53 protein-coding genes (2 of these 53 running past the window's edge) are annotated in these 55,293 nt (G+C 73.5%); 24 read left to right on the forward strand and 29 right to left on the reverse strand.

Features of this window, described 5'->3' with window-relative positions; translation table 11 throughout:
* Both ACWDUZ_RS04965 and ACWDUZ_RS04970 read right to left on the reverse strand, forming a co-directional pair.
* A protein-coding gene (locus ACWDUZ_RS04965; protein ID WP_451630375.1) for a class II fructose-bisphosphate aldolase crosses the window boundary here: on the reverse strand, positions 1-747 show its 5' portion. It extends 126 nt beyond the left edge of the window; the window shows 747 of its 873 coding nt (coding positions 1-747); its start codon is at positions 745-747; the stop codon falls past the left edge of the window.
* Between the two features lie 32 nt (positions 748-779).
* Entirely contained in the window at positions 780-1,661 is an 882-nt protein-coding gene (locus ACWDUZ_RS04970) for an SIS domain-containing protein (RefSeq protein WP_451630376.1), read from the reverse strand.
* A gap of 127 nt (positions 1,662-1,788) precedes the next feature.
* Here ACWDUZ_RS04970 and ACWDUZ_RS04975 point away from each other — a divergent pair, with 127 nt between their 5' ends.
* The 4 genes from ACWDUZ_RS04975 (at position 1,789) to ACWDUZ_RS04990 (ending at position 5,669) form a co-directional block, all read left to right on the forward strand.
* The gene (locus ACWDUZ_RS04975; RefSeq protein ID WP_451630377.1) at positions 1,789-2,568 is read left to right on the forward strand and encodes a DeoR/GlpR family DNA-binding transcription regulator; all 780 of its coding nucleotides are present in this window, start codon (positions 1,789-1,791) and stop codon (positions 2,566-2,568) included.
* A 242-nt stretch (positions 2,569-2,810) separates the two neighbouring features.
* The gene (locus ACWDUZ_RS04980) at positions 2,811-3,383 is read left to right on the forward strand and encodes an Rv1733c family protein (RefSeq protein WP_451630378.1); all 573 of its coding nucleotides are present in this window, start codon (positions 2,811-2,813) and stop codon (positions 3,381-3,383) included.
* A 240-nt stretch (positions 3,384-3,623) separates the two neighbouring features.
* Positions 3,624-4,805, forward strand: coding sequence for an MFS transporter (locus ACWDUZ_RS04985; RefSeq protein WP_451630476.1), 1,182 nt, complete (start codon positions 3,624-3,626; stop codon positions 4,803-4,805).
* 108 nt (positions 4,806-4,913) lie between these two features.
* Positions 4,914-5,669: a maleylpyruvate isomerase family mycothiol-dependent enzyme gene (locus ACWDUZ_RS04990; RefSeq protein ID WP_451630379.1), complete on the forward strand. Its 756-nt coding sequence runs from the start codon at positions 4,914-4,916 to the stop codon at positions 5,667-5,669.
* Between the two features lie 94 nt (positions 5,670-5,763).
* On the opposite strand, the gene ACWDUZ_RS04995 is transcribed toward ACWDUZ_RS04990, so the two are convergent.
* From ACWDUZ_RS04995 to ACWDUZ_RS05005, 3 genes are all read right to left on the reverse strand, one after another.
* Positions 5,764-6,429, reverse strand: a complete 666-nt coding sequence (locus tag ACWDUZ_RS04995; protein ID WP_451630380.1) for a response regulator — start codon at positions 6,427-6,429, stop codon at positions 5,764-5,766.
* Entirely contained in the window at positions 6,426-7,658 is a 1,233-nt protein-coding gene (locus tag ACWDUZ_RS05000; protein WP_451630381.1) for a sensor histidine kinase, read from the reverse strand. Before ACWDUZ_RS05000 ends, ACWDUZ_RS04995 begins: the two co-directional genes overlap by 4 nt.
* A gap of 111 nt (positions 7,659-7,769) precedes the next feature.
* Positions 7,770-8,459: a TetR/AcrR family transcriptional regulator gene (locus ACWDUZ_RS05005; RefSeq protein WP_451630382.1), complete on the reverse strand. Its 690-nt coding sequence runs from the start codon at positions 8,457-8,459 to the stop codon at positions 7,770-7,772.
* Between the two features lie 130 nt (positions 8,460-8,589).
* Here ACWDUZ_RS05005 and ACWDUZ_RS05010 point away from each other — a divergent pair, with 130 nt between their 5' ends.
* Positions 8,590-9,039 (forward strand): nitroreductase family deazaflavin-dependent oxidoreductase, encoded by a 450-nt coding sequence (locus ACWDUZ_RS05010; protein WP_451630383.1) that lies wholly within the window; start codon positions 8,590-8,592, stop codon positions 9,037-9,039.
* Here ACWDUZ_RS05010 and ACWDUZ_RS05015 read toward each other — a convergent pair.
* Positions 9,029-10,300, reverse strand: a complete 1,272-nt coding sequence (locus tag ACWDUZ_RS05015; protein WP_451630384.1) for a geranylgeranyl reductase family protein — start codon at positions 10,298-10,300, stop codon at positions 9,029-9,031. The genes ACWDUZ_RS05010 and ACWDUZ_RS05015 overlap by 11 nt on opposite strands.
* Positions 10,301-10,515: 215 nt before the next feature.
* On the opposite strand from ACWDUZ_RS05015, the gene ACWDUZ_RS05020 reads away from it, so the two are divergent.
* The gene (locus ACWDUZ_RS05020) at positions 10,516-11,871 is read left to right on the forward strand and encodes a M20/M25/M40 family metallo-hydrolase (RefSeq protein ID WP_451630385.1); all 1,356 of its coding nucleotides are present in this window, start codon (positions 10,516-10,518) and stop codon (positions 11,869-11,871) included.
* Positions 11,872-11,939: 68 nt separating this feature from the next.
* A complete protein-coding gene (locus ACWDUZ_RS05025; protein ID WP_451630386.1) occupies positions 11,940-12,656 on the forward strand; it encodes an MBL fold metallo-hydrolase in 717 nt (238 codons plus the stop codon).
* 52 nt (positions 12,657-12,708) lie between these two features.
* Here ACWDUZ_RS05025 and ACWDUZ_RS05030 read toward each other — a convergent pair whose 3' ends face one another.
* Together ACWDUZ_RS05030 and ACWDUZ_RS05035 are read right to left on the reverse strand one after the other, a co-directional pair.
* A complete protein-coding gene (locus ACWDUZ_RS05030; RefSeq protein WP_451630387.1) occupies positions 12,709-13,758 on the reverse strand; it encodes an NUDIX hydrolase in 1,050 nt (349 codons plus the stop codon).
* 141 nt (positions 13,759-13,899) lie between these two features.
* Entirely contained in the window at positions 13,900-14,094 is a 195-nt protein-coding gene (locus ACWDUZ_RS05035) for a hypothetical protein (protein WP_451630388.1), read from the reverse strand.
* 205 nt (positions 14,095-14,299) lie between these two features.
* On the opposite strand from ACWDUZ_RS05035, the gene ACWDUZ_RS05040 reads away from it, so the two are divergent.
* Entirely contained in the window at positions 14,300-16,342 is a 2,043-nt protein-coding gene (locus ACWDUZ_RS05040; RefSeq protein WP_451630389.1) for an NPCBM/NEW2 domain-containing protein, read from the forward strand.
* 203 nt (positions 16,343-16,545) lie between these two features.
* Here the strand turns inward: ACWDUZ_RS05040 and ACWDUZ_RS05045 are convergent, their stop codons facing one another.
* Entirely contained in the window at positions 16,546-17,499 is a 954-nt protein-coding gene (locus ACWDUZ_RS05045) for an ROK family protein (RefSeq protein WP_451630390.1), read from the reverse strand.
* A 180-nt stretch (positions 17,500-17,679) separates the two neighbouring features.
* Here ACWDUZ_RS05045 and ACWDUZ_RS05050 point away from each other — a divergent pair, with 180 nt between their 5' ends.
* Positions 17,680-18,780, forward strand: a complete 1,101-nt coding sequence (locus tag ACWDUZ_RS05050) for a LacI family DNA-binding transcriptional regulator (RefSeq protein WP_451630391.1) — start codon at positions 17,680-17,682, stop codon at positions 18,778-18,780.
* Between the two features lie 209 nt (positions 18,781-18,989).
* Here the strand turns inward: ACWDUZ_RS05050 and ACWDUZ_RS05055 are convergent, their stop codons facing one another.
* The 5 genes from ACWDUZ_RS05055 to ACWDUZ_RS05075 all read right to left on the reverse strand — a co-directional run bounded on the left by ACWDUZ_RS05055 (position 18,990) and on the right by ACWDUZ_RS05075 (position 23,610).
* Entirely contained in the window at positions 18,990-20,294 is a 1,305-nt protein-coding gene (locus ACWDUZ_RS05055; protein WP_451630392.1) for a DUF6986 family protein, read from the reverse strand.
* Positions 20,295-20,494: 200 nt separating this feature from the next.
* Complete coding sequence (locus ACWDUZ_RS05060) at positions 20,495-21,457, reverse strand: electron transfer flavoprotein subunit alpha/FixB family protein (RefSeq protein WP_451630393.1); 963 nt, start codon at positions 21,455-21,457, stop codon at positions 20,495-20,497.
* 54 nt (positions 21,458-21,511) lie between these two features.
* Complete coding sequence (locus ACWDUZ_RS05065) at positions 21,512-22,297, reverse strand: electron transfer flavoprotein subunit beta/FixA family protein (RefSeq protein WP_451630394.1); 786 nt, start codon at positions 22,295-22,297, stop codon at positions 21,512-21,514.
* Positions 22,298-22,517: 220 nt separating this feature from the next.
* Complete coding sequence (locus tag ACWDUZ_RS05070; RefSeq protein ID WP_451630477.1) at positions 22,518-23,036, reverse strand: flavin reductase family protein; 519 nt, start codon at positions 23,034-23,036, stop codon at positions 22,518-22,520.
* A 196-nt stretch (positions 23,037-23,232) separates the two neighbouring features.
* Complete coding sequence (locus ACWDUZ_RS05075) at positions 23,233-23,610, reverse strand: TlpA family protein disulfide reductase (protein ID WP_451630395.1); 378 nt, start codon at positions 23,608-23,610, stop codon at positions 23,233-23,235.
* Between the two features lie 218 nt (positions 23,611-23,828).
* Between ACWDUZ_RS05075 and ACWDUZ_RS05080 the strand changes: the two genes are divergently transcribed.
* Positions 23,829-24,557, forward strand: coding sequence for a lysophospholipid acyltransferase family protein (locus ACWDUZ_RS05080; RefSeq protein ID WP_451630396.1), 729 nt, complete (start codon positions 23,829-23,831; stop codon positions 24,555-24,557).
* A 370-nt stretch (positions 24,558-24,927) separates the two neighbouring features.
* Here the strand turns inward: ACWDUZ_RS05080 and ACWDUZ_RS05085 are convergent, their stop codons facing one another.
* The 5 genes from ACWDUZ_RS05085 to ACWDUZ_RS05105 all read right to left on the reverse strand — a co-directional run bounded on the left by ACWDUZ_RS05085 (position 24,928) and on the right by ACWDUZ_RS05105 (position 29,440).
* On the reverse strand, positions 24,928-25,521 hold the full coding sequence (locus ACWDUZ_RS05085; protein ID WP_451630397.1) for a transglutaminase domain-containing protein: 594 nt from the start codon (positions 25,519-25,521) through the stop codon (positions 24,928-24,930).
* Positions 25,522-25,603: 82 nt separating this feature from the next.
* Positions 25,604-26,059: a VOC family protein gene (locus ACWDUZ_RS05090; RefSeq protein ID WP_451630398.1), complete on the reverse strand. Its 456-nt coding sequence runs from the start codon at positions 26,057-26,059 to the stop codon at positions 25,604-25,606.
* 128 nt (positions 26,060-26,187) lie between these two features.
* Positions 26,188-27,258 (reverse strand): threonine aldolase family protein, encoded by a 1,071-nt coding sequence (locus ACWDUZ_RS05095; RefSeq protein WP_451630399.1) that lies wholly within the window; start codon positions 27,256-27,258, stop codon positions 26,188-26,190.
* Positions 27,255-28,007: an SDR family NAD(P)-dependent oxidoreductase gene (locus ACWDUZ_RS05100; RefSeq protein ID WP_451630400.1), complete on the reverse strand. Its 753-nt coding sequence runs from the start codon at positions 28,005-28,007 to the stop codon at positions 27,255-27,257. Before ACWDUZ_RS05100 ends, ACWDUZ_RS05095 begins: the two co-directional genes overlap by 4 nt.
* A gap of 35 nt (positions 28,008-28,042) precedes the next feature.
* Positions 28,043-29,440, reverse strand: coding sequence for a DUF6421 family protein (locus ACWDUZ_RS05105; RefSeq protein WP_451630401.1), 1,398 nt, complete (start codon positions 29,438-29,440; stop codon positions 28,043-28,045).
* Between the two features lie 463 nt (positions 29,441-29,903).
* Between ACWDUZ_RS05105 and ACWDUZ_RS05110 the strand changes: the two genes are divergently transcribed.
* Positions 29,904-30,587 carry a glycerophosphodiester phosphodiesterase gene (locus ACWDUZ_RS05110; RefSeq protein ID WP_451630402.1) on the forward strand — a complete coding sequence of 228 codons (684 nt, stop codon included), beginning with the start codon at positions 29,904-29,906 and terminating at the stop codon, positions 30,585-30,587.
* Positions 30,588-30,632: 45 nt separating this feature from the next.
* Here the strand turns inward: ACWDUZ_RS05110 and ACWDUZ_RS05115 are convergent, their stop codons facing one another.
* A complete protein-coding gene (locus ACWDUZ_RS05115) occupies positions 30,633-31,172 on the reverse strand; it encodes a GNAT family N-acetyltransferase (protein WP_451630403.1) in 540 nt (179 codons plus the stop codon).
* Between the two features lie 94 nt (positions 31,173-31,266).
* Here ACWDUZ_RS05115 and ACWDUZ_RS05120 point away from each other — a divergent pair, with 94 nt between their 5' ends.
* Positions 31,267-31,659: a VOC family protein gene (locus tag ACWDUZ_RS05120; RefSeq protein ID WP_451630404.1), complete on the forward strand. Its 393-nt coding sequence runs from the start codon at positions 31,267-31,269 to the stop codon at positions 31,657-31,659.
* Positions 31,660-31,749: 90 nt separating this feature from the next.
* Positions 31,750-32,532 (forward strand): VOC family protein, encoded by a 783-nt coding sequence (locus tag ACWDUZ_RS05125; protein ID WP_451630405.1) that lies wholly within the window; start codon positions 31,750-31,752, stop codon positions 32,530-32,532.
* Positions 32,533-32,550: 18 nt separating this feature from the next.
* Here the strand turns inward: ACWDUZ_RS05125 and ACWDUZ_RS05130 are convergent, their stop codons facing one another.
* A complete protein-coding gene (locus ACWDUZ_RS05130) occupies positions 32,551-33,204 on the reverse strand; it encodes a MarR family winged helix-turn-helix transcriptional regulator (protein ID WP_451630406.1) in 654 nt (217 codons plus the stop codon).
* Positions 33,201-34,895 carry an FUSC family protein gene (locus ACWDUZ_RS05135; RefSeq protein WP_451630407.1) on the reverse strand — a complete coding sequence of 565 codons (1,695 nt, stop codon included), beginning with the start codon at positions 34,893-34,895 and terminating at the stop codon, positions 33,201-33,203. The genes ACWDUZ_RS05130 and ACWDUZ_RS05135 overlap by 4 nt, the downstream gene beginning before the upstream one ends.
* A 200-nt stretch (positions 34,896-35,095) precedes the next feature.
* Between ACWDUZ_RS05135 and ACWDUZ_RS05140 the strand changes: the two genes are divergently transcribed.
* The 4 genes from ACWDUZ_RS05140 (at position 35,096) to ACWDUZ_RS05155 (ending at position 38,323) form a co-directional block, all read left to right on the forward strand.
* Positions 35,096-35,680 (forward strand): DUF5134 domain-containing protein, encoded by a 585-nt coding sequence (locus ACWDUZ_RS05140; protein ID WP_451630408.1) that lies wholly within the window; start codon positions 35,096-35,098, stop codon positions 35,678-35,680.
* A gap of 165 nt (positions 35,681-35,845) precedes the next feature.
* The gene (locus ACWDUZ_RS05145) at positions 35,846-36,781 is read left to right on the forward strand and encodes a M56 family metallopeptidase (protein WP_451630409.1); all 936 of its coding nucleotides are present in this window, start codon (positions 35,846-35,848) and stop codon (positions 36,779-36,781) included.
* 117 nt (positions 36,782-36,898) lie between these two features.
* The gene (locus ACWDUZ_RS05150) at positions 36,899-37,585 is read left to right on the forward strand and encodes a phosphatase PAP2 family protein (RefSeq protein WP_451630410.1); all 687 of its coding nucleotides are present in this window, start codon (positions 36,899-36,901) and stop codon (positions 37,583-37,585) included.
* A gap of 15 nt (positions 37,586-37,600) precedes the next feature.
* Positions 37,601-38,323: an HAD family hydrolase gene (locus ACWDUZ_RS05155; RefSeq protein WP_451630411.1), complete on the forward strand. Its 723-nt coding sequence runs from the start codon at positions 37,601-37,603 to the stop codon at positions 38,321-38,323.
* 119 nt (positions 38,324-38,442) lie between these two features.
* On the opposite strand, the gene ACWDUZ_RS05160 is transcribed toward ACWDUZ_RS05155, so the two are convergent.
* Positions 38,443-39,081, reverse strand: a complete 639-nt coding sequence (locus ACWDUZ_RS05160) for a TetR/AcrR family transcriptional regulator (protein WP_451630412.1) — start codon at positions 39,079-39,081, stop codon at positions 38,443-38,445.
* Between the two features lie 97 nt (positions 39,082-39,178).
* Between ACWDUZ_RS05160 and ACWDUZ_RS05165 the strand changes: the two genes are divergently transcribed.
* The 3 genes from ACWDUZ_RS05165 (at position 39,179) to ACWDUZ_RS05175 (ending at position 42,350) form a co-directional block, all read left to right on the forward strand.
* Positions 39,179-39,892: an NAD(P)-dependent oxidoreductase gene (locus ACWDUZ_RS05165; protein ID WP_451630413.1), complete on the forward strand. Its 714-nt coding sequence runs from the start codon at positions 39,179-39,181 to the stop codon at positions 39,890-39,892.
* Positions 39,893-40,047: 155 nt separating this feature from the next.
* Entirely contained in the window at positions 40,048-40,722 is a 675-nt protein-coding gene (locus ACWDUZ_RS05170) for a TetR/AcrR family transcriptional regulator (protein WP_451630414.1), read from the forward strand.
* 281 nt (positions 40,723-41,003) lie between these two features.
* Positions 41,004-42,350 carry an FAD-dependent oxidoreductase gene (locus ACWDUZ_RS05175; RefSeq protein ID WP_451630415.1) on the forward strand — a complete coding sequence of 449 codons (1,347 nt, stop codon included), beginning with the start codon at positions 41,004-41,006 and terminating at the stop codon, positions 42,348-42,350.
* A gap of 24 nt (positions 42,351-42,374) precedes the next feature.
* On the opposite strand, the gene ACWDUZ_RS05180 is transcribed toward ACWDUZ_RS05175, so the two are convergent.
* Entirely contained in the window at positions 42,375-42,752 is a 378-nt protein-coding gene (locus ACWDUZ_RS05180) for an ArsR/SmtB family transcription factor (RefSeq protein ID WP_451630478.1), read from the reverse strand.
* Between the two features lie 144 nt (positions 42,753-42,896).
* Here ACWDUZ_RS05180 and ACWDUZ_RS05185 point away from each other — a divergent pair, with 144 nt between their 5' ends.
* Complete coding sequence (locus tag ACWDUZ_RS05185) at positions 42,897-43,976, forward strand: NADH:flavin oxidoreductase/NADH oxidase (protein WP_451630416.1); 1,080 nt, start codon at positions 42,897-42,899, stop codon at positions 43,974-43,976.
* Between the two features lie 112 nt (positions 43,977-44,088).
* On the opposite strand, the gene ACWDUZ_RS05190 is transcribed toward ACWDUZ_RS05185, so the two are convergent.
* From ACWDUZ_RS05190 to ACWDUZ_RS05200, 3 genes are all read right to left on the reverse strand, one after another.
* Entirely contained in the window at positions 44,089-48,453 is a 4,365-nt protein-coding gene (locus ACWDUZ_RS05190) for an HAD-IC family P-type ATPase (RefSeq protein WP_451630417.1), read from the reverse strand.
* Between the two features lie 8 nt (positions 48,454-48,461).
* Positions 48,462-49,319, reverse strand: a complete 858-nt coding sequence (locus tag ACWDUZ_RS05195; protein ID WP_451630418.1) for a hypothetical protein — start codon at positions 49,317-49,319, stop codon at positions 48,462-48,464.
* A gap of 238 nt (positions 49,320-49,557) precedes the next feature.
* Positions 49,558-50,178, reverse strand: a complete 621-nt coding sequence (locus ACWDUZ_RS05200) for an Rv1733c family protein (RefSeq protein WP_451630479.1) — start codon at positions 50,176-50,178, stop codon at positions 49,558-49,560.
* A 291-nt stretch (positions 50,179-50,469) separates the two neighbouring features.
* Here ACWDUZ_RS05200 and ACWDUZ_RS05205 point away from each other — a divergent pair, with 291 nt between their 5' ends.
* The 3 genes from ACWDUZ_RS05205 to ACWDUZ_RS05215 all read left to right on the forward strand — a co-directional run bounded on the left by ACWDUZ_RS05205 (position 50,470) and on the right by ACWDUZ_RS05215 (position 53,768).
* Positions 50,470-51,555, forward strand: a complete 1,086-nt coding sequence (locus tag ACWDUZ_RS05205; RefSeq protein ID WP_451630419.1) for a WD40/YVTN/BNR-like repeat-containing protein — start codon at positions 50,470-50,472, stop codon at positions 51,553-51,555.
* A gap of 116 nt (positions 51,556-51,671) precedes the next feature.
* Positions 51,672-52,349 carry a uracil-DNA glycosylase gene (locus tag ACWDUZ_RS05210; RefSeq protein WP_451630420.1) on the forward strand — a complete coding sequence of 226 codons (678 nt, stop codon included), beginning with the start codon at positions 51,672-51,674 and terminating at the stop codon, positions 52,347-52,349.
* 495 nt (positions 52,350-52,844) lie between these two features.
* Positions 52,845-53,768 carry a sirohydrochlorin chelatase gene (locus tag ACWDUZ_RS05215; RefSeq protein ID WP_451630421.1) on the forward strand — a complete coding sequence of 308 codons (924 nt, stop codon included), beginning with the start codon at positions 52,845-52,847 and terminating at the stop codon, positions 53,766-53,768.
* A gap of 174 nt (positions 53,769-53,942) precedes the next feature.
* Here ACWDUZ_RS05215 and ACWDUZ_RS05220 read toward each other — a convergent pair whose 3' ends face one another.
* Positions 53,943-54,983: a lactonase family protein gene (locus ACWDUZ_RS05220; protein WP_451630422.1), complete on the reverse strand. Its 1,041-nt coding sequence runs from the start codon at positions 54,981-54,983 to the stop codon at positions 53,943-53,945.
* A 208-nt stretch (positions 54,984-55,191) separates the two neighbouring features.
* Positions 55,192-55,293, reverse strand: partial view of an FUSC family protein gene (locus ACWDUZ_RS05225; RefSeq protein ID WP_451630423.1) — the end only. Its footprint extends 1,404 nt past the window's final position; 102 of the gene's 1,506 nt are visible here — the last part of the coding sequence; its start codon lies off the right edge, out of view; its stop codon occupies positions 55,192-55,194.

The raw sequence follows: 55,293 nt of genomic DNA on the forward strand, positions 1-55,293 counted from the left end.
GAAGCCGCGGACGGCGCGGGTCATGGCGAGGTTCAGGGCCGTGCCGACGTTGATCTTGGCGAGGCCGCCGGCGACGGCCGCGGTCAGTTCCCCGTCGGGCACGCCGGAGGAGCCGTGCAGGACGAGCGGGACGTCCAGCGTGCCGGCCAGCCGCTTGACGAGGTCGTGGTCGAGGGCCGCGGTGCGCTCGGTCATGGCGTGGGAGTTGCCGACGGCGACGGCCAGTGCGTCCACGCCCGAGTCGCTGACGAACGCGTGCGCCTCGCCGGGGTCGGTGCGGGCGCCCGGCGCGTGGGCGTCCAGCGGCGGCCGGCCGTCCTTGCCGCCGACCTCGCCCAGCTCCGCCTCGATCCACAGGCCCTGGGCGTGCGCCCAGGCGACGGCGGCCCGGGTCGCGGCGAGGTTCTCCGTGTACGGCAGCCGGGAGGCGTCGTACATCACGGAGCTGAATCCGGCGCCGGGCGCCTGGCGCAGCAGGTCGTCGCTCTGCACATGGTCGAGGTGCAGGGCGACGGGCACGGCGGCGCGTTCGGCGGCGGCGACGGCCGCGCGGGCGAGCGGCAGCAGTTGCCCGCCGCGGAACGTGACCGCGTTCTCGCTGACCTGGAGGACGACGGGCGCACCGGCCGCCTCCGCGCCGGCGACGACGGCCTCGATGTGTTCCAGCGTGATGATGTTGAAGGCGACGACGGCGGAACGCGCGGCGGCGGCACCGCCGACCAGCTCGCCGGTGGCTGCAAGCGGCACGGCCGGTCCTTTCCGGATAGAGGAACGGGGCGTCAGGGCGTGAGGATCACCGAGCGGGTGAGGTGGCGCGGCTGGTCGGGGTCGAGGCCGCGGGCCGCGGCGACGGCGACGGCGAGCCGCTGGGCGCGGACGAGTTCGGCGAGGGGGTCGAGCCCGCCGTCCACCCACATTCCGCCGGTGGCGCGCACCTGGTCGGCGAGGCCCTCCGGCGCCCGGCCGAGCATCCAGGTCGCCGTGCCCCGGGTGGTGATGCTGATGGGGCCGTGCCGGTACTCCATCGCCGGGTAGGCCTCGGTCCAGGACAGTGAGGCCTCGCGCATCTTCAGGCCGGCCTCGTTGGCCAGGCCCACGGTCCAGCCCCGCCCCAGGAAGGTGAACTGCGTGCAGTCGACGAGCCCTTCGGGCAACGGCCGGGTCAGCGCGGTGCGGGCGTCGGCGACGACGGCGTCCGTGTGCAGTCCCAGGTGCGCACGGATCAGGGTGAGCGCGGTGGTCGCGAACCGGGTCTGCACCACGGAGCGTTCGTCCGCGTAGTCGAGGACGACGACGTCGTCGGCGGCGGACATGACCGGGGTTCCGGGGTCCGCGGTGACGGCCGTCGTGCGGGTACGGCCCTTCAGCCGGCCCAGCAGATCGAGCACTTCGGTGGTGGTGCCGGAGCGGGTGAGGGCGAGGACCCGGTCGTAGGAGCGGCCGTGCGGGAACTCCGAGGCGGCGAAGGCGTCGGTCTCGCCCTGCCCGGCGCCCTCGCGCAGCGCGGCGGCGGCCTGCGCCATGAAGTACGACGTGCCGCAGCCGACGATCGCCACCCGCTCCCCCGGCGCGGGCAGCGCCCCGCCGTGCCCGGCGGCGTCGGCCGCGACACGGGTCCAGCACTCCGGCTGGCTGGTCAGCTCGTCCTCGACATGGCTCATGGCCACACCCTCCCGGCGAATGACTGATTGTTCTTGCAACATAGCTGTGATTTTCGAGCAGAATCAAGCATTTGCCTCAGAGGAGGGTGCGCTAGGGTCACGGAGGGTCGAGGAACGGAGGCCGCCGATGTCGCGCGATGCCCGGTGGAAGGCGCTGCTGGAGCTGCTCGTCGAGCGCGGCCGACTGGATGTCGAGGAGGCGGCTGCCGAGCTGCGGGTGTCGGCCGCGACGATCCGGCGGGACTTCGACCAGCTGGCCGAGCAGCAGATGCTGGTCCGCACCCGGGGCGGCGCGGTCGTGCACGGCGTCTCCTACGAACTGCCCCTGCGCTACAAGACGGCCCGCCGCGCCTCCGAGAAGCAGCGGATCGCCAAGGCCGTGGCGGACCTGGTCGCACCCGGCGAGGCGGTGGGCCTGACCGGCGGCACGACGACCACGGAGGTGGCCCGCGCCCTCGCGGTCCGCGGCGACCTGGCCTCCGGCTCCCCGGCCCTGACGGTGGTGACGAACGCGCTCAACATCGCCAACGAGCTCGCCGTACGGCCCCAGTTCAAGATCGTGGTGACCGGTGGGGTGGCGCGCCCGCAGTCGTACGAGCTCATCGGCCCGCTGGCGGACGGGGTACTCGGCCAGATCACGATCGACGTCGCGGTCCTCGGCGTGGTCGCCTTCGACGTCACCCACGGCGCGGCGGCCAACGACGAGGCGGAGGCCGCCATCAACCGGCTGCTGTGCGAGCGCGCCGCACGCGTGGTCGTCGCGGCGGACTCCAGCAAGCTGGGCGGGCGCGCCTTTGCGCGCATCTGCCCTGCCGAGTCGGTGGACACCCTGGTCACGGACTCGGCGGCGGCGCCGGAGACGGTGCGCCGGTTCGAGGAGGCGGGCATCCGCGTCCTCACCGTCTGAGCACGCCCCTGCCGCTGAGGGCACGGCGGTCGGGTCTGCGGGTGACGCACGCGGCGGCCGTCACCGCGGCCCGAGGGCGCCGCGGCGGCCCGCTCCGCTCCGGGGCCCGCCGGCTCCGTCCGGCCCTCTCCGCTTCAACCGTTTACGGTGACCGGTGTTTCCGGCCGGACCGGAAGCCTCTGATCGCGTCTGGGGGCACACTTGAAGTAAGGGCCGACGGTGGGCACGAGGGGGTGTCGAAGGTGACACGTCGTGCGGGAGAGTGGCTGTGGCGGTGGCGGCGCAATCCACTCAGGCGAACCAGTGATGTCGTGGAGGCGTGGATCCTCCTCTTCGCCTGGGCCCTCGCCCTGGTGGGCGGACTGGTGGCAGGGCTGCTGACGGCGAGTGCCATGCAGCACAGCGCGGAACGGGCGCGCGCGCAGAGCCGCCCCGTGTCGGCCGTGCTCACCCAGGAGGCGGCACGGGGCTCCGCCCGGTCGACGAGCGGCTCCCTGTCGTGGGGGACGGTGCGCTGGACCGAGCCGAACGGCTCGACGCACACGGACCGGGCCAGGGTCCCGGCCTCCGCGACGCCCGGCTCCCATGTCACGGTGTGGACGAACGGGCACGGCAGGCTGACGCCGCCGCCCGCGTCCCCGACCGACGCCGCCTTCCAGTCCGGGCTGGGCGGTCTGTGGGCGGGCGCGGCCACGGCGGGCCTCGTCATCGGCGGCGCCAAGCTGATCCAGAGCCGGCTCGACCGCCGCCGCTTCGACCAGTGGGCCGAGGAGTGGGCCCGGATGGACACCCACTGGGGCCGCAAGACGGGCTGACGTGCCACGACAGCCGCGCCTCGACAGCGTGTGCGCCCACGTCGACCGCTCGTGCCGCACGCGCAGAGCCCTGTCGGCACTGTCCGTGCGCGTCGGCCGCCCGCACCGGCGTCCTCGACGGGTCCGGTGCCCTCGACGACCTCTTCGCCACCCGCACACACCCCACCCCTTGTCCCCGCTCCGCCGCACATCTAGCCTGACTTTGTGCCGCTCCTGAACAAAGTCCGTTCGCACACCGCCGTGCCGGACAACGCCCTCCTACGGCTCCGTGCCGCTCTGACCGCCTTCTTCGCCCTGGACGGCTTCGTCTTCGCCGGCTGGGTGGTCCGTATCCCGGACGTCAAGCAGCAGACCCACGCCTCCACCGGTGAGCTCGGCCTCGCCCTGCTCGGTGTGTCCGCCGGCGCCGTCGTCACCATGACGCTCACCGGGCGCCTGTGCCGCCGGTACGGGAACCATCCGGTCACCGTCGTCTGCGCCGTCCTTCTCTCCCTCGGCGTCGCCCTGCCCCCGCTCACCCACTCCGCCTGGGCGCTGGGCGCGGCTCTGCTGGTCTTCGGTGCCGCGTACGGCGGCATCAACGTCGCCTTCAACAGCGCGGCCGTCGACCTGGTGGCCGCGCTGCGGCGGCCGATCATGCCGAGCTTCCACGCGGCCTTCAGCCTCGGCGGCATGGTGGGAGCCGGCGTCGGCGGGTTCGTGGCCGGACACCTCTCCGCCACCCGCCATCTGCTGTGCCTGACGGTGATCGGTCTGCTCGTCACCGCCGTCGCGGGGCGCACGCTCCTGCGGCAGCCGTCCCCGGGTCCGGCCGAGCGGACGCGGGACCAAGCCGAGCGGAGGCCGGACCGGCCGCATCCGCGGCGCCTGGACGGCCGTACCCGCGGTGTCGTGCTGGTCCTGGGCCTCATCGCGCTGTGCACGGCCTACGGTGAAGGCGCCATGGCCGACTGGGGCGCGCTCCACTTCCAGCAGGACCTGGACGCCTCGCCCGGCGTCGCCGCGGCCGGCTACTCGTGTTTCGCCCTGGCGATGACCATCGGACGGCTGACCGGGACCGCTCTCCTCCAGCGGCTGGGACGCACCCGCACGATCGTGGCCGGGGGCTTCGTCGCCTCGGCCGGCATGCTGCTCGGCTGTCTCGCGCCGTCGGTGTGGGCGGCCCTGCTCGGCTTCGCCGTCACCGGGATCGGGCTCGCCAACCTCTTCCCGGTCGCCGTGGAGCGCGCCGGTGCCCTGGCCGGTCCGAGCGGTGTCGCGGTCGCCTCCACGCTCGGCTACGGCGGGATGCTCCTCGGCCCCCCGGCCATCGGGTTCATGGCCGACTGGCTCTCCCTGCCGGCCGCGCTCACCAGCGTCGCCGCCCTGGCCGCGGTCGCCGCGGCGGTGGGGTTCACCACCAGGCGGTCGACGGGCGAGTGAGCGACGGCGGATCCCGCCCGCCCGCGTGAGGCGCTCCGTGCCGTACGGCGTGTCTCGCCAGGCAGGCTTTCCGCTCACCGAGGCGGTCCCGTCCGGCAGACTTCCCCCATGAAGACCGACGAGTTCCTTCAGGCGCTGGATCGGGAGGGCCGTCTGCTGGCCGCCGCGGCCGAGGAGGCGGGGACCGACGCCGTCGTGCCGACGTGTCCGGACTGGCGGGTACGGGACCTGCTGCGGCACACGGGCGCGGTGCACGAATGGGCCGCCGCCTTCGTCGCCGCCGGGCACACCTCACCGCGCCCGTTCGGGGACCCGCCCGCCCTCGACGGGGCCGAGTTGGTGGCCTGGTACCGGGACGGCCACCGGCGGCTCGTGGACACCCTGGCCGGGGCGCCGGCCGCCGTGGAGTGCTGGACGTTCCACCCCGCGCCCCAGGATCCGCCGTCGCCTCTGGCCTTCTGGACCCGGCGGCAGGCCCACGAGACGACCGTTCACCGCTTCGACGCGGAGCGGGCGCGCGGCGGCGTGCCGAGCGCGATCGACGGCGAGTTCGCCGTCGACGGCATCGACGAGCTGCTGCGCGGCTTCCACGCCCGCTCCAGGAGCCGGGTGCGCAGTGCCCGGCCGCGCGTGCTGCGGGTGCGTGCGACGGGCACGGCCGACGGCGCGGACGCGGTGTGGACCGTACGGCTCTCCGACGGGCCGCCGGTCACGGTCCGGGACGCCTCCGCTCCGGCCGACGCCGAACTCTCCGGGCCGGCCGACCTGCTGTACCTGGCGCTGTGGAACCGGGTCCCGGTCCCCCACGCGACGGGGGACGAGTCACTTGTCACGCTGTGGCGGGAGACCTCGGCGATCGGCTGAGCCCACGAGCCGGGGGGTCGTCCGGGTCCGGGCCGAACGACCGTCCGCGTCAGGGTCCGAACCGGCCGCGCCGAGCGGGGTGGGGCGGGCCGCCTCAGCCCAGCCAGCCGGGCCTGACCAGCCCCGACTCGTAGGCCAGGACGACCAGTTGCGCCCGGTCACGGGCGCCGAGCTTCACCATGGTGCGGCTGACGTGGGTCTTCGCGGTGAGCGGGCTGACCACCAGGCGGCGGGCGATCTCCTCGTTGGACAGGCCGATGCCGACCAGGGCCATGACCTCGCGTTCGCGCTCGGTGAGCCGGGCGAGGGCGTCGGCGGTGGCGGGCTCCTTGGAGCGGGCGGCGAACTCGGCGATCAGCCTGCGGGTGACTCCGGGGGACAGCAGGGCGTCGCCGCCGACCACCGCCCGTACCGCGCGCAGGAGTTCGTCGGGTTCGGTGTCCTTGACCAGGAAGCCGGAGGCGCCCGAGCGGATCGCCTCGAAGACGTACTCGTCGAGTTCGAAGGTGGTGAGCATGACCACCTTGACGTCCTTCAGGCCGGGGTCCTCGGTGATGCGGCGGGTCGCGGCCAGCCCGTCCAGCGCCGGCATACGGATGTCCATCAGCACCACGTCGGGGCGCAGTTCACGCACCATGCGCAGAGCCTCCTCGCCGTCGGCGGCCTCCCCGGCGACCTCGATGTCCGGCTGCGCGTCCAGCAGGGCCCTGAACCCGGCCCGTACCAGTGACTGGTCGTCGGCGAGAGTGACGCGGATCACCGGTTCTCCTCCTTGATCGTCAGCGGCAGCACGGCGACCACCCGCCAGCCGCCGTCGGGGCGCGGGCCCGCGTCGATGGTGCCACCGAGCGCGGCGGCCCGCTCGCGCATCCCGGCCAGGCCGTTGCCGCTGCCGCCCGCGTCCGCGCCGGTCGCCGGGCCGTCGTCGTCGATGCGCAGCCGCAGCGCGTCGCCGTCGTGGTCGAGGCGCACGCGCGCGTTCCGGGAGCCCGAGTGCCGTACGACGTTGGTGAGGGCCTCCTGCACGATGCGGAAGGCGGCGAGGTCGGTGCCGGGCGGCAGCCGGGGCGCGGACCCCTCGACGTCGACGGTGAGGCCGGCGCTCGCCGCCTGGTCCACGAGTTCGGGCAGCCGGTCCAGGCCGGGCGCCGGGGCGCGCGGGGCCGCTCCCGGGGCGCGCAGGGTGTCGAGCACCTGCCGCACCTCCCCCAGCGCCTCCTTGCTCGCGGCCTTGATGGTGGTCAGCGCGGTCCGCGCCTGTTCCGGATCGGTGTCCAGCAGCGCGAGGCCGACGCCCGCCTGCACGTTGATGACGGAGATGCTGTGCGCGAGGACATCGTGGAGTTCGCGGGCGATCCGCAGCCGTTCGGCGTCGGCGCGCCGCCGGGCCGCCTGGGCGCGCTCGGCGCGTTCCTTGGCCCACTGCTCGCGGCGTACGCGGCCCAGTTCGGACACCGCGACGACGGCCACCACCCAGGTGGCGATGACGAGTTGCTGCCCCCAGGAGGAGGCGGTGTCACCGGCCGGCGGCAGCCACCGGTAGAGCCAGAGCGCGATCAGCGCGTGCCCGGCCCAGAGCAGCCCCACGGACGCCCAGGCGGCCCGGCGGCGCCCGGCGACGACGGCACTGAAACAGCTCACGGCGACCGCCAGGAACACCGGTCCGTACGCGTATCCGGCGGCGAAGTAGGCCAGCGTGGCCACCGTCGTGCCGTAGGCCACGAACGCCGGGTGCCGCTTGCGCCACAGCAGCAGCCCGCAGGCCACACAGAGCAGCGCGTACGCGTAAGGGTCCGGCGCCTCCCGGATCCCGTGCTGGTTCCGGGACGAGAAGTGGGAGCCGATGAACACGAAGGCGGTGAACAGCGCGGTGGAGACGACGGGCAGGCGGGCGCCCGGCGTCTCGTCCTCGTCGGCGCGGGACCACCACGGCGGCCCGTGCCGCCACCAGCGCGGCGGCCCGCCCGGGCGCAGGCGCTGCTCTTCCATGACGGCCACGCTAGACGTCCCGCGCCGCCCGCGCGTCACCCCGGCGAGGTGATCACCCGTACTCCCCGGGAAGTACGGCCGCCGACATGGCGCGGCGGCCGGGCCGGGAGGTCAGGGCCGCAGGCCCACGCCTTGGGCGAGCCGGACGGCCGCGTGCCGGAAGAACGGCGCGCGGTCCTCCACCAACCGGTGGAACTGCCCGAACACCTCGAAACCGACCAGCCCGAACAGCTGTGCCCAGGCGGCGATGAGGGCGGCCACCGCCTCGGGGGGCAGGTCGGGCGCGAGGTCGGCTCGCATCCGCTCGGCCTCCTCGCGCAGGTCGGCGGTGAGCGAGGGCGCGGTCAGCGCCGAGCGTTCTTGGGCGTCGCGGGTGATGCCGATGAGGAGGAGGCCGACGCGGGCCGCCGACGGGACGGTCGTCTCGGGCGCGGTGTAGCCGGGCACGGGCGAGCCGTAGATGAGGGCGTACTCGTGCGGGTGGGCGAGGGCCCAGTCGCGCACGGCCTCGCACACGGCGGTCCAGCGCACCAGGGGCTCCGCGTCGGCGACCGTGCCGTGCGCGGCCTCCGCGGCCTCGCCCAGCGAGTCGTAGGCGTCGATGATCAGCGCGGTGAGCAGGTCGTCGCGGCTGGGGAAGTACCGGTACAGCGCGGAGGAGACCATGCCCAGTTCGCGGGCGACGGCACGCAGCGAGAGCTTCGCCGCGCCCTCCGCGGCGAGCTGTCTGCGTGCCGCGTCCTTGATCGCGGCGGTGATCTCCGTCCTGGCCCGGGCTCGGGCGCCTCGTGCGGTGCTCATGGGGGACAGTGTTCCACGTTCGAGAGCACTGCACACAAAAGAGAGCACCGCTCTTGCAACGGAGCACCGATCTACGCCACACTGAGGAGAGCGAGAGCACCGCTCACAGTTTCGCCAACGGGAGGAAGCCATGTCCGCACACGTCCGCAAGCCCGGCTGGTTCACCGTCAACGTCCTCAACCGCGTGGTGGCCTGGACGGCCCGCCGCGGCATCAGCGTCTGGGGCTCCCGGATCCTGGCGGTGCGCGGCCGCAAGAGCGGCGAGTGGCGGACCACCCCGGTGAACCTGCTGATCGTCGACGGACAGCAGTACCTGATCGCGCCGCGCGGCCACGTCCAGTGGACGCACAACATGCGTGCGGCGGGCGGTGGCGAACTGCGCCTGGGCAAGCGGGTGGAGGCGTTCGCGGCGACCGAGGTCGCCGACGACGACAAGGCGCCGCTGCTGCGTGCCTACCTCAAGCGCTGGAAGGCCGAGGTCGGGGTCTTCTTCGAGGGCGTCGGCCCCGACTCCCCCGAGACCGAACTGCGGCGCATCGCCCCGAACCACCCGGTCTTCCGCCTGACGGTCACGAACTGACCGCGTCCCGCGCGCTCCGGTCCTCCTCGTCGGCGGGCGTGACCGGTGCCGGGGGCCGCCGGTCCATGGCGGCCAGGGCGCGCTGGGCGAGGGGGTGGGTGCGGACGAGTTCGCCCAGCGAGGTCGAGCCCTGGGTGATCTCCTTGAAAGCCCTCCAGGCGGGACGGAAACCGGTCAGAGCCGCGTGGAACAGACCCGGGCGGCGTTCGAAGACCGCCAGCATCCGCCGGCCGACGGCCATCTCGACGCCGAGCCCGGCCTTGACGGCGAACGCGTAGTTCAGCGCCTGGCGCCGGGCGTCCACCGCGTCGTGCGCCTCGGCGATCCGGACCGCCCACTCGCCCGCGAGCCGTCCGGACCGCAGCGCGAACGAGATGCCCTCGCGCGTCCACGGCTCCAGCATCCCGGCCGCGTCCCCGCACACCAGCACCCGCCCCCGCGAGAGCGGCGAGTCCTCGGCGCGGCAGCGGGTCAGATGCCCGGAGGAGATGCTCGGCTCGAAGCCGGCCAGGCCGAGACGGGCGACGAAGTCCTCCAGGTACCGCTTCGTGGCGGCGCCTTCACCGCGGGCCGAGATCACCCCGACCGTCAGTGTGTCCCCCTTGGGGAACACCCAGCCGTAACTGCCCGGGATCGGGCCCCAGTCGATCAGGACCCGCCCGCGCCAGTCCTCGGCCACGGTCTCGGGCACCGGGATCTCCGCCTCCAGGCCCAGGTCGACCTGGTCCAGCTTCACGCCGACGTGGGCGCCTATGCGGCTGGCGCTGCCGTCGGCGCCGACCACGGCGCGCGCCAGCACCGTCTCGCCGCCCTGGAGGACCACGGCGACCGTGCGCCGGTCCGGCACCGCCGAGCCGTGCTGCTCGACCCGCACCACGGTCGCGCCGGTGCGCAGTTCGGCGCCCGCCTTCTGCGCGTGCTCGACCAGCTGCTGGTCGAACTCGGGCCGGTTGATCAGCCCGAACAGCATCTGCTTGGAGCGGCGGGTGCGGGTGAAGCGGCCGTTGTTCGAGAACGTCACCGCGTGCACCCGGTCCTTCAGCGGGAGCTCGAAGCCCGGCGGCAGGGAGTCGCGTGAGGGGCCGATGATCCCGCCGCCGCACGTCTTGTAGCGCGGCAGCTCCGCCTTCTCCAGCAGCAGCACGCGCCGTCCCGCGACCGCCGCCGCGTAGGCGGCCGAGGCCCCCGCGGGTCCTGCGCCCACCACGACGACGTCCCACACCTGCCGCACGTCGTCCGCCGAAGAGTTCTCGCTGCTCACGATGGTCCACCGCTCCAGATCAAGCCGGCTGCCGCTGCTGTCCCCCGCATCCTACGGCGGCCGTCGCCGGGGTCCGCTGTGGGAGGATCAGCTGTGTGAGCGCACCGCCCGCCGGGCCGCGCCCACGCCGACACGATCATCTTCGAACACAGAGTGCTCGGACGTACCGCCCAGGTGCGCCCCGGCACCGCGTCGCACCCACAAGGAGCGTGCCCATGTCGTCGAACCCGGTCGCCGAGACCGTCGCCTCCCTGATGCCCAGGGCCAAGGCCGAGCTCGCCGAACTGGTGGCCTTCAAGTCGGTGGCGGACTTCGACCAGTACCCGAGGAGCGAGAGCGAGGGCGCCGCGAACTGGGTCGCGGGCGCGCTGCGCGCCGAGGGCTTCACCGACGTGGCACTGCTCGACACCCCCGACGGCACCCAGTCCGTGTACGGCTACCTGCCCGGCCCCGAGGGCGCGAAGACGGTCCTGCTGTACGCCCACTACGACGTGCAGCCGCCGCTGGACGAGGCCGCCTGGGCCACCCCGCCCTTCGAGCTGACCGAGCGCGACGGCCGCTGGTACGGACGCGGCGCCGCCGACTGCAAGGGCGGGGTCATCATGCACCTGCTCGCGCTGCGCGCCCTCGAGGCCGACGGCGGCATACCGGTCAGCGTCAAGGTGATCGCCGAGGGCTCGGAGGAGCAGGGCACCGGCGGCCTGGAGCGCTACGCCGAGGAGCACCCCGACCTCCTGAAGGCCGACACCGTCGTGATCGGCGACACCGGCAACTTCCGTGTGGGCCTGCCCACCGTCACCACCACCTTGCGCGGCATGACCCTGGTCCGCGTCCAGGTCGACGCCCTCGAAGGCAACCTGCACTCCGGCCAGTTCGGCGGCGCCGCCCCCGACGCGCTCGCGGCGCTGATCCGCGCCCTGGACTCGCTGCGCGCCGAGGACGGCTCGACGACGGTCGACGGGCTCGACGCCGACTCCGCGTGGGACGGCCTCCAGTACGACGAGGAACAGTTCCGCGAGGACGCCAAGGTGCTGGACGGGGTGGAGCTGATCGGCTCCGGCACGGTCGCCGACCGGATCTGGGCCCGTCCCGCGGTCACGGTCCTCGGCATCGACTGCCCGCCGGTCGTCGGCGCCACGCCGTCCGTGCAGGCCGGCGCCCGCGCGCTGGTCAGCCTGCGGGTGCCGCCGGGCGTCGACGCGGCCGAGGCGACCAAGCTGCTCCAGGCCCACCTGGAGGCGCACACGCCGTGGGGCGCCCGGGTGCGCACCGAGCAGATCGGCCAGGGCCAGGCCTTCCGCGCCGACACCACGAGCCCCGCCTACCAGGCGATGGCCGACGCCATGGCGGTCGCCTACCCGGGTCAGGAGATGCAGTACGCCGGGCAGGGCGGCTCCATCCCGTTGTGCAACACGCTCGCCGCCCTCTACCCGGACGCCGAGATCCTCCTCATCGGCCTGAGCGAGCCCGAGGCCCAGATCCACGCCGTGAACGAGAGCGTCTCCCCCGAGGAGCTCGAGCGGCTGTCGGTCGCCGAGGCGCTGTTCCTGCGCAACTACGCGGCGGGCTGAGCGACACCCCGCTCTGCCCACGGCCAAGGGCCCTCGACCCCGGTGGGGGCCTTCTTCAAGGTCGTGCCATGGACGTCGTAGAACTCCTTCCGCGGCTTCAGCTGCTGCGTTGCCCCGTGGGGCAGGCCTACCTCTGGTGCGACGGCGACGAGTCGATCCTCGTGGACGCCGGGGCGAGGGGCGCGGGCGAACCGATCGCCGAGGCGATCAGATCCCTCGGTCGGGACCCGGCCGACGTACGGCGGATCGTGCTCACCCACTTCCACGAGGACCACGCGGGCGGAGCGGCCGAGGTGGCCGGGCTGTGCGGCGCCGAGGTCCTGGCCCACCGCCTGGACGCGCCGGTCGTCCGCGGCGAGGTGCCGGGGCCGCCGCCGGTCCTCGAGGACCGGGAGCGCCCGATCCACGCGGCGGCCGCCGAGCACCTGCCCCAGGGCGAACCGCCGCGGCCGAAGGCGGTCACGGAACTGTCCGACGGCGATGTGCTCGTCTTCGGCGGCGGCGCCCGCGTGGTCCACGCCCCCGGTCACTCCCGCGGGAGCATCGCCGTCCATCTCCCGGCCCACGGTGTGCTGTTCACCGGCGACGCGGTCGCCGCCTCGCCGGTGGACGGAGCGGTCGTGCTCGGCGTGTTCAACCTCGACCGGGCGGGGGCCGTCGCCTCTTTCCGGCGGCTCGCCGCGCTCGACGCGGAGGTGGCCTGCTTCGGCCACGGCGATCCGGTGACCTCGGGGGCCGGACGGGCGCCGCGGGATTCCGCGGACCGGTACCGAACGCCCGGCTGACAGGACCGGCACCGAACGCCCGGCTGGGACCAGGCCAGGTACCCGCGGGGTGTCAGCCGCCGACCGGTACGCCGGCCTCCAGATACACCGCCGCGCCGCGCTTGCGGGCCCGCAGCGCCCAGCGCAGCCGTTCGTGGCGGACGGCCGGCAGCAGCCCGGCGGCCTCCTGCTCGGTGACGAACCGGCAGTCGCGCAACTCGGGCCCGGGCAGCAGCAGATCGCGGGCCGCCCCGGAGTCCAGTCGGCCGCCGTCGAAGAGCAGTCGCAGACCGCCGAAGGCGGGCGGTGCGGGCCGTTCCCAGTCGACGACGAGCAGCCGGGGCACCTCGTCCAGCCGCAGTCCGGTCTCCTCGGCGACCTCGCGCATCCCCGCGCGGGCCGGGGCCTCGCCGGGCTCGACGACGCCGCCGGGGAACTCCCAGCCGGGCTTGTAGGTGGGGTCGACGAGCAGCACCCGGTCCTGCTCGTCGAAGAGGAGCACTCCTGAGGCGACGGTCTCCGCGGTGGGTTCGGGCGTCTGCACGATGTCGCAGACGGGGACGGCGCCGCTGCCGACGGCCTCGGCGACGCGGACGGCCGTCTCGTACGGGGTGAGGGCCCCGGTGTCGACGAGGTGGGCGTCGGCGGTCAGCCAGGAGGCCAGGGCGGCGCGGTAGGACTCGATGTGGTCGTAGGCCCACTGGCGTGTCCGCGTCTCGCCGTCGGGCAGGTCGGGTGGGACCTCGCGGCCGGCTATCCGCTCCCGCAGGATCGTTTCCGCCGGGGCGAGGAGGATGTGCCGGACGCCGATCCGGCGCGCGGCGAGACCGCCGAAGATCTCGTCGCGGTACTCCTGGCGCAGCAGGGTCATGGGAACCACGAGGGTGCCGCCCAGCTCGGCGAGCATCGCCGCCGCCGTGTCGATCACCAGGCGGCGCCAGATGGGCAGGTCCTGGAAGTCGCCGACCTGGGCGAGGTGCTTGGGCGGCAGGAGGTGGTGCGTGAGCATGCCGCCGATGATCTCGGGGTCGAAGAGCGTGCTGTTCGGGATCAGGTCGATCAGTTCCCGTGCGGTGGTCGTCTTCCCCGCACCGAACGAGCCGTTGATCCAGACGACGGTCACAGGTCCCCCTCTTCTGTTGGCCCCCTGTGGCTTGCCCGCTTCACCCTGCCACGGAAACCAGGCCCAGTTGAGGGCGCGGACACGCCACGGCGCCGGGATCCCGGAAGGATGCACCGGCGCCGCGTCCTCGTCCGTGCGGCCTCAGCCGTGCTCCCCCAGGGGTCCGTCACCGAGGTCGAAGCCGTCCTGGCTGACGAGGTGGTCCACCGAGCCCACGGTGTCCTTGACGTTCAGGTCCTCCAGGGCGCCGCGGTCCGCGGCATGCGAGGGGGTGACGGCGGCCACCACGAAGCCGGTGGCGAGGGAGGCGAGGGCGAGCATGCTGCGCTTCTTCATGGCCGGTTCAACTGCGCCGGCCCGCCGGAGGTCACGCACCCGTCGGCGGCGCGTGTTCCGGGCACGATGTCTCGCTTGAACGGTTTCGAACAGATTGACCGAACCTCTTCCAACACAGTCCGACAGGTTCTACCGTAAGCGCGCATCTATGACGCGAGCATGGCGTCATTACCACCTCGTCCCCGCGAGTTCGGAGGAACGCTCCATGCGCCACCCGCACACGCGTACGATCCGCCGGAAAGTTCTCGGCACTCTCACCGCGGCACTGCTGTGCACGGCCGGACTGGCCGTACCCGCCGCCGCGTCCCCCGCCCGGTCCGGCACCACGCCCGTCGACGACGCGGCGGCACCCGCCCTGGCCGACGGGCTCGCCCTCACCCCGCCGATGGGCTTCAACAACTGGAACTCCACGCACTGCCGTGCCGACTTCGACGAGACCATGGTCAAGGGCATCGCCGACCTCTTCGTCGACAAGGGCCTGAAGGACGCCGGATACCGGTACGTCAACCTCGACGACTGCTGGGCGCTGCCCGCCCGGGACGCCGACGGCAAGCTGGTCCCCGACCCGGTCCGCTTCCCGAACGGGATCAAGGCGGTGGCCGACTACGTGCACTCCAAGGGACTCAAGCTCGGCATCTACACGAGCGCGGGCACCAAGACGTGCAACAGCGCCGGCTTCCCTGGCGCGCTCGGCCACGAGTACAGCGACGCCCGGCAGTTCGCCGACTGGGGCGTCGACTACCTCAAGTACGACAACTGCAACAACCAGGGCGTGGACGCCAAGCAGCGCTACACCACCATGCGGGACGCGCTGAAGGCCACCGGCCGGCCCATCGTCTACAGCATCTGTGAGTGGGGGCAGAACAAGCCCTGGGAGTGGGCGTCCGGCGTCGGGCACCTGTGGCGCACCACCGGTGACATCAGCGACAGCTGGGGCTCGATGCTGTCGATCCTGAAGCAGAACCTGCCGCTCGCCCCGTACGCAGGCCCCGGCCACTGGAACGACCCGGACATGCTGGAGGTCGGCAACGGCGGCATGACCGACACCGAGTACCGTACGCACTTCTCCATGTGGTCGGTCATGGCCGCGCCGCTCCTGATCGGCACGGACCTGCGCAAGGCCTCCCCGGCGACCTTCGACATCCTGGGCGACAAGGAGGTCATCGCCGTCGACCAGGACCCCCTGGGCAAGCAGGGCACCGTCGTCTCCTCCGAAGGCGGACGCTGGGTGGTCGCCAAGGAGATGAAGGACGGCAGCCGCGCGGTGGCCCTGTTCAACGAGACCGGCACCCCGCAGCGCATCGCCACCACGGCGCGGGCCGTGGGGCTGCCCGAGGCGGACGCCTACACCCTGCGCGACCTGTGGCAGCACCGGAGCTACAACACCGCCGGCGCGATCTCGGCCACGGTCCCGGCCCACGGCACGGTCCTCGTCCGGGTGTCGGTGGACCCGCGCTGGGCCGCGAACCCGCCCGCCGTGGAACTCGGTCTGCACGGCAGCCCGCTGATCCAGGCGGGCAAGCCCGCCGGCCTGACCACCACGGTCACCGACCTGGGCCGGACACCGGCCACCGGCGTCACGGTGTCGCTGAGCGGGCCGGAGGGCTGGACGGTACGGGCCCAGTCCCCGACCTCCGCCCCCGTCGTCCCGACCGGCAAGGCGCTGCGCACCGCGTGGACGGTCACGGCACCTCCCGGCACGCCCACGGGCTCGTACGACCTGACACTGAAGGCGACGCACCGCTCCCCGACCGGCGCACGAGTCGACAGCGTCCTGCCGCTCAGCGCGTCCGTGGTGGTACCGCCGCCCGCCGGCACGTCGTACCTCGGTGACCTGCCCTGGCTCTCGGCCACGAACGGCTACGGACCCGTGGAGCGCGACACCAGCAACGGCGAGAGCGCCGCCGGCGACGGCCATCCGATCACCCTCGGCGGTGTGGTGTACGCCAAGGGGCTCGGCGTCCATGCCGAGAGCGCCCTGGAGTACTACACCGGCGGGGCATGCACCAAGGTCACCGCGGACGTCGGCGTCGACGACGAGAAGGGCGCCAACGGCACCGTCGCCTTCGAGATCTGGGCGGACGGCACCAAGGCCGCCTCGACCGGCGTCCTCACCAACGCCATGCCCGCCCAGCCGATCACTGCGGACGTCACCGGCGCGCAGGTCGTCCGCCTCGTCGTCACCGACGGCGGCGACGGCATCGACTCCGACCACGCGGACTGGGCGAACGCACAGCTCAGCTGCTGAGAAGTCGGGCAGCCCGCGTCCGTTCTCCCGGCGCCGGACTCCCGACGGTCGCCGACCCGGGCCGGCGTACGACAGCCGGCGGTCGCTCACACGGCCGGGGATCGCCGACCCGGCGCGCGGCGGCCGGTCCGCGCTGTCTCGGCGTGCGGGGCCCGGCCGAGAAGGGCGGGTCCCGCACGGGACCGCCGCGGCGGTCGTCGCCGTCAGACGCCGGCCGCCGCGGTGTGCGCCCGCGAGTCCAGGGCCGCCGCGGCGGCCCCCACCAGGCCGGCGTCGGTGCCCATGCGGGCCGGGACGACGGTCAGGTGCCGGACGAAGGAGAGGGTCGCGTAGTCGGCGAGGGCCTTGCGCAGAGGGGCGAGGAGCACCTCGCCCGCCTTGCCCACTCCCCCGCCGATGACCGCGATGTCGATCTCCACGAGGGTCGCGGTCGCCGCGATGCCCGCGGCCAGGGCCCGGGCGGCACGCTCGAAGGAGGCCACGGCCACCGGGTCACCGTCACGCGCCGCGGCGGCCACCGCGGCGGCCGAGGTGTCTCCGTCCGGACCCGGGTGCCAGCCGTTCTCGAGTGCCCGGCGGGCGATGTTCGGACCGCTGGCGATGCGCTCGACACAGCCGCGAGAGCCGCACGGGCAGGGGTCGCCGTCCAGGTCGACGCTGATGTGGCCGATGTGGCCGGCGTTGCCGGTCGGCCCGGGATGCAGCCGGCCGCCCAGAACCAGGCCGCCGCCCACGCCGGTGGAGACCACCATGCACAGCGCGTTGTCGTGTCCTTGGGCCGCGCCCTTCCAGTGTTCGGCCGCCGTGAGGGCCACGCCGTCACCGATCAGCGCCACGGGCAGCCCGCCCGTGGCGGCCCGGACCCGCTCGACGAGCGGGTAGTCGCGCCACCCCGGCACGTTGACGGGGCTGACCGTGCCGGCCGAGGCGTCCACCGGGCCCGCACTGCCGATGCCGAGCGACCCGGCCCTCCCCCACAGCGGCGTCGCGGCCAGTTCCGCCAGCACGTCCTCCACGGCCCGCATCACGGTGTCGCCGTCCTCCCGCGCGGGCGTGGCGCGCTGCGCGCGCACCAGGATGGTGCCGTGGCCGTCCACCAGCGCTCCGGCAATCTTGGTACCGCCGATGTCGAGCGCCGCCACGAGGTCGGTGTGCATCTCAGTCAGATCTCCCCGTCAACCATGAAGGAACCAAGAGGTGGGCGCAGCCCGGTCTCGCCGGGTGGCGCGGGCCGGAGTATGCGGTGAACAGTCTCTCGTGCCGATGACAACGTTGTCCAGGCTCTATGCTCGACGCCACATCCTCATACGCACCGCACCCGGGGTCGAACCCCCTTCGTGGACGACAGGACAGGACGCCGCATCGTGCCAGAGACCGCCCCCCGAGCAGACCGCCCGGCCGACCGCCGACGGGACCGCCCGTCCGGGACCCGCTACGGCAACCGTCCGACGATGAAGGACGTGGCGGCCCGGGCCGGAGTCGGTCTGAAGACCGTCTCACGGGTGGTCAACGGCGAGCCCGGCGTCACCCCGGACACCGAGCGGCGCGTCCAGGAGGCCATCGAGGCCCTCGGCTTCCGCCGCAACGACAGCGCACGTGTGCTGCGCAAGGGCCGTACGGCGAGCATCGGGCTGATCCTGGAGGACCTCGCGGACCCGTTCTACGGTCCGCTGAGCCGCGCGGTCGAGGAGGTCGCCCGGGCGCACGGGGCCCTGCTGATCAACGGCTCCAGCGCGGAGGACCCGGAGCGCGAGCAGGAGCTGGCGCTCGCGCTGTGCGCGCGCCGGGTGGACGGGCTGGTGGTCATTCCGGCCGGTGACGACCACCGGTACCTGGAGCCGGAGATCAGGGCGGGCGTGGCGACGGTGTTCGTGGACCGCCCGGCGGGCCGGATCGACGCCGACGTCGTGCTGTCGGACAACTTCGGCGGTGCCCGCGACGGTGTGGCGCATCTGATCGCGCACGGCCATCGCAGGATCGGCTTCATCGGTGACATGCCCCGCATCCACACCGCCGCCGAGCGTCTGCGCGGCTACCGGGCGGCGATGGAGGACGCGAGGATACCCGTGGCGGACTCCTGGATGTCGCTGGGCGTCACCGATCCGGAGCGGGTGCGCCGGGCCGCCGAGACCATGCTGACCGGGCCGGAGCCGGTCACCGCCGTCTTCACGGGCAACAACCGGGTGACGGTCACGGTGATCCGCGTCCTGGCCGGGCTGTCCCGCCCGGTCGCCCTCGTCGGTTTCGACGACATCGAACTGGCCGACCTGCTCCAGCCGGGCGTCACCGTCGTCGCGCAGGACGCGGCGGCCCTCGGGCGCACCGCCGCCGAGCGTCTCTTCCGCCAGCTGGACGGCACCCTTCTCGCCCCCGAACGGATCGAGTTGCCGACCCGGCTGGTCATGCGGGGTTCGGGCGAGCTGCCGCCGTCGGCCTAGTGCCGCGACAGGCAACGTCTGCCCGTTGAGGAGCGGCGTCCGGTGGGTGCTCTCGGTGTGCCGGCCGGAAGCCCTCGTACCGGACGTACTCGGGCTCTTTCGGCCGGTGCGGCGAGGAGGTGTGCCGGGCGCCGCGACGGGGCGAACGTTGTCTGTCGCAGCACCAGAAGCGCGGGGCATCCCGCGAGACGGACGCCGCCCGCCCCGGACTACTGGGCCGAGGCCGTGAGGTCGCCGCGCCGCGGTGCGGCGTAGCCCTCCAGGTCGGACCGGGTCAGCCCGGTGAGGCGGGCCACCTCGGCGATGTCGAGCGCGCCGCAGTCCAGGCCGCGCAGCAGGTAGCCGCTGAGCGCCTTGGCCGTGGCGGGCTCGTCCATCACGTCGCCGCCGGTGCGGTCGGCGTAGCGGGACAGGCGGGCCGCCGCCTGCTCGAAGCCCTCGCGGTAGAAGGCGAAGACGGCCGCGTACCGGGTGGGGAGGTGTCCGGGGTGCATGTCCCAGCCCTGGTAGTACGCACGGGCCAGGGCACGGCGGGTGAGGCCGTAGTGCAGCCGCCAGGCGTCGTGCACCTTCTCGGTCGGGCCGACGGGCAGGACATTGGTGGAGCCGTCCGAGACGCGGACGCCCGTGCCGGCCGCGGCGACCTGCATGACGGCCTTGGCGTGGTCGGCGGCCGGATGGTCGCCGGCCTGGTAGGCGGCCGAGACCCCGAGGCAGGCGCTGTAGTCGAAGGTGCCGTAGTGCAGGCCCGTGGCCCGGCCCTCGGCGGCCTGGATCATACGGGCGACGGTGGCGGTGCCGTCGGCGGCGAGGATGGACTGACTGGTCTCGATCTGGATCTCGAAGCCGAGGCGGCCCGGCCGGAGACCGTGGGCCTTCTCGAAGGCCGCCAGGAGCCGCGCCATCGCGGTGACCTGCTCGGGGTAGGTCACCTTCGGCAGCGTCAGCACCAGCGCGGCGGGCAGGCCGCCGGCCTGCATCAGACCGGTGAGGAAGATGTCGAGGGTGCGGATGCCCCGGTCGCGCACCGGTGCCTCCATGCACTTCATGCGGATGCCCATGTACGGCGCCGCCGTGTCCTTCGCGTACGCCTCGGCGACCAGCCGGGCCGCGCGGGCGGCCGCCTGGTCCTCCTCGGCGTCGGGTCGGGGCCCGTAGCCGTCCTCGAAGTCGATGCGCAGGTCCTCGATCGGCTCGCGTTCCAGCTTGGCGCGGACGCGGGCGTGGACCGGCTCGGCGAGTTCGTCGCTCATCCCCAGCACCCGGGCGAAGGACGCGGCGTCGGGGGCGTGTTCGTCGAGGGCGGCCAGCGCCTGGTCGCCCCAGGAGCGGATGGTGTCGGCGGCGAAGACGTCACCGGGCACGTAGACGGTGTGGACGGGCTGACGGGTCCCCGGGTCGCCCGGGTAGCGGCGCTCCAACTCGGCGTCGACCGGGGCGAGGGAGGCGCTGATCTCCTCACTGACGGCGCCCGCCAGGCTCGTCGCCACCTGCTCCTGCTGGCCCTGCCCCATTCCCGCACCCTTCCGTTATTCCGCTCTACGGAATCAACAATCCGTAGAGCGAAGTTATCCCTGGATCTTCCGCGGGGTCAACACCTGTCCGCAGCCTGGGCCATCGGCTGCCCGAGGACAACCGGAGCACACCGAGGCCCCCGTGACCGGGCGGATCACGGGGGCCTGGGGGAGACCGGAGAGCGAGCCGTCAGCGGGACTCAGCCCTTGCGGGCCTTGATCTCCTCGGTCAGCTGCGGGACGACCTCGAACAGGTCGCCGACCACGCCGTAGTCGACCAGGTCGAAGATCGGGGCCTCGGGGTCCTTGTTGACCGCCACGATCGTCTTGGAGGTCTGCATACCGGCGCGGTGCTGGATCGCGCCGGAGATGCCGTTGGCGATGTACAGCTGCGGGGAGACACTCTTGCCGGTCTGGCCGACCTGGTTGGTGTGCGGGTACCAGCCCGCGTCGACGGCGGCACGCGAGGCACCGACGGCCGCACCGAGGGAGTCGGCCAGCGCCTCGATGATCGCGAAGTTCTCCGCGCCGTTGACGCCACGGCCGCCGGAGACCACGATCGCGGCCTCGGTCAGCTCCGGGCGGCCCGTCGACTCACGCGCGGTGCGACCCGTGACCTTGGTGCCGGTGGCCTTCTCGGAGAAGGACACCGACAGGGCCTCCACCGCACCGGCGGCCGGAGCGGCCTCCACGGCCGCACTGTTGGGCTTGACCGTGATGACCGGCGTGCCCTTGGAGACACGGGACTTGGTGGTGAAGGACGCGGCGAACACCGACTGGGTGGCCACCGGGCCCTCGGCGCCGGCCTCCAGGTCGACGGCGTCGGTGATGATTCCGGAGCCGATCCGCAGCGCCAGACGCGCGGCGATCTCCTTGCCCTCGGCGGAGGACGGGACGAGGACGGCGGCCGGGGACACCTGCTCGTGGGCCGCCTGGAGGGCGTCCACCTTCGGCACCACGAGGTACTCGCCGTACTCCGGGGCGTCGTGGGTCAGGACCTTCACCGCGCCGTGCTCGGCCAGCGTGGCGGCGGTGTCGGCGGCGCCGTTGCCCAGCGCGACGGCGACCGGCTCGCCGATGCGGCGGGCCAGGGTCAGCAGCTCCAGGGTGGGCTTGCGGACGGCACCGTCCACGTGGTCGACGTAGACGAGGACTTCAGCCATGGGACTTCTTCTCTCCTGCTTGCGAAGTATGAAGGGGCGGGAGGCGAGCGGGCCTCAGACGAACTTCTGGCTCGCGAGGAACTCGGCGAGCTGCTTGCCGCCCTCGCCCTCGTCCTTGACGATGGTGCCCGCGGTGCGCGCGGGGCGCTCGGCCGCCGACTCGACCACCGTGTAGGCGTTCTCCAGGCCGACCTCGTCCGCGTCGATGTCCAGATCGGACAGGTCCCAGGTCTCGACCGGCTTCTTCTTGGCCGCCATGATGCCCTTGAACGACGGGTAACGCGCCTCGCCGGACTGGTCGGTCACGGAGACGACCGCCGGGAGCTGCGCCTCGAGCTGCTCGGAGGCGGCGTCGCCGTCGCGGCGGCCCTTGACCGTGCCGTCCTCGACCGACACCTGGGACAGCAGGGTCACCTGCGGCACACCCAGCCGCTCGGCCAGCAGCGCGGGGACGACGCCCATGGTGCCGTCCGTCGACGCCATACCGGAGATCACCAGGTCGTAGCCGGCCTTCTCGATCGCCTTGGCCAGCACGAGAGAGGTGCCGATCGCGTCGGTGCCGTGCAGGTCCTCGTCCTCGACGTGGATCGCCTTGTCCGCACCCATCGACAGCGCCTTGCGCAGCGCGTCCTTGGCGTCCTCCGGACCCACCGTCAGCACGGTGACCTCGGCGTCGTCGGCGTCCTCGGCGATCTGCAGCGCCTGCTCGACCGCGTACTCGTCCAGCTCGGAAAGCAGACCGTCCACGTCGTCCCGGTCGACGGTCAGGTCATCGGCGAAGTGCCGGTCGCCAGTGGCGTCGGGCACGTACTTCACAGTGACAACGATCCTCAAGCTCACGCCGGCTCTCCTACTGCATCGTCATTTCAAGGCTGCCTTCTTGCAGGCAGCATAGGCGCCTGAAGCGGCCGATCCCGGTCGGGGCGACCCCGCGTCCCGGCCGGAACATTACTCGTCAGTACACCCAGTTCGTGCCCGCTAAGCAAGCGCTTTGAACTGTGACCTTCGCAACGCAGCGTAACCGGAACTCGACCGCTCCGCAGGCGGGGGGACCACGGGTTCAGTCACGCAGTCCGTTGAAACGTCCCTGGTGGTACACCAGCGGGCGCCCGGCGCCGGCCGGATCGCCGTGGACGACCTCGGCGATCACCAGGCGGTGGTCGCCCGCCGGAACACGCCCCACGACCCGGCAGACCAGCCAGGCCAGCACGTCGTCGAGGACGGGCACCCGCTCGGGACCCTCGCGCCAGGACGTGGCCGGACCGAACCGGTCGGCGCCGCTGCGGGCGAAGGTGGCGGCCAGGTCCTCCTGGTGCTCGCCGAGTATGTGGACGCCGATGTGGTCGGTACGGGAGATCGCGGGCCAGCTGGAGCCGGCGGTGCCGACGCCGAAGGAGACCAGCGGGGGCTCGGCGGAGACGGACGTCAGTGACGTGGCGGTGAAGCCGACCGGCCCCTCCTCGTCGAGCGCGGTGATCACCGCGACGCCCGCCGCGTGCCGCCGGAAGACGGAGCGGAGCAGATCGGGCGAGGCGAGCCGGGAGGCGGCGGGCGGGACGAGGTCGGACGGGGCCGTCATGGAGTTGTCCTTCTGCTGGAGGGGGGCGCGGGATCCGTGGCTGCTCACGAGTCCGGACAGCGCCCGCTCGCGGTGCGGGCGGGCGCGGCCGTCCGACGGCGTTCCCGTCCGGGGCGAAGGAGTTCACGAGGCATACGGTCAGGCTGACGATAGGTGGTGCACACAGTCAAGTACGCCCCGGATTGTGGGAGATGCCTCACCGGCCGGGGCCGGGGCCCGCGACCGCCGCTCCGAGGGCCGCGATGACGTCCGCCCGGCGGGGCTGTCCCGCGGCGCGCCGCACGATGCGGCCGCCTGCGTCGAGGACCAGCACGGTCGGGGTCCTGACGATGTCCAGGTCGCGCACGAGGTCCAGGTGGTCCTCGGCGTCGATGTCGACATGGGCGACGCCGGGGACCATGCCGGCCACCTCGCTCAGTACCCTGCGGGTCGCCCGGCAGGGGGCGCAGAAGGCGGTGGAGAACTGCACCAGCGTGGCGCGTGCTCCCAGCCGCTCGCCCAACTCGGCCGCGTCCAGCCGCCGGTCCGCGCTCCGTCCGCCCACCTGTTCTCTCCCGTTCCGCAGTCGTCGCACCGCCGTCGTCGCGCCGCCGTGAGCGGGCGGCCTCCGTTCGTTCAGCGTGCGCCGAGCCGAAAGGATTCCCCCGACGTGACGAGGATCTCGCCGCGGACGGGCACGCTGACTGGCTCCCCGGCCGTTCTTCGGGCACGATCTGCGACAGGCCGTAGACCTACGGCAGCGTAACTTGCCGGGAGCCACCGTCCCGGCAGACAGAAGGGTCCGCCCCGCCCATGGCAGAGCTCGTCTACCGTCCCGTCATCGGCCTGGCCCGCACGATGTTCAAGGTGTGGGACCTCAAGATCGACTGCCGTGGGTCGGAGAACATCCCGCGCACGGGCGGCGCGGTGCTGGTGAGCAATCACATCAGCTACCTGGACTTCATCTTCAACGGGCTGGCGGCACTCCCCCAGAAGCGCCTGGTGCGGTTCATGGCCAAGGAGTCGGTCTTCCGGCACCGGATCTCCGGCCCGCTGATGCGCGGCATGAAGCACATCCCGGTGGACCGCTCCCAGGGCGAGGCGGCCTACGCCCACGCGCTGGACTCACTGAGGTCCGGCGAGGTCATCGGCGTGTTCCCGGAGGCCACCATCTCCGAGTCCTTCACCCTCAAGAGCTTCAAGTCCGGTGCGGCCCGCCTGGCCCAGGAGGCGGGCGTCCCGCTGATCCCCATGGCCGTCTGGGGCACCCAGCGGCTGTGGACGAAGGGCCACCCGCGCAACTTCCGGCGCAGCCACACCCCCGTCACGGTCCGGGTGGGCGAGGCGGTCGAGGCCCCTCGCGACCAGTACGCGGGGGTCATCACCCGCCGGCTGCGCGAGCGCGTCCAGGAGCTGCTGGAGGCCGCCCAACGCGCGTACCCCGTACGCCCCAAGGGCCCGGAGGACACCTGGTGGATGCCCGCCCACCTCGGCGGCACGGCCCCGACCCCCGAACAGCTCCGCGCGGCAGCGGCGGCGTGATCCACGGTCGGCCGCCACGGCGCCGCAAGGACCACGGAGTCCACCGACGGCTCCTGATCGAGCGGACCGGACGCATCCGGGCGCGCACGGACCGGATCTCGTGCACCAGCATCGCGACGCACGACTGCACGCCGACGACGAGTGACCGGTACCGCCCGCGTTCCTGGTGCTGCCAGTGCTGGGACAGGCAACGCTTGCCCGTTGAGGAGCGGCGTCCGGTGCGTGCTCTCGGTGTGCCGGCCGGAAGCCCTCGTACCGGACGTACTCGGGCTTTCGGCCGGTGCGGCGAGTGGGGGTACCGCCCGCGCCCTGGAGGCAGTGGGGGAGCGTGCAGGGCGCCGCGACGGGGCGGATGTTGCCTGTCGCAGCACTAGAGCGCGGTGGGGAGCGTCTTCGACAGCGACGGCCGGTCGGGCGCGGTCCTGAGGGCGTTCAGCACGCCCGGGTGCGGCTCCGCGTACAGCTCCGGATAGTCCACCTCGCCCGCCCTCGGGTCCGGAACGTAGGCCAGCCGTTCACCGGCAAGGGAGAACCCGGCGTCGACGCCCGGTTTGTTGCCGCGCGGGTCCTGCCGGTGCCAGGCGCCGTTGAACCGTACGGCGACCAGGCCGTGCAGCACGTACCCCCCGCCGTCGTCGCTCGTCAGCCGCTGGTAGCACAGCGCCGTCGGGATGTCCTCGGCCCGCAGCAGGGCGGCCAGCGCATGGGCCTTGGCGTGGCAGATGCCGGTGCGGCGCTCCAGGACGTCGGAGGCCCGCCAGGTGACGCGCGGGTCACCGAAGTCCTGCGAGTGCGGGACGGTGTCGCGCACGAACTCGTACGCGGCCCGCGCATAGGCATACGAGTCTTCCACCCTCTCGGCGAGTCGCGCGGCCGCCTCGCGGACTACCGGGTGGTCGTGGTCGATCGCCTCGTCCGCGGCCAGATAGGCGGACAGGTCGGGGATGTTCTGGATCAGCTCCATGGCCGCAGAGCATAGGAATGCGATCACTCTGCGGTCAATGACTTTTCAAGTTGTCGCATATTTATGCAGCCCTGCCGACGGCTCACGGCGGCCCCGACCGGCCGCCCCGGCCTGACTGCGCCTGCCTCAAGCGGTCGGCGACGTACTCCGCGAGCGACTGACGGGACGGGTGTCCCCAGCCGATGCAGAACGGGTGCCCGGCCGGGTCCGCATACACCTGGTGACCCTCGGCGGCATCGAGATCGGGAGCCTGCCGAAGCAGCCGGGCGCCCAGGGCGACGGCCTCCTCGTGCGCGGCTCGCGGGTCGTCGACGTGCAGGTCGAGATGGATTTGCTGGGGGGTCGTCCCGTGCGGCCAGTCGGGCGGGACGTGGTTCGGCGCCCGTTGCACGCCGATCCGCCACTCTCCCGCGGCGTCGATGACACTGTGCCAGTCGTCGTCCTCGAAGACGTGCCCGCCGAGCATGCCGGCCCAGAACGCGCTCTCCGCATGGAGGTCGGCCGCATCGAACACGAGCACCTGACGGACCATCCGCATGGCACGCACCCTATGGGGAGCGAGGGCCGGCCGGACAGAGCGTCCCCAGCCTCGCCGGCCCTCCCCGACCGACGCCCGCCCCCGCACGGGAGCGGTCGCGGGTCAGCCCCTGATCAGCGGGCCGTCGATCAGCGGGCCATCTCCTCCTTCAGCGCCGCCACGAAGGCGTCCACGTCGTCCTCGCTGGTGTCGAAGGAGCACATCCAGCGCACGACACCCGCCGCCTCGTCCCAGAAGTAGAAGCGGAACCGCTTCTGCAGGCGCTCGCTCACGTCGTGCGGCAACCGGGCGAAGACACCGTTGGCCTGGACCGGGTGGAGGATCTCCACCCCGTGCACGGCCCGCACGCCCTCGGCCAGCCGCTGGGCCATCTCGTTGGCGTGACGCGCGTTGCGCAGCCACAGGTCCTTGGCCAGCAGAGCCTCCAACTGCACCGAGACGAAGCGCATCTTGGAGGCGAGCTGCATGCTCATCTTGCGGATGTGCCTCATCCGCCGGACGGCGTCCCGATCGAGCACGACGACCGCCTCGCCGAACATCGCGCCGTTCTTCGTCCCGCCCAGGGAGAGGATGTCGACGCCGGCCGCGTCGGTGAACGTCCGCATGGGGACGTCCAGGGACGCTGCCGCGTTGGCGATGCGGGAGCCGTCCATGTGCACCTTCATCCCGAGCGCGTGGGCGTGGTCGCAGATCGCCCGGATCTCCTCGGGTGTGTAGAGGGTGCCCAGCTCGGTGCTCTGGGTGATCGAGACGGCCTGTGGCATCGCGCGGTGCTCGTCCTCCCAGCCATAGGCCTGCCGGTCGATCAGCTCGGGCGTGAGCTTGCCGTCGGGCGTGGGCACGGTGAGCAGCTTCAGGCCGGCCATGCGCTCGGGGGCGCCGCCCTCGTCGACGTTGATGTGCGCGCTCTCGGCGCAGATCACCGCGCCCCAGCGGTCGGTGACGGCCTGGAGCGCGACGACGTTGGCACCCGTTCCGTTGAACACCGGGAACGCCTCGGCGGTGGCGCCGAAGTGGCTGCGGACGATCCGCTGGAGGTTCTCGGTGTAGTCGTCCTCCCCGTACGCGACCTGGTGCCCGCCGTTGGCCAGGGCCAGGGCGGCGAGCACCTCCGGGTGGACCCCGGCGTAGTTGTCGCTGGCGAAACCGCGGACGTCCGGGTCGTGATGGCGACGCGCGTCGGTCCTGGGAGGGTTCACGGCTTCTCGGTCAGCCACAGACGGTTTCCGTTCACTTCCGCGGCGGGCTTCTCCCAGATGCCGGTGATGGCCTCGGCCAGGTCCTTGACGTCCGTGAAGCCCGCGAACTTCGCGTTGGGGCGCTCGGCGCGCATCGCGTCGTGCACCAACGCCTTCACCACCAGGATCGCAGCCGCCGATGTCGGCCCCTCGGGGCCCCCCGCCTTGCGGAAGTAGTCGGCCGTCGCCAGCGTCCACGCCTCGGCCGCGGCCTTGGCGGCGGCGTAGGCGGCGTTGCCCGCGGTGGGCTTGGTGGCGCCGGCGGCGCTGATCAGGACGTACCGGCCGCGGTCGCTGCGCTGGAGCGCCTCGTGGAAGGCGAGGGAGGTGTGCTGCACCGTGCGGATGAGCAGCAGCTCCAGGAAGTCCCAGTCGTCGAGGCTGGTCTTGGTGAAGGTCTCGCTGCCGCGCCAGCCGCCCACGAGGTGGACCAGGCCGTCGACCCGCCCGAAGTCCTTCTCGACGTGGGTCGCCCAGTCCCGGGTGGACTTCAGGTCCAGCAGGTCGACGGTGTCCCCGGTGACGGTGGCTCCGCCGCAGGCGTAGCGGGCCGCGTCGACGGCCTGGGAGAGCCGCTCGGGGTCGTTGTCCGCCCCGACCACGGTCGCGCCCGCCTCGGCGAGCCTGAGCAGGGTCGCCCGGCCGGCCGGTCCGCCCGCGCCCGCCACCGCGATCACCGCACCGTTCAGCGGCCCGTTGCCGTTCCCCATCTTCTCCTCCTGAGCACGTTTCCCGGTGCGGTCGCTCACGCGGCGACCCGCTCGGCGCTGTCCGCGGTGATGCCCTTGGTGGAGGCGATCACGTTCTTCAGTTTCTTGGACAGAGCCTCGTAGAACATGCTCAGCGGAAACTCGTCCGGAAGCACGTCGTCGACGAGCTTGCGCGGCGGCTGGGTCAGGTCCAGGGCGTCGGGGCCCTTGGCCCACTTGGAGCCGGGGTGCGGAGCGAGGAAGGTGGAGACCAGTTCGTAGCCGGCGAACCAGTGCACCAGCTTCGGGCGGTCGATGCCGTCGCGGTACAGCTTCTCGATCTCGGCGCACAGCTGGTTGGTGACCTGCGGGGCGCGCTCCCAGTCGATGGAGAGCTTGTTGTCGGTCCAGCGCACCACGTCGTGCTTGTGCAGGTAGGCGAAGAGCAGCTGGCCGCCGAGGCCGTCGTAGTTGCGCACCCGCTCGCCGGTGACGGGGAAGCGGAACATGCGGTCGAACAGCACCGCGTACTGCACGTCACGGGCCTGCGGCACGCCGTCCTTCTCCAGCCGCACGGCCTCCTTGAAGGCGGTGAGGTCACAGCGCAGCTCCTCCAGGCCGTACATCCAGAACGGCTGGCGCTGCTTGATCATGAACGGGTCGAACGGCAGGTCGCCGTGGCTGTGGGTGCGGTCGTGGACCATGTCCCACAGCACGAAGGCCTCCTCGCAGCGCTTCTGGTCGTGGACCATGGCGGCGATGTCCTCGGGCAGGTCGAGGCCCAGGAGGTCGACGGCGGCGGCGGTCACCCGGCGGAAGCGGGCGGCCTCGCGGTCGCAGAAGATGCCGCCCCAGGAGAATCGCTCCGGCGCCTCACGGACGGCGATGGTCTCGGGGAACAGGACGGCGGAGTTGGTGTCGTAGCCGGCCGTGAAGTCCTCGAACTTGATGCCGCAGAACAGCGGGTTGTCGTAGCGGGTGCGCTCCAGCTCGGCCAGCCACTGCGGCCAGACCATGCGCAGCACGACCGCCTCCAGGTTGCGGTCGGGGTTGCCGTTCTGCGTGTACATCGGGAAGACGACCAGGTGCTGGAGCCCGTCCTCGCGGTGCGCGGCGGGCTGGAAGGCCAGCAGCGAGTCGAGGAAGTCCGGCACCTGGAAGCCGCCCTCGGCCCAGCGCCGGAGGTCCTTGGCCAGGGCCTCGTGGTAGGCGGCGTCGTGCGGCAGCAGCGGGGACAGTTCCTCCACCGCGTCGATCACGCGGCCCAGGACGGCCTCGACGTCCTCCCGGGTCGGGGCGCCCTCGGCCTCGAAGTCGATGGAGCCGTCCTTCGACTGCCATGGCCGGATCTGCTCCACGGCATCCTTGAGCACGGGCCATGACGGGTGCTCAACCACCCTGCTCACGGGAGGAACCTGCCCCTCCGCACCCACTTGCACAAGAATTTCCGTCATGACCCATCCTTCACGGGAGAAGCTCGCGTAAGAAGACCGTATACATGCGGGGTTTCTCGCAGCAAGGGCGCCCTCCGAAAAATATCCTGCCACTCCCCTTGACCGCAGCCCATTTTCCTGTCGGCCACCGCGGACGCGGCCACTTCCACTAGGCCGGTCGGGTGAGGCACCGCTCCGGAGCAGCCCTGCGTCCGCACCCGGGGCCAGGGTCGGTTTCCGGCCCCGGACGACGGTGGAACGGCCTCGATCCGCCGCGGTCAACATCCGCCGGACTCGCCCACGACGGAGTGACGGTCCAGGCGGCCCCGGGCCCGTCCGGTCCCGGCCGTCACCCCACTGCCCCGTGTACGCACGGGTTCATCGCGGGCCGGGGCCGTTAGGCTGCGGCACTGCCGCGTGGACGACGAGGTCCCTGAAGGTCCGCGTGCATGCCGAGCCGCCGTCGACGGAAGCGAGTTGAACCTTGAACTTCCTTACCATCGGTCACCGCGGAGTCATGGGTGTCGAGCCCGAGAACACCCTCCGTTCCTTCGTGGCCGCCCAGCAGGCGGGCCTCGACGCCATCGAACTCGATCTGCACCTGAGCAAGGACGGCGCACTCGTCGTCATGCACGACGCCGACGTGGAGCGCACGACCGACGGCAGCGGGCCGATCGCCGACAAGACCCTCGCCGAGCTGCGCGCGCTCGATGCGGGGAAGGGCGAGCGGATCCCGGTCTTCGAGGAGGTCCTCGACGCGGTACGGGCGCCGCTCCAGGCCGAGATCAAGGACGTGGCGGCGGCGCAGGCGCTGGCGGAGGTCATGCGCCGGCGGGACCTGGTGTCGCGGGTCGAGGTGCTGTCGTTCCACGACGAGGCGATCGCCGAGATCGCGCGCCTGGTGCCCGGCGTCCGCACCGCGCTGGTCGCCGACCACTACGGCACGGAGGTCGTCGAGCGTGCCGTCGCCGTCGGCGCCGCGACCCTCGTCCTCAACATTCGCCGGCTCACCCTGGAGATCGTCGAGCACGCGCGCGCGGCGGACCTGAGGATCATCGGCTGGGTGGTGAACACCCTGGCCCATCTGAGGTTCGTGCGTGCCCTGGAGCTGGACGGGGCCACCACGGACTTCCCGGAGATCAAACGCACCGGCCGCTTCACCGCCTGATACGCGCCGGCCACCGCACCGCGCGACGCGGGCCGGGCGCGGTGGCTACGCGAGCTCCTTGACCAGCAGCTCGAACTGGAGGTCGTCGCGCTGCGGGATGCCGAAGCGCTCGTCGCCGTACGGGAAGGGGGTCATCCGTCCCGTACGGCGGTAGCCGCGGCGCTCGTACCAGGCGATCAGGTCCTCCCGCACGGAGATCACCGTCATGTGCATCTCCGTCACGCCCCACGTCTCGCGGGCCTGCCGTTCCGCCTCCGCGATGATCAGCTTGCCCAGTCCGCCGCCCTGGAGGGTGGGGCTCACCGCGAACATGCCGAAGTAGGCGTGGCCGCCGCGGTGCTCGAGCTGGCAGCAGGCGACCACCCGACCGTCCCGCTCCACCGTCAGCAGCCTGCTGTCCGGGGCCTTGATCACGGCCCGGACGCCCTCCGGGTCCGTCCGCTGCCCCTGGAGGATGTCCGCCTCGGTCGTCCAGCCCGCCCGGCTGGACTCGCCCCGGTACGCCGACTCGATCAACGCGACCAGGGTGTCGACGTCGGCGTCGGTGGCGTCACGGAAGGTGAGTCCGGGGGCGGCGGTGTCCATGGCTGGTGCCTTTCGGTCTCGGGTGCGGCCGAAGGGTCTTCGGCGGCGCGGCAGGGCGGGAGTGATGGCAATCCTGCCACTAAGGTCCCGGTGCATGGTGCACGTACTCAGCAGCCGGACACTGCTCCGGCCCACCGACCCCGAGCGCTCCCGCACGTTCTACGGCGAGCAGCTGGGCCTGGCCGTCTACCGCGAGTTCGGCACGGGCCCGCAGCGCGGCACCGTCTACTTCCTCGGCGGCGGCTTCCTGGAGCTGTCGGGCCGCTCGGAGGCCCCGCCCTCCCCCGCCGTGCGGCTCTGGCTCCAGGTGGCGGACGTGGCCGCGGCCCACGACCAGCTGCGCGAGCGGGGCGTCGAGATCGTACGCCCGCCGGTGCGGGAGCCATGGGGACTGATCGAGATGTGGATCGCCGACCCGGACGGCACGCCGATCGTCCTCGTGGAGGTGCCGGCGGACCATCCGCTGCGCTATCGGGCTGGGATCTGAGGGCTGTGACCGGAGCGGCTCCCGCTGGCCACCGAGGGTGACCGGGGATAGCGTGCTTGTGGTGGGGGCGAGCCTTCCCGGAGGAATGCCATGGAGTTCGACAAACCGGTGCTCGGCGGCCCCAGCTGGGCGGAGCTGGCAACCAGCGATCTCGCGGCGGCGCAGCAGTTCTACGGAGAGGTCTTCGCCTGGCGGTGCGAGACGGACCCCCGTCCCGAACTGCGCGGATACGCCATCGCCCGCCTGGGGGACGCGGCGGTCGCGGGCATCGGCCCGCTGTACCGGCCCACGCAGCCGGTCGCCTGGAACATCACGTTCGCCGTCGCCGACATCGACAAGGCCACGAACCGGGTGGTGGAGGCCGGCGGAACGGTGATCCGCGGCCCCATGGACATCTTCGACGAGGGCCGCCGGACCGTGGCGCTCGACCCGTCCGGCGCGGCGTTCCAGATGTGGCAGGCCGGCAAGTTCCAGGGCGCGGGAGTGTTCAACCGGCCTGGCGCGCTGGGCTGGGTGGAGCTCGCGACGCGGGACGTGCGCCGGGCCCGGAACTTCTACACCAGCGTCTTCGGGTGGAGCGTCAACGCCTCGGAGTGGTACACGCAGTGGGGCACGCACGGCCTGGACTTCGGCGGCGTGACAGCCCTGCACGAACGCTTCCCGGCCGATGTGCCCCCGCACTGGATGCCGTACTTCGCCGTCGAGGACGTCGACGCGACGACCGAGGTCGCCGTGCGGGCCGGCAGCAAGACCCTCCAGGAGCCCACCTCCGTCGAGGGCGGGCCCCGCATCGCGGTGCTGCGGGATCCCCAGGGCGCGGCGTTCGGGATCTACGTGGCCGGGGACGAGGAGCCCCGGCCGGAGGGCATCTGAGCCGCCCCGTCGGCCCGGTCAAGCCCTGCGGCCCTCCAGGCGGTCCAGGAGCATGCGCAGCAGGCCGGCCAGCTCGTCCTGCCGCTCGCCGTCCAGTCCGGCGAGCACGGTTTGTTCGTAGGCGAGCTGTGCCGGGAGGATGCCGTCGACCAGGTCCCGCCCGGCGTCCGTGAGGTGGACGTGGGCCACGCGGCGGTCACGGGTGTCGCCGCGGCGCTCCACCAGACCGCGGGCGGTCAGCTGCTTCAGCCGCTTGGTGACGGCGGCGCCCGAGGAGAACGTCTCGCGGGCCAGTTCGCTCGGCGTGAGCTCGTGGCCGGTGCGCCGCAGCGCGCCGAGCAGGTCGAACTCGGCCCGGCTGAGCCCCGCCCGGCGCAGCGGCGCGTCCTCGGCCTGCTGGAGCAGGGCGGCGCAGCGGTTGACGCGGCCGATGATCTCCATCGGGCCGGTGTCCAGGTCGGGGTGGACGGACCGCCACTGGCGGACGACCACGGCCACGGTGTCGTCACGGTCGGCGCCCGGCACCGGCTGCGGCGCGGGCCACGACGCGGAGCGGCCCTGGCCCTCCGCGGCCGCTTCCCCGACCGCCGTCCGTCTCGCTGCCGCTTGCCCCGCGACCGCCTCTCCGGATGCCGCTTCACCCGGTTCCGGCCGTCCGTCGTGCGCCGTCATGGCCGTACGTCCTCCGTCGTCCTGCCCGTGCTCCCCGCCGGGGCGTGAAGGCCCAGGCGTCGTACCGTCGCGGCGAGCGTACGGTGTGCGGACTGCTCGGTGAGCACGACCCGCTCCTGGGGCAGGGCCCGCTGCCACCACTCGCCGGACGCGGCGTCGACGCTGCCGCGCAGCTCCACCAGCGCGACGGACAGGCTCCGGCGGCCGGCCTCCAGGGCGGCGGGCGCCGGCCGCTCCTCGGCGAGCAGGCGCGCGGCCCGCTCGCGGGCCCGGTCGACGGCGGTCAGGGCGTGCTCGACGCGGTCGCCGGTCCGGCGGTTGGTGACGGCGACGGCGGCCGCGAAGCCGACCACGGCGCCGACGACGGTGTCCACGGCCCGCTCGGTGATCAGCTCGCCCTCGGCCTGCCGTCCGGCGAACTCCGTGATGAACAGCGCCATCGGGGTCACGCGGATGGTGCCGAGCCAGTAGTTCCGGGCGATCAGTGCCTCGGCACCGAAGTTGAGGGCCGCGCAGCACAGCACGAGGCCGAGGCCGCCGGAGTGCGCGAGCGGGGCGATCGCGGCGAAGACGAGGACGCCGACGAGGTTGCCCACGACGCGCTGGACGCTCCGGCTCCAGGTGAGGGCGAGGTTGGCCTGGTAGAGCGAGGCCGCGGTGACCAGGGCCCAGTAGGGCCGGCCGATGCCGAGCGCGAGGGAGGCGTACCCCGCGAGCGCGCAGCCGAGACCGGTGCGCACGGCGACCGGCGTGAGCGGGCCGAGCCGGCGCCACCAGGGGCGGTGCCGGACGGTGTGCTCGGCGTCCACGCCGAGGAGTTCCTCCGCGGCCGCCGCCGTCTCGCCGGCATCGGGGACCGGGCCGGTGCCGCGCAGTTGCCGTGCCCAGTTCCGCAGCCGGTCCGCGTCGGTGTCGGCGGGGGCGGCGAGCGCCACCTCGGCGCGGACGAGCAGACGCTCCAGGGCGCGCCGGGGCCGGGGGCGCGAGCCGGTGGCCGACAGGGCCTGCCAGGCCGCCTGGACGGCGGTGGCGGCGGCGGCACGGGTCCGGGCCTGGCCGTCCGAAGTGCCGCGGGTGGCGGCGTACGCGGCGGCCGTGTCCAGCGCCCGGGCGGTGGCGCGGCGTTCCGGGCCGTGCGGGCGGAGCAGGCCGGGCGCCATCCCGACCAGCCAGGCCCACGCGGCCACGGCGGCGGCCAGCGCCAGATGGCCGGGGACCTGGCCGAGGGTCTGCGGGACGAACAGGGAGGCGGAACTGACGAAGGTCAGGACGACGTTGCCGGGCGGGCCGACGCGGGTGGCGTCGCACAGTGCCTTCTGAGCGGCCGCCATGACGGCGCCGACGGCGACCAGGACGACCGCGTCGGAGGTCAGCGAGGCGGCGACCAGCGAGAGACCAAGACCGCCGAGCATGCCCAGTACCACCCACCCGAGGACGCGGGCGCGCGCGGCGTAGGGGCGGTTGTGGGCGTACAGGGCGCACAGCGATCCGGCCATCGTGTACACGGCCAGGTCGAGCCTGCCGAGGGCGAGCAGCACGAGAGTGGGCGGGACGATTGAGGCGACGACGCTCAGGGCGGGTTTGAACCAGATGTCGGAGGGACGGCCCAGCCTCAGCACACCGGTGAGCGGAAGACGGCGGACGGGGCGTGTCGCGAGGGTGGGGTCGGGGCTGGGGGTGGCACTGCTCATGGCACAAGGTTAACAGGTATTTTACCAGTAAATGATTTCGCGTCGTCTCCGTTGGGCAGGGGGTGACCGCGCGCACCACCGGGCATGCTCCCCGCGTACACCTTTGCGCTCGTGTGCGCACCGCGTGCCCCGGGCATCGCAAGAGCGACCGACCGGATCGCCGCCCGGCGGCCCGGACCCGTCGAACGGGGAGGTGGCGGGTGCACGGACCGGCTTCGCCCGGCTGGCTGCTGGTCGCGCTCTGCGCGGCGACCGGCGCCTACTGTCTGCTGCGCATGCGCAGCCCCCTGGAGGAGCAGCGCCGCGCCGCGGGCGGCGAGGCGCTGATGGGCTTCGGCATGGCCGCCATGGCCGTGCCCGCGGCCGTGTTCACCCCGCCGGCCTGGGCCTGGCCCGGCTACGCGGCCGTCTTCGGCGCGGCGGCACTGCGCGCGCTGTGGTCGGCACGGACGAGTCCGCACCATCTGCACCACCTGGTGGGCACGGGTGCCATGGTCTACATGTCCGTCGTCATGGCCGTCGCGCCGGAGTCCCACCACCATGGGCACGGCGGATCCGGCGTCCCGCCGCTTACCGGCGCCCTGCTGCTGTACTTCGCCGGCTACGTCCTGCTGTCGGGCGCCCGACTGGTGCCGACGGCGGCCACGACGGCGACCGTGCGTGCGGGCGCGGGTCCGGGGACGCCGAGAGCCGGAAGCCCGCGCTGGGGCGACCGGCCGGAGTTGTCACGGGCGTGCCGGCTGTCGATGGGGATGGCGATGGTCGCCATGCTGCTGACGCTGTGAGCGACGTGCCGCTGAGCGGGCTCCTCGTGTGAGACCGCTCGGCGCGGCGGCGAGGCGGGACGCCTCGGACGCGGGCCGGGCGTGCGGCAGCCGTGGGTCCGTGGTCTGTGTCACTTCGGCGCGGGGAACCGTGTCCGGGGCGTGGGCCGCTCATAGGGTGATCGCATGATGGTGCCCGCAGTCCTGCTGCTGCTCGGCGCGCTGACCGCCGTGGCCGCTCCCCGGCTGCTCACCCGGGGCGACTGGACGGACCGGGAGCCGGTGGTCGCGCTGTGGGTGTGGCAGTGCGTGGTGGCCGGCGTCCTGCTGTGCTGTGCGCTGTCGATGGTCCTCAGCGCGGCGGCCGCCTGGCAGGCGGTGCGCGGCCATGTGTTCGCCACGGCTCCGCGTGCGGTGGTGGAGGCCTACGCCTTCGGCGCGGCCGGCGCCTGGGCGCCGACGACCGCGGTGGCGCTGGCGTGCGCGGGGGTGTGGAGCGCGGCGATGCTGGTCCGCGAGGTCGTACGGGCCCGCTCGGGCCGCAGTCGCCGGCGCGCCGAACTCCTCGTCCGTGCCCCGCTGCTGCCGGGTGAGCAGCCCGGCGCCGACCGGCTCCTGGTCCTGGAGGGCGATCGGCCGGAGGCGTGGTGGCTGCCGGGCGATCCACCGCGACTGGTCGTCACCACGGCCGCGCTGCGGAGGCTGAAGGGGCGCCGGCTGGACGCCGTCCTCGCCCATGAGCAGGGGCACGCACGGGCCCGGCACGACTGGCTGCTGCACTGTTCGGCCGCGCTGGCGGAGGGTTTTCCCCAGGTGCCGGTGTTCGCCGCGTTCCGCGACGAGATGCACCGTCTGGTCGAACTCGCCGCCGACGACATGGCCTCGCGCCGCTTCGGCCGGCTGACGACCGCGCTGGCGCTCGTCGAACTCAACGAGGACCGGGGCGTCTTCGGCCCCGTCCCCGCCGCGCATGCCCATGTTCCGCAGCGGGTGCACCGCCTGCTCACCCCGCCGCACCGGCTCACCGCGGCCCGTCGGCTGCGTCTGACGGCGCTGGCCTCGCTCGTCCCGGTGATCCCGGTCCTGGTGACGCTGGTGCCGGGGTTGCGGGCACTGGGCTGACCGGCAGGGCACGGCGACGGGCGGCCGCCCCGGCGCCCATGATGCCGACCGCCGGGGCGCCCGCCGTCGGCACGGTCGACGGTGTTTCTCCGTGTGCCTGTGGGCGAGGATCGAGTCATGCCTGCCGCTCCCGTGGAGTCCCCGCCCTGTCCGGCCGACCGGCGTACCGTCGCCGCGCGGGCCGCTGCCTCGGTCCTGTTCCTGTGCTCCGCGGTGCTGACGGCGCTGGTCGTCGTCCGATGGCGGCCGCTGATGCTGTTCGACGGCGCTGTCGCCCGTACGAGTCACGGCTGGGCGGTGGACGAGCCCGGTCTCACGCAGGCGTGCCGCGTCCTCACCGACTGGGTGTGGGACCCGGTGACGATGCGCCTGCTGTGCGCGGCGGCCGCGGTGTGGCTGCTGTGGCGTCGCTCGGCCTGGTGGACGGCGGCGTGGCTGGTGGGCGCGTGTGCGCTGACCGCCGTGCTGCAACAGGGGCTGAAGGCCGCGGTCGGCCGGCCCCGCCCCGCGTGGCCCGACCCGGTGGACTCCGCACACTACGCGGCCTTCCCGTCCGGTCACGCCATGACCGCGACGGTGGTGTGCGGCCTGCTCCTGTGGCTGCTACGGCGCGAGGGCGTCACGGGCACGCTGTGGGGCGCCGCCGTGGCGCTGGCCGTGCTCTCGGTCGTCGGGGTCGGCCTGACCCGCGTCTGGCTGGGCGTGCACTGGCCCTCGGACGTCCTCGGCGGCTGGCTGCTGGGCGCGGCGTTGGCGGCGGGTGCGGCGGCCGTCCACGACCGCTGGCCCGCGTCGTCCGGATGAGCGATGATCACCTCCATGTCTGCTGTCCTCTTCGACTTCTCCGGCACCCTCTTCCGCATCGAGTCCACCGAGTCCTGGTTGCGTGCCGTACTGGACGAAGCCGGTCCGGCTCTCGGGGAACGGGATCTGGCCGAGGCGGCACGGGCGCTGGAGGAGGCCGGTGCGCTGCCGGGCGGGGCGCCCCCCGTGCGGATCCCCGGGGAACTGGCCGGACTCTGGAAGAACCGCGACCGCAGTGCCGAGGCGCATCGGGCCGCCTACACCGGTCTGTCCCGTCAGGTACGGCTGCCCGATCCGGCGCTGCACGACGCACTGTACGACCGGCACAAGACCCCGGCCGCCTGGGCCCCGTACCCGGACGCGCCCGAGGTGCTGCGCACCCTGCACGAGCGCGGGATCGCGGTCGCCGTGGTGAGCAACATCGGCTGGGACCTGCGCCCGGTGTTCCGCGCACACGGCCTGGACGCCTACGTCGACGCATACGTCCTGTCGTACGAGCACGGCATCCAGAAACCGGACCCGAGGCTGTTCACGGTGGCGTGCGAGGCGCTCGGCACGGACCCCGGTGATGCGCTGATGGTCGGGGACGACCGCCACGCCGACGGCGGTGCTGCGGCCCTGGGGTGCGCGGTGCACTTCGTGGACCATCTGCCGGTGGAGAAGCGGCCGGACGCGCTTCGGCCGGTGCTCGACCTGGTGGCGGCGCCCGGACAGGCGGGGCCGGACCGCCGGGACTGACCTGACCGGGATGGACCGGACCGGGATGGACCGGACCGGGCCCGGATGGATCGCGGGTGAACTGCCGGGCTGAGCCGCCGCGGTTGGCCCGCGTCGGCCCTGACCCGAGGTGTCGCCGGTCACGCGGTCCGTGGCAGGCGTGCGGGTGGCCGGTGCGCGCCGGCCGGCACCGACCCGCCGTACAGGGCCGCCCGCAGCGCGGGCGCCAGGATCCGGCGTACACCGGCGGTGTCGAGGGCGGCGACGGGACCCAGCGGATTCAGATAACGGGTGAAGATCAGTCCGCCGAGCACGGCCACCGCGGCCGTGGCCCGTTCCGTCGCGTGCCGGCCGCCGAGGTGGTCGGCGATCCTGCCGAGCACCTCACGCTCCAGGAACTCGCGGAATACCCGCATGACGTCCTCGTCCCGCATCGCCACCGGCTCCAGGGCCGCGAACCCCGCACCGTCCGCGTCCGGTTCCTCCCACAGCGCCGTGACCGCGTCGACGAGCCGTTCGGCCAGGTGCGCCGGGTCGCCGTCCAAGGCCGAGACGATCGCGGTCGAGCGGCCGCAGTCGATATTCATCGCCTCGCCGAACAGGCCCTGTTTGGAACCGAAGTGGTAGCCGATCAGCGCCACGTCCACGTCGGCCGCCGCAGCGACGGCCCGCAGCGTCGTGCCCTGGTAGCCGTGGGCCAGGAAGAGGGCGCGGGCCTTCTCGGCGATCCGGGCCTTGGTGGCGGGACGGCCGCGCGGGCGGCCTCGGTTTTTATTCATCAGCGTTGAATATCCGCCCTCCCGAGCGGCACCGTCAAGGCGTTCCGCGAACCGGGGCCTCCGCGGCGGCCCCACGTCTCTCGAAAAGGAGAACCCCATGCGCATCGCCGTCTTCGGAGCCGGCGGCCCCACCGGTCGCGAACTGCTCGACCAGGCCCTCGCCGACGGGCACGAGGTCACCGCGGTCACCCGCAGACCGGAACTCGTCCCCGTCCGCGACGGTCTGGTCGTCGCCGAGGCCGACGCGCTGGACGCGCGGGCCGTCGACGCCGTGGTCGCCGGCCAGGACGCGGTCCTCTCGGCGCTCGGTGTCCCTCCGGGAAAGGGACCGGTCAGCCTCTACTCGGCCTCGGCCGCCCATATGACCGCCGCCATGGAGCGGCACGGAGTGAAACGGCTGATGGTCGTCAGCTCCAGCGTCCTGGACCCCGACTGGCGGCCCAGCGGGGCCTTCTTCTTCAACAACGTCCTCGACCCCTACGTCAACCGGGTGATCGCCCGCACCGCCCACGAGGACATGCGGCGCATGGAGGAAGTGGTCCGGGCGCACGATCTGGACTGGACGATCGTGCGCCCGTCGGGTCTCTTCGACCATCCCGGCACGACGCCCTACCTGCTCGCCGAGAACAGCGCGGACGGCGTCTTCACGGCCCGCTCCGACCTCGCCGTGAGCATGCTCGCCCAACTGGCCGACGACCGCTTCGTGCGCCGGGCGATGGGGGTGGCCACCACCCGGGTGCGGCCCAGCGTGCCGCGCATGATCTGGCGCGAGATCCGGAAGAACGCCCGTGCCGGACGACCACGAAGGTAGCCTCAGGACACCATTCGGGCACAGCTGAGCCCGTCTCGGACGATCCCCCGCGTCGCCCGAGACGGGCGGCAGCACGACCTGACCCCCGAATCAGGGGCCGGTCCGCTCGCGTTGAGTATAGTTGGCTGGCAGCCAGTCAACGCAGGAGTTTCAGCATGTCCCCGCGCAGCGCCTCGGTCAATGAAGAATTGCGGCGGCGTTCCCGGGAACGGCTCCTGCAGGCGGCGGTCGAGCTGGTCGGCGAGCGCGGGTACGACGCGACGACGCTGGGCGACATCGCCGACCGGGCGGGATCGGCCCGAGGGCTGGTGTCGTACTACTTCCCCGGCAAGCGCCAGCTCGTGCAGTCGGCCGTGCACCGGTTGATGCACCGCACGCTGGAGGAGGCGCTGGAGCGCGAGCCGCGCACGGAGGACGGCCGGGAGCGGATGGCACGGGCCATCGACGCGATCCTGGGGCTGGCCCGGGACCGGCCGGTGCTGATGCGCCACCACATGGCGGGGATCCTCCAGGCCGAGGGGTTCGTGCAGTGCCCCGAGCAGCAGCGGCTGTCCCACCTGCTGCGGGACACCGTGGCCCGGCGCGGCTCGACGGACGTCGACACCGACTACCCGATGCTGCGGGCGCTGCTGATGGGGGCGGTCTACTCGGCACTCGTCCCGGGCGCGCCGATGCCGGTGCCGATGCTGCGGGCCGAGCTGTTCAAGCGCTACGGGCTCGACTGGGACATGGGTCTCCCGCCCGACACCGAGGCGCCCACCGGCTCGTGCGGCACGGACGTCTCCCGCTTCTTCGCGACCGATCAGCACCCGGCGGACCGCGGGGAGTAGCCGACCGGGATCCGGGACCCGGCGCCGGGTCCGGCCACCGGGTAGGCTTCGGAATCGGGCGGGTCCGGCTTAGGAATCGGGGTCGGGTTCGCGCTCTGCGTGCCCTGAGCACCTGGGCAGGAGCGGACGGGCCGACCGGCGGGTCGGCGAGCGGCTCGGGAGAAGACGGGCGGGCGACACGCCGTCCGGTGGCGTGTCGCCACACTCCCCCGGCGGGCCGCTTGCTGCCATGCTGGACTCATCAGCGATCTCCTCCGACCACCGGGGTAAGGAGTTCCGCCGTGCTGCGTGTCGCCGTCGTCGGCTCGGGTCCGAGCGGGTGCTACACCGCTCAGGGTCTCGTCCAGCAGGATCCCTCGGTGCGTGTCGACGTCCTCGACCGGTTGCCGTGCCCCTACGGGCTCGTGCGCTACGGCGTGGCACCGGACCACGAGAAGATCAAGTCCTTGCAGAACAACCTGCGCACGGTCCTCGAACACGACCGGGTCCGGTTCCTGGGCGGCGTGCAGGTCGGCGGCCCGGGCGGGGTGCCGGCCGACCGGCTGCGGGAGCTGTACCACGCGGTCGTGTACTGCGTGGGCGCCGCGACCGACCGCCACCTCGGGATCCCGGGCGAGGATCTGCCGGGCAGCTGGTCGGCGACCGAGTTCGTGTCCTGGTACAGCGCCCACCCGGACGCCGTGGACGACGGGTTCGTGCGCGGGGCACGCAGCGCCGTGGTGATCGGCGTGGGCAACGTGGCCGTGGACGTCACGCGCATGCTGGCGCGCGGCGCCGCCGAACTGAACCCCACGGACGTGCCCGAGGCCGCGCTCGCCGCGCTGGCCGCGAGCCGGGTGTCCGAGATCCACATGGTGGGCCGGCGCGGCCCCGCGCAGGCCCGTTTCACCACCAAGGAACTGCGCGAGCTGGCCACCCTGCCGGACGCCGAGGTCGTCGTCGATCCGGAGGAGCTGGCCCTGGATCCGGGGTACGTGGATCCCTCGGCGCTGCCCGCCTCCCAGCGCCGCAACGTCGAGGTGCTGCGCGAGTGGGCGGCGGCACCTCCCCGGGGTGCCGCGCGCCGCATCCGGCTGCGCTTCTTCCTGCGTCCCGTGGAGTTGCTCGGCGCGGACGGCCGGGTGAGGGCCGTGCGGTTCGAGCGGACGGTTCCGGACGGCCGCGGCGGCGTGACGGGCACGGGACGGTACGAGGACGTGGCGGCGCAGCTGGTGCTGCGCTCCGTGGGCTACCGCGGAGTGCCGCTGGAGGGGCTGCCGTTCGACGCGGGCACGGGCACGGTGCCGCACCAGGACGGGCGGGTGCTGCGCGGCGGAGCGGTCGCGCCGGGCGAGTACGTGGCCGGCTGGATCAAACGGGGACCCACCGGCGTCATCGGCACCAACCGGCCGTGCGCCAAGGAGACGGTGACCTCACTGCTCGCGGACGCACCGGAACTCGTACGTGCGCAGGTGCCCGAGGACGCCGTCGAGGTGTTGCGCGCCGAGGGTGTCGAGCCGGTCGAGTGGGAGGGATGGCGGGCCATCGAGCGGGCCGAGGCGGAACTCGGCGCCTCGCTCGGGCGGAGCGTGGTCAAGCTCCCCGACTGGGAGTCGTTGCGGAAGGCGGCGCGCACCTCGGTGCCGTAGGGCCCGGGCCGGCGGCCCGCCGCCTCACCCGTCCGCATCCCGGCCGGCGGTTTCGCCCAGGCGGGCGGCCTGCCGGGTGGCGGCATCGACGAGGCTGTCGAGCAGTCCCGGGAAGAGGTCGTCCAGGTCGTCGCGGCGCAGGCCGTTCATCTTCGCCGTGCCCCGGTAGATCTGCTGGATGACACCCGCCTCGCGCAGCACCCTGAAGTGGTGCGTGCTTGTCGACTTGGAGACGGGCAGGTCGAACTGGGAACAGCTCAGTTCTTCGGCGCCGGCGGCGAGCTCCCGCACGATCTGCAGCCGCATGGGGTCGGCCAGCGCGTGCAGCACGCCCTCCAGGCGGATCTGCTCCCGCGTGGGATGCGGAAGGTCACGGCTGCCGGAGGCGGGGGCGGTGGCGATCACGGCGACTCCACTTCGTACGAGGCCCTCATCCTACGAGGATCATCGTAGTTTGACACTCACCGTACTACGAGAGTTATCGTACTAGTCGCGATCCGACCGGTGACGATCGCGACCGGTCCCCGTGACGAAATGGAGTCCGCCGTGAGTGCGCTGTTCGAGCCCTGCACGCTGCGCGAAGTGACGATCCCGAACCGGGTCTGGATGCCCCCGATGTGCCAGTACTCGGCCGAGCCCGAGGGCCCCGAGGCGGGCGTGCCGCGCGACTGGCACTTCGCCCACTACGCGGCGCGGGCGACCGGTGGCACGGGCCTGATCATCACGGAGGCCACCGCCGTGTCGCCCGAGGGCCGGATCTCACCGTACGACCTCGGCATCTGGAACGACACCCAGGTCGAGGCGTTCCGCCGGATCACCGGCTTCCTGAAGAGCCAGGGCACCGTGCCGGCGATCCAGCTGGCGCACGCCGGCCGCAAGGCATCGACGGACCGGCCGTGGAAGGGAGGGGCGCCGCTCGGACCTGAGTCGCTCGGTTGGCGGCCGGTGGCGCCGAGTGCCGTCCCCTTCGCCGACGGGCACCCGGTTCCCGAGGAGCTCGGCACCGAGCAGGTCAAGGAGGTCGTCGGGCAGTTCGCGGACGCGGCGCGGCGGGCCTTGGCCGCGGGCTTCGAGATCGCCGAGATCCACGGCGCGCACGGCTACCTGATCAACGAGTTCCTCTCCCCGCACTCCAACCATCGCACCGACGCCTACGGCGGCTCGTACGAGAGCCGGGTGCGTTTCGCGCTGGAGGTCGTCGACGCGGTGCGCGCGGTGTGGCCCGAGGACAAGCCGCTCTTCTTCCGCATCTCCGCGACCGACTGGCTGGAGGACGGCGGCTGGACCGCGGACGACACGGTGCGCTTCGCGGCCGAGCTGCGCGCGCACGGCGTCGATCTGCTCGACGTCTCCACCGGTGGCAACGCCTCCGGCGTGACCATTCCGACGGGGCCGGGGTACCAGGTGCCGTTCGCCGCCCGTGTGAAGGGCGAATCGCCGCTGGCGGTCGCCGCGGTCGGACTCATCACCGACGCGAAGCAGGCGGAGAAGATCATCGCCAACGGCGAGGCCGACGCGGTCCTCCTGGGCCGGGAACTCCTGCGCAACCCGTCCTGGGCCCGGCACGCGGCCCGCGAACTGGGCGGCCAGGTGCACGTTCCCGACCAGTACCACCGCTCCGTCTGACGACCGCCCGCGCCCCGGCCGAGGCTCGCTCCGGCCTCGACGGGCCGGCACACGCCGCCCGGACGCCCCGAGCCACACCCGGGCCACGCCGCCCCCGGCCCCGCGTCGCCCGTCAGCCCCGAACCCGCTCCCGGCCGCCCGGAGGGTGGGTCGCAACCCCGCTCCCCCAGCGCGGCGGCAGCAGGCGGGACACCGTCTCCTCCAGTCGGGGCACCGTCCGCTGGCCCGCGAGGGCGAGGGCGATGGCCGCGGCGACGCCGGCCCAGGCGACCGGTCCCAGCGGAGTGCAGCCGAAGACCCGGCTGACGCCCGGGGTCTGCACCAGGGCGACCAGGACGACGGCGGAGCCGAGGGAGGTCATCCTGACCAGCGGGCTGTCGCGGCGGTCGAGGAGGGTCTGGGCGAGCTGGGTGCCGACCACTCCGCACAGGGCCATCGTGCCCGAGCGGCGGGCGGTGCCCGGTGTGAAGCGTCCGATCAGCCAGGCGGTGACCGCGCCCACGCAGGTCGTCAGGGCGCGGTGACGGATCTGCCGGATCAGCGGCTCTCCGAGGACGCCGCCGGCCGCGTCCTCGGGCGACCCGGCGCGGGTCCGCTCGACGTCCCCCTTGGGTGTCACCGCCACCGCCATCGCCGGGAACAGGTCGGTGAACAGGTTCACCATCAGCATCTGCCGGGTGGACAGCGGCGCCCTGCCCGACATCAGGGTGCCGAGGATGCCGAAACCGACCTCGCCGGCGTTGCCGCCGATGAGGATGGCGATGGCGTCCGCGACGCTGTGCCACAGGGCGCGGCCCTCGCCGATCGCGTCGATCAGGACGGTGAGGTCGTCGTCGGTGAGCACGATGTCCGCGGCATTGCGCGCGGCGGCGGAACCGCGCGCGTTGATGCCCACGCCGATGTCGGCGGCACGGATCGCCGCCGCGTCGTTGGCGCCGTCGCCGACCATGCCGACCACCCGGCCCGCGTCCCGCAGGGCCTCGACGACCTGGAGTTTCTGCTCGGGCGCCACCCTGGCCACCACACCCGCGTCGCGCAGCATGCGGGCCCGGGCCGAGCGGTCGGCCGCGGCCAGTTCGTCGCCGGTGACCACAGGGGTGTCCGCGGGCCAGCCGAGCTCCATGGCGATCGCCCGCGCGGTCTGCGGGTGGTCACCGGTGAGCATGACCGGCCGCACGCCCTCCTCGTACAGGCCGTGGACGAGCGCCGTGGAGGTCTCGCGCGGCACGTCCGAGAACGCGAGCAGACCCACGAACTCCAGCCCCGCCAGAGGCTGTTCGAGTACGTCCGTCTCCTTCTCGCGCGCGGTGAGCCGCCGCCGGGCCACCGCGAGGACCCGCAGCCCGTCACCGGCCAGCGCGTGCGCGGCGTCGGAGGCGCGGGACGGGAGGTCCGAACAGGCGGGCAGCACGATTTCCGGGGCGCCCTTGAGCACGAGCACCCGCATGCCGTCGGCGCCCCGGCCGACGGCGGCGGCGTAACCGCGGGCGGCCTCGAAGCCGAGGCTCTCGAGCTGGGTCCACTCCGGGTCGGGGCGGGCGGCGTCCAGGACGGCCTCGTCGGTGGCGTGCACCGGCCGGCCCGAGCCGCCGTTCATCCGCGGGCAGGCCCGCGCGGCCGCGCGCAGCGTCTCCGCGGCGGCCTCGTCGCGCACCGCGTGGACCGTGCCGTCCGCGTCGCAGACGCGAACCAGGCGCAGCCGGTTCTCGGTGAGCGTGCCCGTCTTGTCGAAGCAGAGGGTGTCCATGCGGCCCAGCGCCTCCAGGGTGCGCGGGGTGCGCACGAGCACACCGCCCCGGGTGAGTCGCCTGGCCGCCGCCAGCTGGGCCACCGTGGCCACCAGCGGCAGGCCCTCGGGCACGGCCGCCACGGCGACGGCCACACCGCCGCTGACCGCTTCGTGGACGGGGGTGCCGCGCAGCAGCGCGATGCCCGTCACCGCGGCCCCGCCCGCGAGCGTCAACGGCAGGGCCTTGCGGGTGAGTTCCTGGAGCCTGGCCTGGACCCCGGCGGCCGGGGGCGTACGGGCGGCGAGGTGCACGGCGCGGGCGGCCTCCGTGTGCTCGCCGATGTCCACCACGACGGCCCGGGCCCGTCCGGCCACCACGGTCGTGCCCTCGAAGACCATGCACCGCCGGTCGGCGACGGCCGCGTGCGGGGTCGGGGCGGTCTGCTTCTGCACCGGCAGGGACTCCCCGGTCAGCGCGGACTCGTCGACCTCCAGGCCGTCCTCCCACAGCAGGCGGGCGTCGGCGGGCACCACGTCGTCGCCCTGCAGTTCGATCACGTCACCCGGACGCAGTTTGCCGGCGTCGACCGTGCGGGTGCCTCCGGCCGGCGCCTCCGCCTCCGGGGGCGCGACGCGCGCCTTGCGTTTCTGATCGGCGAGCAGCCCCGACAGCGCCCGTTCGGCGCGCAGCCGCTGCACGCCGCCGACGAGGGCGTTCAGGTCCAGGGCGCCGACGACGAGCAGGGCGTCCAGCATCGAGCCGAGGATCGCGGAGGCCGCCGAGCCGACGGCCAGCACCGGGGTGAGGGGGTCGTGCAGTTCGCCGCGTACGGCCGCGCCGAGTTCGTAGGTCCAGCGCACGGGGGCCAGTGCCGGGTGCCGGGTGACACCGTCGGCCGTCTTGCGAAGGCGGCCGGTGGTCCGCTCGAACGCGGTCGGTTCGGCGGCCGGTTGCTGCTCGAGTTGCTCGCGCGCCTCCTCCGAGTCCAGTTCGTGCCAGTGCACGCGCGGACTCGGGTGCGGGGTGCGGGCGGCCGCGACGCCCAGGGCGGCTCGCGCTCCGGACAGCAGGGCGGCGGCCGCCGCCGCGTCGACGGGTGCGTGCCGCAGGCCGGGCAGTAGGGCCCGGCGCCCGCGTCCGCCCTTGGACTCGCCGATGGCGACGAGCAGCCCGGACAGCGCGGCGCCGGACCGGGCCAGGGTCTGCGCCCGGCCGCCGACCGCGCGGGCGGCCCCGACCGCGGTCAGCACCCGCCACACGTCGGGCAGGCCGTGCACGGCCAGGATGTCCGCGCTCCACACGACGGCGCTGTCGCGGTCGGCGAGGGCGACGGCGATGTCGCTGCCGCGCAGCCCGGCCAGGAGACCCTGTTCGTCGTGCGACCGCATCCGGGCGACGGTGAGCACCACGCCCTCGTCCTCCCCGCCGCGCAGCCCATACACCACGTCGTCCAGGGGGCGCCGGAGGTCCACGACCTCGTCGGCGAGGCCGGTGAGGTCCTCCAGTGCCGGATCGTCGACGAGGACGACCCTGAGCCGGGCCCGGCGGGCCGCGTCGAGCACGGCCTCCGCCCAGGGATCGGCGTCCCCGGTCTCGGTGCGCAGTGCGCTCGGGTGCAGCACGACGGTGCCGGTCATGCCCAGTTGCCGCAGCCGTTCCGGGTCGCGTACCAGCACGCCCGTGCGGGCCAGCGACGCGCTCAGCACGGAGTGGAACACGGCGGGGCCGTAGCGCGCGGCCTTCGGCGAGCCGGCCAGCACCGCCTCGGCCGCCTCGGCTGCGTCGTGCTTGACCAGCAGGGTGACCGCCGCCCCCACCAGACTGCCCGCGGAGGCGTGTTCGGCGTACTCCTGGGCCGGCGTCAGGCGCAGCGGCGGGCGGGGGAGAGCGCCGGCGGCGACGCTGACCCGGTCCGGGGCGCACAGGCGGTCGTGGACCGTGTCGAACGCGGCCGAGCGGGCCACCGTGTCGGCCAGTTGGCAGGCGCGCAGCACGCCGTCCAGGACGAGCGAGGTGGGGGTCTGCCCGGCGCCGTGGACGGCCGCGTTGGCACAGGCCAGGAGCAGGTCCATCCGCTGGTGGCCGAGCCTGGCGCGCAGCCGGGCGCGAAAACGCGGGTTCTCGCGCAGCAGCGTCAGTGCGGCGGTGGCCATGCGCGGTGACGGCGGAAGCCGCAGGGCGAAGGCGGTCAGTCCCACGGCGATGCCCACGACGTCGGCGGCGAGCGTGGCCGCGGCGAACCGCACCCCTGCCGGGTCGGCCGGATGGGTCGTCTCCTCGGGGTCGCCGCCCGCGAGCGTGAGGTCGTGCCGAGCGGCCAGTTCGGCCGCGCGATCCATCACCCGGTCGGCGGCCTCCTCCTGGGTGGCGGTGACGACCAGGCGTCCGAGCCCTTGGTCCCAGTAGGCGAACAACACGTCGGGGTGCTCGGCCAGGGCGGCCGCGACGCGGCGCGCGAGGTGCTCGGTACCACCGGCGCGCCGGACCCGCTCCGGCTCCGCTGCGCGCAGCGCGATGTGCGCACGCCTGCCGGAGCGCCAGTGGATCCCGGCGCCGGGCAGCGCGTTGCGCGCGACCCGTGCCACCCGCGCCGCGGTGTCCATGCCGTGCACACCGGCGCGTGCCGTGCCGGCCACCGCCCCGGCGGCCACCCCGAACGCCGGGGCCGCGGCTCGCGACAGCAGCCGGGGCGTCTCGCGCAGCCGCTGGGCGGCGGCCGCGGGGGCCGTCAGCAGACCTAGCACCATGACGTTCCTCAGCGGGTGGTGCGGGCGCGCCGCGCCGTCGGGCCGAGCGTCCCGGCGGCGGACCTGCCGGCCGCCGCCTTCGCCGCCGCGGCCTTGGCGGCGACGGTCTTGCCTGCGGCGGTCTTGCGGGTGGCGGCCTTGCCAGCGGTCTTGGGCGTGGCGGATGTGGGGGTGGCGGCCTTGCCGGCGGCCGCCTTCGCCGTGGCGGCCTTGCGCGTGGACGCCTTGCTCGTGGCGGTCCCGCCCGTCGGCGCCTTCGCGGTGGCGGCCCTGGCGGTCGTCGGCCTGCCCGTCGCCGACTTGGCCGTTGCCGACTTGCCCGTCGCGGACTTCGCCGCCGACTTCGCCGCGGAGGTCCGTCCGGCGGACGGTGTGGACCGGGTCCGGGTGCCGGCGGACCCGAGGGCCGCGGTGCCAAGCTCGTCGGCGCCTTCGCGGGGGGCGGTGGCGCGTTTGCGCGCGGCCTGCCGGGCGGCGGCCGTGGTGCCGATCGGTCGCGCGACGTTGCGGGCGGCCGGCTCGCTGACCGGCGTGGCCTCTCCGGTCTCCGGGCCGCCGTCCGGTGCGGTGACCTGGACCCGCGACGGCTGTCCGGCTCCCTCGGGGTGATCGGGCCTCGGCTGCGTCAGCCAAGCCACCGCCGCGCCCGTGAGGGCGACCGGCCACTCCACCACCCCGGCGACGCCGAGCACCCCGGCCCCCGTGTAGACCGCGATACGCCGGCCCCTCGGCGACACGGCGCCGACCTTCTCGAGCGTTCCCTGGGCCGCCCTGCCCACAAGTCCTGCGCCGGGTACCCGCCGCAGCACCGAGGCAGCGCCGTGCAGGGGCGCCGTAAGGATCGACGACGACTTCTGCTCAGCCATGACTCTCCTCGCCTGGGGGTGAGATCCCTTTCCGTGGCCGGGTGCCCTCGGCAGTGCTGGTCATCCCGCCATTTCTCAGGGAACGCCAGGGGCTGCGCCCGCGCCACCCGGCCCCCTGCCTCCGAGCCCGGCGTCCACCGCGGCGGAGGCACCCGGGGACGCCGCGGTGGTGACGGCGGTCCGGGTGGTGGAGCCACGGCTCGGCACCGGCGTACGCGGTTTGCCGGATTCCACGGGCTCACCAGGTCTTGCGGCCCCACAGCGGGTCGAAGCGGGCCCACTCGGTCTCCCACCGGTCCAGGCGGCGGCGTTCCAGGCGGCCGCGCAGGACGCGGCTGCCGGCCAGGGGGACGGCGGCGGCGCTCAGGCCTGCCAGCCCGCCGATCAACACGGCGCGTGTGTGGGCCTGGGTGGCCGTGGCGGGCCTGGTGACCAGCCGGCCGTCGGGGTCGGTCCACACGGTGACGCGGGTGCCGGGCGCGCTGCCGGACGGCACCCGTGCCTGGCCGGTGTGTGCGGAACCGTCGGACGCGCTCCAGCGCACCTTCGCCCACATCCTGAGCGTGTCGGTCTCCTGTGCGACCCCGCGGCCGCTTCCGCCGCCCGCCGGCTCCGTGTCCCCGGACCGCGCGCGTGGCGCCTGCTCGGTCACCAGCGCCGCCGTGGGCCGCCACTCGAGGCGTTCACGGGCCATGACGCCCTCCACCCCGCCGGCGGCTGCCCACCCGGTGAGCACCCCGGCGATCACAGTGAGCAGCCACGCCCCGAGCACGACCCAGGCCTCGACCGTGTCGGAACGGCGTTTGAGCGGATTGCGGCGCCATCGCCACAGCCACACCTCGGGACCCCGGAACGCCATCGACGGCATCCTCCTCACCAGCGCACGGATCACACGGACCTGCCCCACCGTCCTTCCTTACGGCAGCCGGCTCCTCGACGCTCACCCCGGGTTCCCCGTCCCCGGCCTTCCCAAGAGTGCGGCGGTGGCGCGGAACCGCCGCTCCCCCGCCGCCCGGCTCGCGGGCACGCCGGCCATGCCGGTCCGACCTGCGGCGACGTCCTCACGAGGGTGACTGTCAGTGGTGGGGTGCACACTGACCGGTGTCCGCGACAAGCATGTCCGGACGAAGACCTCTCGGAGGTGATCGGCATGACCGAGGTACTGCTCGCCGTGGGTACCCGAAAAGGCTTGTTCCTCGGACGACGGCGGGACGGCGCCTGGGAGTTCGACGACAGCCCCTACTTCAACGCGCAGGCCGTGTACTCGGTGGCCATCGACACCCGCGGCACCGTTCCGCGGCTGCTGGCCGGCGGCGACAGCGCGCACTGGGGTCCGTCCGTGTTCCACTCCGACGACCTGGGCCGTACGTGGACGGAGCCGGCCCGGCCGGCCGTGAAGTTCCCCCAGGAGACGGGCGCTTCGCTGGAACGGGTGTGGCAGCTGCACCCGGCGGCCGCCGAGCCGGACGTGGTGTACGCGGGCACGGAGCCGGCCGCGCTCTACCGCTCCGAGGACCGCGGCGAGAGCTTCGAACTGGTCCGCCCGTTGTGGGAGCACCCGACGCGGTCCAAGTGGGTGCCGGGCGGCGGCGGTGAGGGCCTGCACACCGTGCTGACGGACCGGCGCGATCCGAGGGCCATCACGGTCGCCGTGTCCACCGCCGGGGTGTTCCGTACGGCCGACGGCGGCGCGAGCTGGGCGCCCTCCAACTCCGGGGTGGCCGCGGTGTTCCTGCCCGATCCGGACCCGGAGTTCGGCCAGTGCGTCCACAAGGTGGCGCGGGACTCGGCCAACCCCGACCGGCTCTACCTCCAGAACCACTGGGGTGTCTACCGCAGCGACGACGGGGGTGCGCACTGGTCGGACATCGGTGCGGGCCTGCCGTCGACGTTCGGCTTCGCGGCGGCCACGCATCCGCACCGCGGCGACACGGCGTACGTCTTCCCGATCAACGCGGACGCGGACCGGGTGCCCGCCGACCGCCGGTGCCGCGTGTTCCGCACGGCCGACGCGGGCAAGAGCTGGGAGCCGCTCACGGCGGGCCTGCCGCAGGGGGACCACTACGGCACGGTGCTGCGCGACGCGCTGTGCACCGACGACGCCGACCCGGCCGGCGTCTACTTCGGCAACCGCAACGGCGAGGTGTACGCCTCGGCGGACGACGGCGACAGCTGGCAGCAACTGGCCGCGCATCTGCCGGACGTGCTCTGCGTACGAGCGGCGGTGATCGGCTGAGCACGGCGCCACCCGCCGGTCCGGGCGCGGCGCCCGGCCGTCCCCCCGTGACGGCCGGGTCCGGGTTTCGGCCACAGCTTGATCAACGGCCGGTGCCCGGCAGTAGGGTGACGCCCGTGGCACCACGACCGTTGCATGAAATCGTCGAAGCAGGCTGGGCGAAAGCCCTGGAACCCGTTGCCGGGCGGATCGCCGGGATGGGCGACTTCCTGCGCGCGGAGATCGCCGCTGGACGCACCTACCTCCCGGCCGGCGCGAACGTTCTGCGCGCCTTCCAGCAACCCTTCGACGACGTACGGGTCCTGATCGTAGGTCAGGACCCGTACCCGACCCCGGGGCACGCCGTCGGCCTCTCCTTCTCGGTGGCACCCGAGGTGCGTCCGCTGCCCGGCAGCCTCGTCAACATCTACCGGGAGCTGAACAGCGACCTGGGGCTGCCCCAGCCGTCGAACGGCGACCTGACGCCCTGGACCCGCCAGGGCGTGCTGCTGCTCAACAGGGCGCTCACCACTGCCCCGCGCAAGCCGGGCGCCCACCGCGGCAAGGGCTGGGAGGAGGTCACCGAGCAGGCGATACGGGCGCTGGCGGCACGCGGCAAGCCGCTGGTTTCGATCCTGTGGGGCCGTGACGCCCGCAATCTCCGTCCGCTGCTCGGCGATCTGCCCTCGGTGGAGTCGGCCCATCCCTCACCCATGTCGGCCGACCGCGGTTTCTTCGGCTCGCGCCCGTTCAGCCGGGCCAACGACCTGCTGGTCCGGCAGGGGGCGCAGCCCGTGGACTGGCGCCTGCCGTGACGGCCCGGACGGCGGCCGTCACGGCTGCCGTCCGGGCCGTCACGGACTCGGGCGGTTGGGGAACGCGGGTGGCCGTCGGTGCGCCCGTGGCCGAGCCGCTCGTTCAGTGAGCTTCGAAGGAACCGGTGCACCGGTGGCCGGCCGACGGATCCCGGACACCCGGTGGAGCAACTCGCGTCGACGGACAGGGACGTCGTCCGACGACGGCGCGGCAACACGGCCGAGTCGGCCGCCGCCGGTGCCGAGGAACTGCTCTATGCGCCAACTGCCAACCAGCACACCGGGATTGATCCGCTCTCGTCCGCAGTGTCCGCATGCATCCATCGTAAGTCGGACAAGTGACCCCATGTCCCGGTCGAGTTGCCGTATCCGCCCCCTTGCGCACATCCACCGGTTCGCATCACCGCGTGACTCATCCGACAAAAGCGGACGGATACCGCTCACCTGCACCCTCCCCGAACAGCAGGACCCGGAAAGCCAGTAACATGCGGCGCCATGAGCTCCCCCACTGGGCCCGCGTCCGGCCTGCCAGTACGAATGCCGCGCCCCCGCCAGCCCGGCCGGCACCGCCGACCCGAACCGTTGGCGGCTCCCGAGGGCGCGCCCGCGCTCGTCCTCGCGGTGCCGGGCAAGCCAGGCGCCGCCACGCGCAGCCTTGCCGAGGAGGTCGTGAGCATCGCCCGCTCCGAGCTGCCCGGCCTCGACGCCCTGATCGGGTACGTCGACGGGGACGACGAGGAGTTCCCGACCCTGCGGTCCGTGCTCGCGCACGCGGCCGACCAGCGGACCGCCCGCTACGAGCAGGCGCTCGCCGCCGGCGTCGAGGCCAAGGAGCCCGACGGCCCGGTCGGGGTCGTGGTGCCGCTGCTGGCCGGCCCGGACAGCGCGCTGCTGCGCCAGATCCGGCAGGCCGTGATGGACAGCCGGGTCGCCGCCGAGCTGACCGATGTGCTCGGCCCGCACCCGCTGCTCGCCGAGGCGCTGCACGTGCGCCTGTCGGAGGCCGGCCTGGCCCGCGCCGACCGCGCCCGCCTGTTCACCGTGGCGACCGCCGCCGACGGCATCATCCTCGCGTCGGTCGGCGGCGAGGAGGCCGTCCAGGCCGCCGGGATCACCGGCATGCTGCTGGCCGCCCGCCTCGCGGTGCCGGTGATGGCGGCCGCCCTCGACCAGGAGGGCTCGATCACGGCCGTCGCCGAACAGCTGCGTTCCGCCGGGTCCCAGCAGCTGGCCCTGGCGCCGTACCTGATCGGCCCGGAGATCGACGCGGAGCTGCTCGAGGCGGCCGCCAAGGAGGTCGACTGCCCGGCCGCCGAGGCGCTCGGTCCCTACCCGGCCATCGGCAAGCTCGCCCTGGCCAAGTACACGACCGCGCTGGGCATCGCCCCGCCGCAGTCACAGGGCGCGCCGGTCCGCTGACCCGCACGTCGCGGGCATCCGACGGCATTACGAACCATCACATGATCCGAACGGCCCGCACACGGCCGCGCGACCCGTACGACCCGTACGACCACGTCGAAGGGCCCGCTCCGGACAGCCGGGGCGGGCCCTTCGACATGGTGTGGGCGGCAGTACGGGACCGGGCCGGGGGCCTCAGCCGAAGACCACGCAGGAAGCCGCGGCCACCGGCACCGCACCGGTGCGCTCCGGGACCCCCGTGTCCGGGTCCACCGCGAACCAGGTCACATCGCCGGAGCGCTCGTTGGCGACGTAGAGGAAACCGGCGTACAGGGCGAGCGCCCGGGGCCAGTGACCGCCGCACGGCACCGTCGCCACCAGCTCCAGCCGCTCCCCGTCCGCCTCGACGGCGAACACGGACAGCACGTCCTCGCCGCGGGTGGCGGTCCACACGAACCGGCCGCCGGGGGCGGCCACGACACCCGACGGGTAGGCGTCACCGGCCGGGGCGTGCGACATGACCGGCGTCTCGGCCAGCGGCTTGAGGGAGCCGCTCGCGGCGTCCCAGCGGCAGGCGGTGACAGTGGGAGTGAGTTCGTTGACGACGTACGCGTGGCGGCCGTCCGGGTGGAAGGCCAGATGGCGGGGTCCGGAGCCGGGCCGCAGCGCGATCTCGCGGTGCACGGTGAGCTTGCCGTCCGCCAGCGCGTACACCCGCGCCGAGTCCGTGCCGAGGTCGACGCCGACGGCCCAGCGTCCGCTCGGGTCGGGCTGCACCTGGTGGGCGTGCGGACCGCGCTGCCGGCGTTCGTGCGGGCCGGACCCGGTGTGCCGCAGGACGTCGGAGGGCGCGTGGGCGAGCCGGCCGTCGGCGCGGACGGGGACGGCGCTGACGCTGCCGGAGCCGTAGTTGGCGGTGAGGACGTGTCCGTCGAACACACTCAGGTGGGTCGGTCCGCTCCCGCCGACCCGCACCGGGGCCCCGGTGAGTTCGACGGTCTCCTCTTTGACCCGGTACGCGGCCACCGCGCCCTCGGCGGTCTCGCTGACCGCGTACAGCGTGCGGCCGTCGGGCGACAGGGCCAGGTACGACGGGTCCAGCACGCCGTCCACGTTGCTCAGCAAGGTCAGCGCGCCGCCGCTGGGGGCCACGGCCGCGGTGACCACTCCGGGTCCTCCCGCCGCCGTGAACGACCCGATGAACGCCCGCCGCCGCCCGCCGCGCTCGCCTGCCACCGTTGTCCCCTCTCGCTCGCCCGCTCGACCCGTCTCGGGCTGACGTTAGCAGTCGATCAACTGCGGTCTAGACCAAGCACGGAGACTCTCCGGGTGTCCGACGTCAGGACAGAGTGGTCGGGGGGGTGAGTGGGGTGCGGGCCGGGAGAGCCTTCTGAGCCTCGGGTGGGCCGGCTCTCGGGCTACCCGTGGCAGGGCGCCGCGGTGTTCAGGCCCCGACCAAGAGGGACCCCGAGGGCGCGCGCAGAGGGGCGGCCAGGTCGGTCAGGGCCCGTTCCAAACCGTGGAGGTGGGCGAGGGCACCCGCCTC

The sequence above is a fragment of the Streptomyces sp. NPDC003393 genome (assembly GCF_053589015.1).

Excerpts from the sequence above, each read along its gene's own strand:
- ACWDUZ_RS04970 (WP_451630376.1), bottom strand. The coding sequence starts at position 1,661 with ATGAGCCATGTCGAGGACGAGCTGACCAGCCAGCCGGAGTGCTGGACC.
- ACWDUZ_RS05060 (WP_451630393.1), bottom strand. The coding sequence starts at position 21,457 with ATGGCTGAAGTCCTCGTCTACGTCGACCACGTGGACGGTGCCGTCCGC.
- ACWDUZ_RS05035 (WP_451630388.1), bottom strand. The coding sequence starts at position 14,094 with ATGAAGAAGCGCAGCATGCTCGCCCTCGCCTCCCTCGCCACCGGCTTC.
- ACWDUZ_RS05080 (WP_451630396.1), top strand. The coding sequence starts at position 23,829 with ATGGCAGAGCTCGTCTACCGTCCCGTCATCGGCCTGGCCCGCACGATG.
- ACWDUZ_RS04990 (WP_451630379.1), top strand. The coding sequence starts at position 4,914 with ATGAAGACCGACGAGTTCCTTCAGGCGCTGGATCGGGAGGGCCGTCTG.
- ACWDUZ_RS05190 (WP_451630417.1), bottom strand. The coding sequence starts at position 48,453 with ATGGTGCTAGGTCTGCTGACGGCCCCCGCGGCCGCCGCCCAGCGGCTG.
- ACWDUZ_RS05145 (WP_451630409.1), top strand. The coding sequence starts at position 35,846 with ATGATGGTGCCCGCAGTCCTGCTGCTGCTCGGCGCGCTGACCGCCGTG.
- ACWDUZ_RS05165 (WP_451630413.1), top strand. The coding sequence starts at position 39,179 with ATGCGCATCGCCGTCTTCGGAGCCGGCGGCCCCACCGGTCGCGAACTG.
- ACWDUZ_RS05135 (WP_451630407.1), bottom strand. The coding sequence starts at position 34,895 with ATGAGCAGTGCCACCCCCAGCCCCGACCCCACCCTCGCGACACGCCCC.
- ACWDUZ_RS05160 (WP_451630412.1), bottom strand. The coding sequence starts at position 39,081 with ATGAATAAAAACCGAGGCCGCCCGCGCGGCCGTCCCGCCACCAAGGCC.
- ACWDUZ_RS05215 (WP_451630421.1), top strand. The coding sequence starts at position 52,845 with ATGAGCTCCCCCACTGGGCCCGCGTCCGGCCTGCCAGTACGAATGCCG.
- ACWDUZ_RS04975 (WP_451630377.1), top strand. The coding sequence starts at position 1,789 with ATGTCGCGCGATGCCCGGTGGAAGGCGCTGCTGGAGCTGCTCGTCGAG.
- ACWDUZ_RS05155 (WP_451630411.1), top strand. The coding sequence starts at position 37,601 with ATGTCTGCTGTCCTCTTCGACTTCTCCGGCACCCTCTTCCGCATCGAG.
- ACWDUZ_RS05120 (WP_451630404.1), top strand. The coding sequence starts at position 31,267 with ATGGTGCACGTACTCAGCAGCCGGACACTGCTCCGGCCCACCGACCCC.
- ACWDUZ_RS05105 (WP_451630401.1), bottom strand. The coding sequence starts at position 29,440 with ATGACGGAAATTCTTGTGCAAGTGGGTGCGGAGGGGCAGGTTCCTCCC.
- ACWDUZ_RS05100 (WP_451630400.1), bottom strand. The coding sequence starts at position 28,007 with ATGGGGAACGGCAACGGGCCGCTGAACGGTGCGGTGATCGCGGTGGCG.
- ACWDUZ_RS05040 (WP_451630389.1), top strand. The coding sequence starts at position 14,300 with ATGCGCCACCCGCACACGCGTACGATCCGCCGGAAAGTTCTCGGCACT.
- ACWDUZ_RS05085 (WP_451630397.1), bottom strand. The coding sequence starts at position 25,521 with ATGGAGCTGATCCAGAACATCCCCGACCTGTCCGCCTATCTGGCCGCG.
- ACWDUZ_RS05055 (WP_451630392.1), bottom strand. The coding sequence starts at position 20,294 with ATGGGGCAGGGCCAGCAGGAGCAGGTGGCGACGAGCCTGGCGGGCGCC.
- ACWDUZ_RS05200 (WP_451630479.1), bottom strand. The coding sequence starts at position 50,178 with ATGGCGTTCCGGGGTCCCGAGGTGTGGCTGTGGCGATGGCGCCGCAAT.
- ACWDUZ_RS05150 (WP_451630410.1), top strand. The coding sequence starts at position 36,899 with ATGCCTGCCGCTCCCGTGGAGTCCCCGCCCTGTCCGGCCGACCGGCGT.
- ACWDUZ_RS05125 (WP_451630405.1), top strand. The coding sequence starts at position 31,750 with ATGGAGTTCGACAAACCGGTGCTCGGCGGCCCCAGCTGGGCGGAGCTG.
- ACWDUZ_RS05045 (WP_451630390.1), bottom strand. The coding sequence starts at position 17,499 with ATGCACACCGACCTCGTGGCGGCGCTCGACATCGGCGGTACCAAGATT.
- ACWDUZ_RS05170 (WP_451630414.1), top strand. The coding sequence starts at position 40,048 with ATGTCCCCGCGCAGCGCCTCGGTCAATGAAGAATTGCGGCGGCGTTCC.
- ACWDUZ_RS05025 (WP_451630386.1), top strand. The coding sequence starts at position 11,940 with ATGGACGTCGTAGAACTCCTTCCGCGGCTTCAGCTGCTGCGTTGCCCC.
- ACWDUZ_RS05010 (WP_451630383.1), top strand. The coding sequence starts at position 8,590 with ATGTCCGCACACGTCCGCAAGCCCGGCTGGTTCACCGTCAACGTCCTC.
- ACWDUZ_RS05115 (WP_451630403.1), bottom strand. The coding sequence starts at position 31,172 with ATGGACACCGCCGCCCCCGGACTCACCTTCCGTGACGCCACCGACGCC.
- ACWDUZ_RS05020 (WP_451630385.1), top strand. The coding sequence starts at position 10,516 with ATGTCGTCGAACCCGGTCGCCGAGACCGTCGCCTCCCTGATGCCCAGG.
- ACWDUZ_RS05090 (WP_451630398.1), bottom strand. The coding sequence starts at position 26,059 with ATGCGGATGGTCCGTCAGGTGCTCGTGTTCGATGCGGCCGACCTCCAT.
- ACWDUZ_RS05005 (WP_451630382.1), bottom strand. The coding sequence starts at position 8,459 with ATGAGCACCGCACGAGGCGCCCGAGCCCGGGCCAGGACGGAGATCACC.
- ACWDUZ_RS05000 (WP_451630381.1), bottom strand. The coding sequence starts at position 7,658 with ATGGAAGAGCAGCGCCTGCGCCCGGGCGGGCCGCCGCGCTGGTGGCGG.
- ACWDUZ_RS05130 (WP_451630406.1), bottom strand. The coding sequence starts at position 33,204 with ATGACGGCGCACGACGGACGGCCGGAACCGGGTGAAGCGGCATCCGGA.
- ACWDUZ_RS05205 (WP_451630419.1), top strand. The coding sequence starts at position 50,470 with ATGACCGAGGTACTGCTCGCCGTGGGTACCCGAAAAGGCTTGTTCCTC.
- ACWDUZ_RS05070 (WP_451630477.1), bottom strand. The coding sequence starts at position 23,036 with ATGACGGCCCCGTCCGACCTCGTCCCGCCCGCCGCCTCCCGGCTCGCC.
- ACWDUZ_RS05195 (WP_451630418.1), bottom strand. The coding sequence starts at position 49,319 with ATGGCTGAGCAGAAGTCGTCGTCGATCCTTACGGCGCCCCTGCACGGC.